Source organism: Oceanisphaera sp. W20_SRM_FM3, assembly GCF_052119705.1.
In the GTDB taxonomy this organism is placed as follows: Bacteria; Pseudomonadota; Gammaproteobacteria; order Enterobacterales; family Aeromonadaceae; genus Oceanimonas.
In genome coordinates, this window is record NZ_JBGQOP010000023.1 from 1 (window position 1) to 52,810 (window position 52,810).

A 52,810-nucleotide genomic window follows, 5' to 3' on the forward strand; every position below is an offset into this window, starting at 1 on the left:
GAGGATTAACCCCCAACGCATATGCGCAGCAACTTAATGCTGCTTAAACGGGTGTCTACTTTAGTCGGGCCATTCCATACTTTAGTCGGGCCATTCCATTTTTATAACTTACAACTTACAACTTACAACTTACAACTTAGTCTCTGGGATCATCTTTAATACATTGACCAATAGCTGCCAAAAGCGGCCGACCGCATCTATGTGTACGCGCTCGTCCGGTGAGTGGGCACCTTGAATAGTTGGGCCAAACGACACCATGTCCCAGTGCGGATAAATGGCCTTAAATAAGCCGCACTCTAAACCAGCGTGGATCACCTTGATGTTTGGTGTCACACCAAATAACTGCTGATGAGATTGCAGTAACAGCTGCATGATGGCGGAGTCTGGATCTGGCTGCCAACCCGGATAGGCGCCACTAAACTGGCAATGGGCACCGGCTAAGCGAAACACAGCGGCCGTGGCGGCGGCGACTTTATCGCGCCCCCCATCGTTTAAAGAGCGAATTAAGCATTGCACATGAATGTGCTCGGCTTGCGTGTCGATCACCCCTAAGTTGGTGGAGCTTTGTACTACGCCCGCCATGTCGCGACTCATGGCCATGACCCCGTGGGGGCAGGCTAATAGCGCAGCGCTTAAGCGATGCTGTAAATCAGTACTCATGATGCGATTGGGTAAGTCAGCCGGCGAAAGCGCCAAGCAAATAAAATCATCCACGCCTTTAAACTCAGCCTGATACAGCACATGCTGACGCTCAACTAATTGCCTTAAGGCGCCCAATGCCGTACTCGGTAAGGTAAACAGGGCGCTGGCTTCGCGTGCTATGGCGTTACGTAAGGTGCCGCCACTCACTTCACTGAGGCGCACCTCGGCTAATGACGCTATCTCGGCCAATAATTCCGCCAGTAATTTATTAGCACTGGCACGATTTTGATGAATATTAATGCCCGAATGGCCACCCCGTAAGCCGGTGATGGTTAAGCGTACCGCTTGATGATCTGAGGGTACCGACTCGGCATAATAGGGCAGAATAGCAGTGGCATCCACGCCACCGGCACAGCCCATATACACATCACCGTCTTGCTCGGAGTCGGTATTAAGTAGGATCTCCCCTTGCAATAAACCGGGTGCCAAGCCAAAGGCGCCTGTCATGCCCGTTTCTTCATCCACGGTGAGCAGTACTTCTAATGGCCCGTGTTGCACCTTGCTATCGGCCAATATCGCCAAACAGGCCGATAAACCAATGCCGTTATCGGCGCCAAGTGTGGTGCCACGGGCGCGCACCCAATCGCCATCGATATAAGGCTGGATGGGATCTTGAGTGAAGTCGTGAGCCGTTTCAGCATTGGCTTGAGGCACCATGTCTAGGTGCGCCTGCAAGATCACACCTTTACGACTTTCCATGCCCGGCGTTGCGGCTTTGCGAATAATCAGGTTGCCAATGGTATCTTGAAGAACGGTTAAGCCTTGGGCTTGTGCCCAGTCGGTTATCCATTGGCGTAGTGCCGCTTCATGACCCGACGGATGGGGGATGCTACAAATAGTGTCGAAAAACTGCCATAACAAGCTCGGCGAAAGAGTGCGAATAGAAGTGGACATTATTACCTACCTAATAGAAGGAGCCGTAACCGAGCCGCTAGCTTAACGCTTGGGCTTACAATTAGCCAAAGACACCTTTAATAAAGAGCGGGAAGCTAAAGCGAGCAGCCTGGAGTTAAAACACAAGCTGCAAATTTAATGTCTTTTTTCATGCTGACTGCCGCCCGCTTTTGGCTCCCCGCTTTTAGTTACACGGTAAAGGTGCTCATCTCGGTAGCAAGGCGCTGACCCAGTCCCGACAAGGCCACACCGGCTTGCTCTGTTTCTTGGGTCTTAACCCGAGTCTGGTCTGCCAGCTCGCTTAAGCGATTTAAGTTACGGCTAATATCCGCTGTGGTGTGGCGTTGTTGCTCAGCGGCGGTGGCAATATGACTATTCATATCATTGATTAACGTCATGCCGTCGGTAATGGCCAGCAAGGCGTCACCGGCTTGATCCGCCGTGAGTTGGGTGTTTTTAGCACTCTGCATCAGCTCGTTCATTTGTGTCACTGTGTTATTGGCTTCGTGCTGCAAACCTTGAATAATACCGGCTATTTCGTCGGTGGAGCTTTGGGTGCGGGTGGCTAAGTTGCGCACTTCATCGGCCACCACGGCAAAACCGCGGCCTTGTTCACCGGCGCGCGCCGCTTCAATGGCGGCGTTGAGCGCCAATAAGTTGGTTTGCTCGGCAATGGCGCGGATCACCTCTAAAATATTACCAATCTCTTGGCTGCGCTCCGCCAATGAGCCAATGCCCTGTTGGCTGTGAGCCAGTTGTAACACTAAATTGGCAGACTCACTGCGAGTTTGCGCTACCTTGTCACTGCCATCTCTTGCCGCCAACGCCGATACTTGGCTGGCGGTGGCGGCTTGGCTTGCGGCGGTGGCCACTTCTTGGCTAGACGCCGTCATTTGATTCATGGCGGTGGCCACTTGCTCGGTTTCATGCACTTGTTGCTCTGAGGCATCACGATTGTGCCGAGCTATGTCGGTGAGGCGTGCGGCAGCCCCGTTCATTTCTTGGCTAATGGGGGTTAGTTTGCTGACGGTTTGTGCCAATCGAGTACAAAAGGCGTTGAAATTTTGGCTAAGCAAGGTGACTTCATCTTCACCCCGTTCGTCTAGGCGCTGGGTTAAATTTGCCTCGCCATGGGCAATCTCCTTCAGTGCTAGCACGGTATCGGACAGTGGCCGCAAAATACTGCGGATTAGCAAAAACGCCAAGCTTAAAGCCACAGCGGCAAGGCCTAAGCCGATTAAAAATACGGTGCGCGCTATGTCCCACAGCTGAGTATGCACATCATCCACGTATATACCGGTACCGACAATCCAGCCCCAAGGCGCAAAGCCCTGCACATAAGAGACCTTAGGCACAGGGTTCTTTAAACTCGGTTTAGGCCACAAATAGTTGACGAAGCCTTGGCCATTGCTTGCCACCACGCTTGCCATCTCCACGAACAAGGCCTTGCCATTAGGATCGGTAAAGGGGCGCAAGTCTTGGCCATTTAGTTGGCTATTCATAGGATGTAAAATCATGCGCGGCAGGGCGTCATTCACCCAAAAATAATCCTCATTGCCGTAACGTAACTGGGCAATAGTGGCCAAGGCTTGCCGCTGGGCCTCTGCTTCTGTAAGTAGGCCTTGTTGTTGCTGCTGATAATAGGTGTTGACTAGGCTGGCCACCGACTCTACCTGTCGTTGGGCTTGGGTGTGCTTTTCTGCCATTAAGCTGTGATAGAACAGCCAGAGCATAAAACAGACCACCATCAGCATACCCGCAGAGAGCAAGATCAAGTTTAAATAGAGTCGTTTGGCAATAGATAGCGAGCGTAATAAAGACACATCCGTGTTCCTTCTGAGAATATAAGCCTTGATAGTTGTAAGGTTATGGCAAGCCTACCTTATCTCAAGATGCCGGTTAAGGAAGTGGATATGCGCGACAATGTGCGCTGAACGGCTTGAACTTTAGTCTTAGGCTGGAATTGAGTGACCGAGAGCATAAAAGTTCGGCTAATAAAAACTGTAACTCTGGTCAAGAATGGGTGGGATCTCTATAATGCGCGCATTGTTTGCTCATTGTCTGGCAACAGCGGGTCGTTATGGCTTGTTTGAAGCGTCAATCTAGCAGCGGTGACCATTTTATCTTGAAGTTCACAGCCAAAGGTTCTTTTTATGTCCAACAAATTCGTCGTTACTTGGGACTCTTTTCAGCGCGAAACGCGTAAACTGGCGGCCCGCCAGCTCCCTGCCAGCCAGTGGAAAGGCATTATCGCGGTAACCCGTGGTGGCTTAGTTCCTGCCGCTATTTTGGCGCGCGAACTCGGTATTCGTCACGTAGATACGCTGTGTATTGCCAGCTACGACCACAATCAGCAACGTTCTGATTTGCAAGTACTTAAGCAAGTACAAGGCGACGGCGAAGGATTCTTAATCGTTGATGACTTGGTGGATACTGGTAATACGGCGCGCGTCATTCGTGAAATGTACCCAAAAGCTAAATTTATTACCGTGTTTGCCAAGCCAAAGGGTGAGCCTTTGGTTGACGATTTTGAAGTGCGCGTAACGCAAGATACTTGGATTGAACAGCCTTGGGACATGGGTGTAGTGTTTGCTACGCCGCTGTGTGATCAAGAGTAAGCAACCAATAATAAGCGTGATCAAGAGTAACCAAGCATAAGGTTGCTTACCTTTACGCATAAAAAAGGGCTCCTTTACAGGGGCCTTTTTTATGGTTTGCAGATAAGCCAATTCAGGCTTACTGGCCGAGTGCTGTCACGGCGTGGTAATATTTCTAGGCTTTTTCGCGTTGGCGGCGTTAGCGGTCTTTACCCCTAACAGAAAAAGCGTTACATATAGAACAGTTAACAGGGAGGTTACATGTCTATAGATAAGGTTTCTCATCGTAAGTTAGTGCGGGTATTTACTGCAATCGGTCCTTATTTGCGCGAGCTGAAGACGTGCGAAACGCAATATTTTTTCGACTGTTTATCCGTGTGTGCCAGCGCCAAGGCCTCGCCCGAAGTGCGTGAGTTTTGGGGCTGGTGGTTAACTCTGGATACTCAAGACGGAGAGCAATTTGAGTTCCACTATCAGCTGGGATTTTTTGATGCCAGCGGCGAGTGGCAGTTAAAAGCCATTCCTAAGAAGCATCAAGCTGAAGTGACACGCACCTTGCGTGATTTTTACGATAAACTCGGCGTCTGCATGGATGGTTTGGCACTGAGTGTACGCCCGTCAATCGCATTGGGTACCGATCACTTGTTAAGCCCCGCCTAAGCGAATGCAGGTGTAAGCGCTAAACCTGCTTGATTTGCCTGGATGCGTCTTAGTTTATTATGTTGCCGGCACTGTTGCCGGCATTGCTGTTAGTAAGGAGCCGTTGGGCTTTCCATGAAAGGCAAAACCATAGTTGTAAAATTAGGCACCAGCGTGCTAACAGGTGGCACCCGTTGTTTAGACCGGGCGCACATGGTTGAGCTGGTGCGCCAATGCGCCAGCTTACACAGAGCCGGCCACCATATTATTGTGGTCACCTCGGCGGCCATTGCTGCTGGGCGCGAGCATTTGGGCTTTCCGGAGCTGGCCAATACCATGGCCAATAAACAAATGCTGGCCGCCGTCGGCCAAACCCAGCTTATTCAAACGTGGCAGTCGTTGTTTAATCTCTACGGTCTGCACGTGGGGCAAATTTTGCTCACCCGTGCCGATTTAGAAGACCGCGAGCGTTATCTGAATGCGCGCGATACCCTGCGTGCATTGTTGGATCACCGCATTATTCCGGTGATCAACGAAAATGACGCCGTGGCCACCAATGAGATTAAAGTGGGCGATAACGATAATTTATCGGCCCGCGCCGCTATTTTAGCGGACGCCGATCTACTGGTGTTGCTCACGGATCAAAAAGGCCTGTTTACCGCAGATCCGCGCTTTGATCCCAAGGCGCAGTTGATCGAAGAAGTGCAAACCATAGATGATACCTTGCGTAAATTAGCCGGTGGCAGTATCGGTGGTTTGGGCACGGGTGGCATGGCAACCAAGTTACAAGCTGCCGACGTAGCGCGCCGTGCCGGCATAGATGTGGTGATCGCCACCGGCCAAGTGCCAGAAGTGATTGGTCGCTTAGCCAACGGCGAGCGCATTGGCACCCTGTTCCCTGCACTGGCTACGCCATTAGAGAGTCGTAAACGTTGGATCTTAGCGGGACCGCCGCCGCACGGTGAAATTCACATCGATGCGGGTGCGGTGAAAGCGGTGCAAGAAAATGGCTCCAGCTTACTGCCCAAAGGCATAGTGCGCATTGAGGGGCGGTTTCGCCGTGGCGAGGCGGTGCGCATCGTTAATCCAGAAGGGCGCGAGCTGGCGCGCGGTATTTGCCGTTACGATGCCCTCGAGCTCAATCAAATTAAAGGTCAGCACTCAGAGCAAATTGAGGCGCTGCTAGGTTATGGTCACGGTACTGTGGCTATCCACAGAGATGACTTAGTGTTGTTGTAAGCACAGCGGTAAATCTGCGCACAGTGTTGACTGGTTAGGAGTAAGTATGAATTTGGAACAGATGGGCCAAGCCGCCCGCGACGCCGCCTATGTGCTGGCAGACAGCACCACGCGCACCAAAAATCAGGCCTTGTTAGTGATGGCCGATGCGCTAGAAATGGCGGCGCCACAAATACTCGCGGCCAATGCGCAAGACTTAAGCGCGGCCCGTGAAAGCGGCATAGGCGAGGCCATGCTGGACCGCTTAATGCTTAATCCAGCGCGCATTAGCGCCATTGCGCAAGACGTGCGCAATGTAGTGTCCTTGCCGGATCCGGTAGGCGCCGAGCTTGATAGCCGCGTGCTAGAAAACGGCATGCGTTTATCGCGCCGCCGGGTGCCATTAGGCGTGGTGGGTGTTATTTATGAGGCGCGCCCTAACGTGACCATAGATATAGCGGCGCTGTGCTTAAAAACCGGCAACGCTAGCATTTTGCGTGGCGGGCGAGAAACCTTTCACACCAATCAAGAGTTGGTAAAGGTGATCCAGCAGGCGTTAACCGCCAGCCAGTTACCCGAAGCGGCAGTGCAATACATCAGCGAGCCAGGACGTGAGTGGGTAAATGGACTGCTGAAACTCGATCAATATGTGGACATGATAATCCCCCGTGGCGGCGCTAATTTACATAAGTTATGTAAAGAGCAGGCTACAGTGCCGGTGATCATCGGCGGCTTTGGCATAGGCCATATGTTTGTGGATGCCAGCGCCGACTTAGTGCGCGCCATAGACGTGATTGATAACGCCAAAACTCAGCGCCCCAGCGTGTGCAACACCATAGATACTTTGTTAGTACATGAGGCGGCTGCGGCTGACTTATTGCCAAGTTTGAGTGCGCGCATGGCACAAAAGGGCGTAGAATTCGTGGCCGATGCAGCGGCACTTGCGTTATTAAAAGACGGCTCTGCCAAGGTGCGTGCCGCGGTAGCAGGCGACTTTGACACCGAATGGTTAGGTTTAACGCTGGGCGTTAAATTAGTGCCTAACGTAGATGCGGCCTTAGCCCATTTGCGCCGCCACAATGCCAGCCATTCCGATGCCATCTTGACCAATGACATAGTCAATGCCGAGCGCTTTATCAATGGCGCACCGTCTGCCGCCGTGTATGTGAACGCTTCTACGCGTTTCACCGACGGCGCTCAGTTTGGCTTAGGAGCCGAAGTGGCTGTGTCTACCCAAAAGCTGCACGCGCGGGGCCCCATGGGACTGGAAGAGCTGACCAGCTATAAATGGATTGGCCAAGCGGATTACCTTATTCGCTCCTAGGGCTCTTAATATGTGAGGGGAGAAGCGTAAGGCGTGAGGCGATAGCGCCTTAGGCTGCTTTAGCTTCTGCAGGGTTTTCACTTACAGCCTGCAGCGTAAGACGTAAGCTAAACGATTGAAAATTAAACGGGCGGCGTTAATAAGCCGCCTCACTTCGTTGAAGAGAGGATTGTATGCCATCCCGATTGTTGGACGCTCTGTTACTGGCAATGCCCTTGCCAGAAAATTTGGAGTCTTGGCGCCAGCATCTTAAGAGCCACCTGCCTTATCCGGTGCAAGGTGCGCAAACTCTGTTTATTGGCGATCCTACCTTGGTGATAGTGGCTTTTCAGCACGATAAGGTGGAAGTGTTTTTGCCAGCTATTCAGTGGCGCCATCACGATATTCATACGGCCAAACCGACTTCGCGAGGCGTTATTGAGCCACATGATGGCACGCTCGAACAGTTGCTGGCGCTGGTGGAGGGGACTATTGCCATTCGCTTAAAGTCTTTTCATGAATGCAGCTGCTGTGGTAAACGCTCTGCCCCCGAAGTGCTGGGCTCACTGCAAGGCGAGCCGGTATGTCGAGATTGCATTAAAGGCCGCCGCGTACTGTTTTAAGCGGTACGCCACCTAATCCAGAAAGCAGGCCGCACTCTTAACGAGTGCGGCTTTTTTTGTGGCTAATAAGCGGCGCGCCTTGTCTATGGCTAATAAGTGGTACGCCTTGATGAGTAATAGTGGCGAGTCAGCTAGACTACTCGTTTGCTGAAGCAGTATGAGCGCAGGCTTTAAAGTCTAGCGAGCGTTTTACCTATTGATAAGAGGGCAAGAGCTTGGAAGGACTATGGGTTATTTTGGCGATTTCCGCCGTGCTGTTTTTTCCGGTAGGCTCGATATTTGGCTTTTTGGCTTACAAAAATCTTAATAAGCAGGCGGCGCGCCTTCACTCGCTAAGCCTTGAAGTACAGGCCTTGCGTGGGCAGGTTAAGCGCAATGAGGCCTTAGCGCTGGCTGCAGCTGAACAATCCACGGCGTTACCTGATTCCCTCGCCAATCCTATCGAGCAGAGCTCGGCCATGAGCTCGGTAATAAGTTCGGCCATGAGCTCGCCACTAAGCGAGCCCGCAGATTTACAGCCTGATCGCCCTGATCTCTCAAGGGCCGCCGCCACGCCTCCCCCAGCCTCGGCGGCGCCTGTTGCTGAGGCATCTGTTTCTCGCCCCGCTAGGCCCAAAGCTCAGTATCAGGAATCAGCTTACCCTTATGCGGCACTCTCAGCGGCGCCGTCCCGTGTTATGCAATCGCTTAAACAAAACTGGATGGTATGGCTGGGGGGCTTGAGTGTGGCGCTGGCCGGTATCTTTATGGTGCACTACTCGGTGAGCGAAGGTTTAATGGGCCCTGTGTTGCAGCTGTTGCTGGCGCTCAGTGTGGGTGGAGTCTTACATGGCGCTGCCGAATATTTGCGCCGCAGATACGGGTATCGCGATCAAATCTTTGCCGCGCTGGCCGGTGGCGGCAGCGTCACCTTGTATGCCGCCTTATTGGCGGGCATTCATCATTACCAGCTAATAGGGCCTTGGCTGGGCTTAGCACTATTGGCCGCCGTCTCGCTGGGCACCATGGGGTTAGCGCGCTTGCACGGGCCTTTATTGGCGCTCATGGGCTTGAGCAGTGCTTATATAGTGCCGCTGCTGATCGACAGTGATGCTGGCAGCGTGGCCTTTGTCTTAAGTTACAGCTTATTGATTACCGTCAGCTCGCTATTATTAATGCGTTATGTATTTCGTGACTGGCTTTGGTATACCACCTTGGCTGGTGCGCTCTTGTGGTGGCTGGCGGCCTTGCTTGTGGGTGGACCATTTTCTGGTGCAGAGCTTGGCGGCGGTATAATGCCCACCTTGCCTCTTTATCTGACGGCCTTGTGGCTGAGTTTTGCGCTCTTGCCCAACGGGAGCCAGATTGCCAGGGCGCGCCTGCGCGATGCTTTTATTGCCTTGTTAATCGCGTGGGCTTTGTCGATAGCAGGTCAGCCTGTTAGCGAATCGTTAAGCGAAAGCCCCTTGTTTTTGAGTTGGTTATTGCTCTTGCCGGTGGCGTTATTAATGCCGCAAAGCCGCCAGGCTTTGTGGTATCTGCCGTGGGGCGCGGTATTCGCTAGCGCCGCCGGTTGGCTGTTGTACTTAATCGGCATGGATCTAGACACGGTTTATTTACGCCAATTCCCCCTTGAGCAACAGGCTGGCTTTAGCCGTTATTTAATCTTGGCGGCGGCCATCTGTGCAGGCCTTGGCTTTTGGCAATGGCGGTTGGACGATAAACGTCGTTGGGCCTCGCTCAGCTTAGTGGCGCCTTTGGTGTGGTTAACGCTGGGCTGGCTGTTAATACAGGGCTTTGAGCCCAGCATGGCGTGGGCACTGGGTGCGCTGCTGGCCGGTACCCTTTATGGCGCGCTGGCAGGCTTATTGCGGCGTTATGCTCATTACCAAAGCGGCCAAGTGTGGGCTATCTTGGCGGCACATTTAAGCTATTCGCTGGCGGTAACCATGGCGCTGCGCGAGGCCTCACTCACGCAGGCGCTCTCGGTGCAATTTGTCAGCCTAGTATGCTTGGCTCGCCGCTATCGTATGCCGCAGCTTTATTTGTTACTGAAAGTGGTGTTGGCCATAGTGGTGGCGCGCCTGACGTTTAATCCTTGGCTGAATGAATACCAGGCTTATACACATTGGAGCCTCTGGACCTACGGCGGCACCGCCGCACTAGCAGGCATAGCAACCTATTTATCGGAGCGCACTCACGCCATTCGCCCTTGGTTAGAAGCGGCCAGCCTGCACTTATTAGTGTTATTTTTGGGCGCAGAATTACGTTACTGGCTTTATGACGGTGATATTTTCAGCCAGCAATACAGCTTTACTGAGGCCACCGTTAATACCCTGCTGTGGGGCGGGCTCAGTATTACTTATCTGCTGCGAGCCAAAACCGCTCAGCAATTGGCGTGGCTGTATCGCAGTTGCGCGTTAGCGTTGCTGGGCTTGGCCAGCCTTAGCTATTTGCTGTTGATCAGCTGGTATAACCCTTGGTGGGGCGAAACGGAAATTAGCGCCAGGCCACTCTTTAATATATTGCTGCCCGCTTACGGCGGCCCCGTGTTGTTGGCATTTGCGCTGAGCCGCTTCCCTCAGTGGGTTCCTAGAATGTGGGCCTTGGCGGTGGCCGGTGGCGGCTTTATGCTGTTTAGCGCGCTCGAAATTCGCCAACTGTGGCGCGGTAGTGATATGGCGTTTTGGTCTGGCATGAATAGCGGTGAGCTCTATACCTATTCAGTGGTGGGCATGTTGTACGCCATTATCGCCATTATTTATGCCACCCAAAAAGGCCATGCGCAGTTTTATAAGATTGGCATGACCTTATTGGGATTGGTGATCGCTAAAATTTTCTTAATCGACATGGACGGCTTGCAAGGCCTGTGGCGAGTAGCGGCTTTTATGGGCTTAGGCTTGGCATTATTAGGCTTAGCCTGGATGCACCAAAAGGTGCAGCGCGCCGTGGGTTTGGTGAAGGGAGCGAGATAACACCAGAACTAAGACTTATTTTTGCCACGGAATCCACGGAATCCAAGAAAAATAGAGATTAGATCTGAAAGGGAGCTTTATGGTTAAGGGCAGGACTTTTGTAGGCGAACGCTTGCTCTCGCATTTTGCCGCAGGCGGAACTGTGATGGGGTAAGGGAAAAAGATAGCGAAAAGTATCAAGCTAAAAGAGTTGTGGAGGCGTAGGTCTCGCAGGCAACAAAAAGCCGCGCTCTATAAGGGCGCGGCTTTTTTATACCTTGCAGCGGTTAAGAATAAGCGCTACTTAAAAGGAATACTTAGTCGTTATACCAAACATGCGCGGTGCGCCCAGCTGTACATAGTCTTCGACAATGTAACCCTTGTTTGGATTATTTCCGAAGTTAAAGCCGCGTACCGCGTAGTCTTCGTCGGTGAGGTTTTTGCCCCACAGGGTAACCAGCCAGTTATTCCACTCATAGCCAAAGCGTGCATTGAGCAACGTATAGGCGTCAGAGCGCGCATTGTGGCTATCGGAGAAGTAAAACGCCTCTTTGCCTTCCACATCTAGGCCCGAAAACCAGCCATTGCCGTGATCAAAGTCTACGCCAAACGCAAACTGATACTCAGGCGCATGTGCGGCGTCGCGACCATCAAATTTAGCGCCGGGCTCTTTTAATTCGGTTTGCAGCAAGCCAAGGCTGGCGTGTAAACGCACGGCTTGGGTGGCTTGCCACTGAGCTTGCGCTTCTAGGCCATAGCTGTAAGCACTGTCGGCGTTGGCGGTGTAATCTACAAAATCCCCCGGGCCTATAATACGTGAGGCCTTAATTTGTGCGTCGTCACGCTGCTGAAAAAACATGGCCACTTGGGTGTGTAAGGTGTCGTCCAGCAAGTTGTGTTTGGCACCCAGCTCGTAGTTCCACAGGGTTTCGGATTCAAAACTGCGCAGAGCATCAGGAAATTTTGCTTTATCCTTATTACCGCCGCTAGAGTTATAGCCGCCCACCTTGTAGCCGCGAGCAATCGAGCCATAGAGCATTTGGCTAGCGCTGGTCTGATATTCCAGCGCCATGCGCCCACCCCATAAGAGTTCGCTGGGCTTGGCTCGGTTACCGTCGTTATCGCTATACAGGGTATGGTCTTCTTCTAAGCGCAAACCGTTTATCCAAGTAAGTTTATCGGTTAAGCCGGTGGAGAGCTCGCCATAACCCGCATAACGATTCGCTTCATATTCACTGGTAAAGGTGTCTTTTCCTGTGCGTTCGCGCGTTAAGTCTGAGCTGCGATTAAAGTAATACAGGCCGCCGGTCCAGTCGGTGCTGTCGTTAAACAAGCGAGACTCTTCGGTGGAAATAAAGCGCACATCAACGGTGGCGCCTTTTTCATCCCTTTGATAGTTATCGAAGGAGTCGTAACCGCTAATTGCGGGATTGAGCCAGTCTTCGTCGAAGCCGTACTCTAGATTGCTCTGATTAACGCTGATGGCGGTTTCTTGAATAAATTTACTGTTGCCATACCAGCTGGTCTTGCCCGACAAAGCCACTGTTTCTTGGCGATCATGGCCCGGCTGGTCAGACAGCGTGTGGCGAGTATTATCGAGAGAGAAGGCGTCATAACCGTTATCTAGGTTGGCGTAAAAGGCGGAGAGATCAATGTCCAAGTCTTCGCTGGCGGCGATATGGAATTTAGTGCGCAGCAGGGTTTCATCTATGTTGTTGGTGTCATCGCGCTTTAAGTAATCGTTTTTAGTAAAGCCATCGCTGGTATTGCGCTGGGCGGCAAAGCGGTATGACACTTTATCGCTCATGGGCCCGCCCACGGCGGCACTCAAGTTTTGGGTATTGTACTGGGCGGCCGTTAGCTCAACGTTACCTTCTAGGGTGTCGGTGGGCTCATTGGCGCTGATGTTGATCAGGCCCGCCAAGGCATTTGCGCCATATAAACTACTTTGTGGGCCACGCAACACTTCTACTTGCTTGGCATCTAGCAGGGTGGCGCCTAAGGTGGCAGAGCTCATGTCGATACCATCGACCAACACGCCCACCGACGGGTTAACCGCGCCAATAAACTGGCTGCGCTCGCCCACACCACGAATTTGGTAATACTTACCGCGCGAGGCACCGGCGCTTAAGTTCACGTTAGGCGCTTGGGCCAATACGTCTGAGAGGTGCGTGTTACCGGGCTTGTTGATTTCAGCCTCATCAATCACGCTTACGCTGGCGGCGGTTTCTTGCAGGCTGTCATCGCGAAAGCTGGAGGTGACTGTGGTGGTTTCTAGGGTATAAACGCCAGCTGCGCTGTTATCTGCTTGGGCAGGTAAAGCCGTTATTAGGCCTAAGGCTAGGGCTGAAGATAAAGCTGAGGGTGCAAAAGGTAATTGGGGCACTTCAAGTCTCCGCATTAAAAGATACGAAAACCGGGTAACTACAAGGGCAGGCAGGAGAGCAGACAGGGGAGAGCAGAGCGTTGCAGCTTCCTATTCCTACGCCGGTATTAGCCGGATCAGGTTCAAAGGGTTTGCGTCAAGCGCATCTCAGGCAGTAACTTCCTGCCACCCCTTAGGATATGACTTATGGTTATAAGTCGCGCACAATTATACCTATTTAGGCATAAATGTCGACACTTATACACAAAGCGGCCGCTCGTCTGCCTCGTGACCTTAACAAAAAACCGCGATTTTTAGAGCACGGCCTTTATGACTGTTGATTCGGCGTTCGTTAATCAAAATACAGTGATAAATACTGCTTGAGATATTGCTCGGAACTGAGGTTAATGTTGCCCATCTGCAATTGGCTATCAGGCTTAGGAATAGAGAAAAACGCAAATGAAAAGCGCTCTTGCTGGCGATTTTCAGGTAAGTCCACCTGATGTTGCAGCGCCTTAATCTTGCCTTCGGTGAGCACCTCCAATAAATATCCGGGGAAAGAAATAATCTTAGTCTGCTTGCCCAGCGCCACCAGTTCTCCTTGCTGATTAAGGTAGGAAAATCCGCTATCAAGGCCGAACACGAAGGTGGAAAACAAAGATACATCAATGTGGCGCATTAGGCGGGTGTTATCGATCGCCGTAATCGGTGCATTCATTACCGGTGGATAGTAATTACAAGACACCATATGGCCTAACGAGCTGTGATAAAGCTCAGCAAGCCCGGGTATATTAAGCTGCTCAATCAATGCCAGTTCGCTATTGCGTACCGCTGTTTGCAGTTCATCCCATTGCTCAGAAAAAAAGCCGTGAAATTCTTTTGGGAAGTCCGCCGGAGGGTGAAACTCTGAGATAACAAACGAGTGCAGCATATCTCGGTAGTCTTGATTAGTGCTGTCCGTTTGGCCCCAGTAAGAATAGCCCTCTTGGATCTTGGCAAAGTTAGCCTGTAAATACGGTTTTTTATATTCGGTATCCTGCAACACAAAATTACGCAAGGCGTGGCGCAGCTGGGTGTCATCTTTACCCAGTATTTGAGTTTCAAATATCATAAAATCTGGTCCTTAATAGTGGTAAAAATGGCTTATGCAGTTTGAGCCGCGAGCGTTGAATTGCTCGAAGAGCTAAGCCGAGAGTCGAACTCGGCTTGCCGACGATGCTTATGCCATTGCCACCATCCATACAGACCTAACAGTAAAAACAAACCGTATTGCAAGGCATAAATAGGCGAGCCTTTAGCGAGATAAATATGAATACCCAGCACATTGACCAACACCCAGATTACCCAGTTTTCCATGCGTTTTCTTGCCATTAAAAACTGAGCAAAAAAGTTCAGCACTGTGCTTGCTGAATCTCGCACTAACATGGATGGTTCGGGGATCCAGCTAAATTGGCTCGCTAAGGTAGAAACTATCACCGCCCATACCGCTATGCACAAGATGACGCTTGCGCCGAGTAGATATTGGCGCGGACGCGATAGCCAACTGGGTACTAATACCAGATTGGTGTTGGGATCTTTACTGCATATCCAAGCTCGCCAGCAGTAGATTTGAATGGGGATATATACCAAGTACATGATGGCGTCTGATAGCAAACTCCAGCTAAAAAAAGCCAAATAAGCAGAAATACTCGACCACACCATGCCCAGTAACCAACCGCTGCGTTTTTCTTTGGCTAGTAATATTAAGCCAAACACACCGGCCAGAGTCGCAATAACTTCTAAAGGTTGTTGGCCCAGCACATATCTCCACTCAACGGCAGTTAACCAGCTTATGAAAGCCTGCATTATTTCCATAGTGACCACTCCTTCGCAGGAACGAGCGAGCCTAGAACAAAAGACATATAAGTAGCAGTAATAGCTGTTTGCAGTAAATCAGTAATCGCAGTATTTAAAAGGGATAGTCGAAACACGTTTAGTCTCCGTATAAGTTTATAGATATAAATACGAAAACCGGGTAATTACGAGAGCAGGCAGGTGAGGGCAGAGCAGTGCATTGCGGCTTCCTATTCCTACGCCGGTATTAGCCGGATCAGGTTCAAAGGGTTCGCGTCTGCGCATCTCAGGCAATCGTAACTGCCACCCCTTAGGATATGACTTAATGTTATAAGTATAGCCGCATTATACTCATTTTGGTATAAAGGTCTAGGTTAACGCAAAGCTGCTTCAAGCAGCGCCAAGCTCAACGAAAAGATATATTTGCCACGGAAGAACACGGAACCCACGAAAAAATAGAGATTAGATCGGAAAGGGATTTTTATGGTAAGGGCTAAAACACCACGCCGTGAGTAGGCGGGCTCTGGTTCTTACCATTAAAATTTCTTTGGCTCTTTTTGACCTTATCTCATGTTAATTTTTTCGCATGTTTGGTGGGTTTCGTTGCAAAAGTAACATTTGTCTCTGGTTGACAGTTTTTTACTTTAAACAGCGGCCCCTGGGTTCATCGCTTTGGTGCAGCACCACATCGGAATGCAAAAATTCAGCCGCGTCTGCTGAGTCTTGTACCTTAGTGGCACTGCGCGCTAGCATCTCGGCTTCAAACTCGGTAAGCACACGCTGGCGTATGCCATCTTGTCGCCAGTTCGATTGCACTCGGCAGCTTCTAACAATAATGCGCGCCAGCGACAGTGCATCCAGCAGCGCTTGGTTGGCACCTTGCCCTTTGAACGGGCTCATGGGGTGCGCCGCATCGCCAATCAGCGTGGCGGCTCCGATTTGTGCTAATAACTCAGGCGTGAGCAAGGCTCTGTCGTATACCGGATAGCCAGATATCAGTGCAGCTGGCGTGGCCGCTAAAATCTGCGGAATAGGCGAGTGCCACTGGGTACGTCTACAGGCTTCGGCCTTTAGCGCCTTGGCTCCTTGGGCGCTCAAGGTTTTAGCGTCATCTTCAAGCATGGGGAAGCTTAATTGCCACATCACAGAGTTGGCATCATAGGGCATAACATAAATGCGCTCATGGCCATTGGCAGTTTGAAATACAGTGGCCGAATCCATCAAATCACTGTCTACACCTTGCAGCGCACTTAACGGGCATATGCCTAAGATGGCGATGCAATCCAGATAACGCAGCGAGCTGATGTCGTGCCCCAACACTAAGTTGCGCACCGCGCTTCGAATACCATCGGCTCCTACCACTAGATCTGCCTTGGTCTGCTTTATTGTTCTGTCCACCGCAAAGCTCAGCTCAACACCTACTGCCGTTTCTTTAAAGTCGACTAACTGATGACCCCATTTTATTGCATCTTGCTGATGCGGGGGGGCATCTAACTGTTCCAGCAATGCCAAGCGCAAAGACTGACGGGCAATATGCACGTTAGTGCGCTTAGGTGCTTGAGTTTCATCTGAGTGCAGCCACTTTCTCATGCCCCATTCGCCGAGCACTTTACCGTCTGTGGTGTGCACCACATGGCGAGTAGACACTAAGCCTTTTTCCAGTTCAAAAATGCCTAAGCCTTCAATGGCTTTGCTGGCTTGTTGCAAGGTAAGGCCATAGCCCTGAGAGCGGGCTTCAAAGTTGTTATCACGCTCATACAAAGTGAACGGAATACCACGGTGTAAACAAGCCACGGCCAATGCCACGCCGCCAATGCCGCCACCAATAATAGCCACAGTTGGATAATTTTCTGTGTCTGGCGCAGGTGGACGATCGGCCTTGATCAGTCCCGATCCGCCACAGCTAGGGCAAGAAGATAAGTGCGCCTTAGGGCGAGCGGGCGCCGAGCCGCCGTGCTTTTCAAACTGCGCCAACGCGGCCTGATAGCTAAGCTTCACTTTCTTACGGATCTTCTGACTGATCCGCCCTCGCCCCTGACACTTAGGACAGGGCGCCCAGCTAAGCTGTGCTTCATTAGTTAACTTGATGTTGGCGGCCCTCATAAGAAAAAAGTAAGCAAACTCTTAAATGCAGGGCGCAATTGTAAAGCAGTAGCCAGCACTTTCATTGCTTTTAGATAAGGTAAGGCGAGAAATAGATCACTGCGGAGTCGATTGGTCGTTTAGTCTGCTGAAGGTCGGACAAAGGGTCTGCTCCTCCGACTTGCCTGAGTAATGCCACTTATCACTTCAGCCCACTGCGAACATTCACTGGATGTTCGGTTAGGCTGAAGTTATTCGTATTAGCGAGGCAAGCTCGCCCATGCACGCTCAAACACATAACATCCATGTTATGTGATGGTCGGCTGAGCAGATCCCTTTATCCGCTTTGATAGTACTTAGTGGCTTTAAATATACCACCAAAAATCTGATGAAAAGTAGGATCTAACGTCTGCTTAAACTGTAAAATATCTGATATTGAAATTATTGGCTCTTAAAGATACCCAGCTGATTTCTTTGCTAGCTTAAATTCCAATGTTGCTTTGGCTGCACCATCAAACCCTGGGAATAATGTTGCAGCTGAGAGACCAAATTTATGGCATCTAATTAATAGTTCTCCTGCTAATTTTGCTGGTAAGGTGATCTTGTATGTGTTGGTAGCGGTTTCTTTATCAAATAATTTATCTAATGAGTCAATCTTATTTTTAGGATCAAACAATGTATGAGCACCTTCGCCATGTTGATCACGTAACAATAAAAAGACGCCTTTTTGAGCTGCGAGGTTATTACTTGTACTACCCGGAACAGAGATAAAATCAAGAGTCTTTTTATGCTCAGTTGACCTATCTGATTCTATAACCCATAAAGCTAACCTTTCAGGTGAAGAAGATGAGTTTAGAGCTTGTGAAGCGGAAAAATAGGCTGCCACCAAAGGATTTCTGGTCCAATCTAATAAACGAGTTGGCACACCGTGATGCTGAGCCATTGCTATAAAAGATATATACACTTTATCGGGCCATTCACTAGTAATAGTACTATATCGACTGGAAAATTCATCGAAACGCATAGCGTTTCTGAAACTTTCTGAATCTTGGGGAATGATAAGTCCCATTTCGTCACAGAAGTAGAGAAAGTTAATAAGGAGGGTGTATTCGAAAAGAATTACGTGTTCTGAATTACCGTAGTTACTTTGCATGTGCCTATATTTTTTTATTATATCCTCACGAAAAGTTGCTGGTGTTAAATGCCAGCCTGAATCACCTTGCCCTCGGTAGATCGGAGAGTTCATTCCACTTGCTATGTTTCCAATTGGTGAAATTAGATTCCAAAAGTCATCTAAGTTTTCGCTATGTATATCTATAATTGCCATTGTTTCCCCGATTTGATATTTAATTAATAATTTTTTTATGTATTTTAAACTCTATCAATACGAAAAATCACATCAACATTTCTGCTGCTGATGGTTATATCTACCGAAGACTGTATATAGTCGCAAGAGACAGTAGGAATTGTCGGAGCCAACCGTCAAATGCCAGGGACGGCATTTGCCGAGCGTCGCATGGATGCGGCTTAGCGCGTTGGCGTAGGCAATCCTACTGGCTCTGACGCCAAGCCAATACTGAAAGCCCACGCTTGCCATAAAAAAGGCCGCATTCTTTATGAATGCGGCCTTGGTGTTTTTACTTATTCGAGAAACCAACTTAACCCATCAGCCGCGCAAACCATAATCTGCCCAGCATGCCCGGTAGGGTGGTGATGCCGGCGGTAGCGTAACGCAGTTCGCCTTTGTAGGCGACCATCAAGGTTGGTGTGACTTTAATGCCTAACACTTGGCCTAAGCGATTATCCGTATCATTAACCACAGAAAAGTCATAACCCTTTTCCCGTACATAATGAGCCAGCTTGGCATTTGAGCCCGAAGCCAATGCAATACTGACTACCGGAGCATTCACCATATCGGCTTTTATCATATCAACCATGGGTGAAACGATGCGGCATACGCCGCACCAGCTGGCCCATACGTAGACTAATACTGGCTGCTCCGCACTCATGGCGTTTAAGTCGATTTCATTGCCGGCCAAGGTGGTCATGGTGCCAAGGGCCGTCACTTCTGTGGGTAAGTCTTGGCTGCGCCACATATCCACAGCGGTGACCATTACCATTAGCACCAGCAAATAGCCGACCGCTTTACCGAGCTTTTTTAGGACCATTATTTCGCCTCATCTAAGGCTGCCATTACCTTGTTGGTGGTGAGCAAGACTTCTAGCGCCTTACCTTGCGGCAGGCTGGGGCCAAATACTTGGTTAAAGGGAATGCCCGCTCTTTGGTTGGCATGCAAATAATCGGTAATGGCACTGTTTGGGCGCGTCCAATCGCCGCGCATCAAAACTATGTCATCATCTTGCAGTGCCGAATACACAGGGTCGCGCAGCGTCACGCCCACCTTGTTGGCTTGGCAAGTAATACACCAATCGGCCGTTACATCCACAAACACCCGCTTGCCAGCGGCCACCTCAACTGCGATTTGCTCCGCGTCTAGCGGCTGCCAGTTAAGCTCGTCTTTAATGGGGCTCACCCACTTGGATTGGGTAACAAAGGCACCGATACCAGCCACGGCACCGAGCAATAACAGGCCGGCTAAGCCGAACAGTAAACCGCGCGCGCCGTATTGGCGGATCAAAGACCAGAGCGGCAGCACAATTAATAAGGCGGCCAAGGCCCACGTAATGCCAGAGCCTAAGGTGTAGCTGAGTAACGACAGCAGCCATAAGCTGGTAGCGAGCAGCATAAGGCCAAACAGCCATTTGACCTTTTCCATCCAAAGCCCAGGTTTAGGCAGCGCACGAATAACACTCGGGAATAACGCCAGTAACAACCAAGGCAGTGCCATGCCTAAGCCTAAGCCGGTAAAGATGGCGACCAGCACCAACGGTGACGAGGCCAAAGCCACGGCCACCGCCGTGCCCAAGAAAGGCGCACTGCACGGCGTGGCGAGTAAGGTGGCAAACATGCCTTGCAGCACGTGGCCGCCATTACCATGGCCGGGGCGCGTGGCCAGCCAAGTATTCAAACGGCTGGGTAAGCGCACTTCAAACAAGCCAAACAAGTTGAGTGAGAACAGGGCGGTGACCAGCAGCATAAAGCCGATAAAGGCCGGTTGTTGAAACTGTATACCCCAGCCTAATTGCGCGCCCGACCAAGTGAGCACCAACATAAAGGCGGCCAGTAGCCAAAACGACAACATAATGCCAAATGCCGACCACAGCAGTGGCGCGCGTACCTGCTTTCGTTCGCCCAACACTAAGCTGTTGAGCTTAAGGCCGAGCACCGGCAATACGCAGGGCATGATGTTTAACACTAAACCGCCAAGCACCGCATACAGCAGTATCCAAGCAAGCGAAGGCACGGCCGCCTGCATGGGCGCTAAGGTGCCGGCGCTAACCGTGGCATGCAGCTCTTCGGCCAGCCCTTCATCTATGGCGGTGATGACGATAGATTGCTTGTCCAGATTAAGCGCATCGTTCCAGCTGCTGACCTGAAAGCGGACTTGCAGCTGCTGATCGTCAATAGTGAACTTAGGCTGACTAAAAATAGCCTCGTCCAGCTCATCCACATAAATGGCGGGCTGCTGCCAACCGCGTTCGTTATTGAGCATGATTTCTAACTGCTGGCTGGCTTTATCCCATGTTAAAGACTTAGCACTCACTAGGCTGGCCACGCGTGGCACTTTAGATACCGCTTGCTGGTATTCATGGCTTAGCTGGTCGTTAGCCACCATGTTAGCGTCTAGCGGTAACTGCAATTGATAGTCGGTTAGCACGCACACGGTGGTGCAGCTGGGCAGGGTTAACTTGGCGTTAAAGATGCTGGCTTGGTCACCCTCGGTTGGGGTGAGCTGCAGCGGAAAGTCCACTTCATGCTTATAACCTTGGGTCTCAATACCGAGCAGGCTAAAGCGCTCAGGCACCGGCCATTGCCAGTTTACGTCTTTAAGATTGCTTGAGTCTTCCCAATTTAAGCGTGGCGCTATGCCGCCTTCACCTGGGGATCGCCAATAGGTTTTCCAGTCATCCGTTAAGCGCACTTGCAGCAGGGCAGGGTAAACATTTTGTTCACTATCATAAGGGCCCGTTTGCACCAAGCGCACTTGCACTGGCGGGTGCTCGGGTGCCTGTTTCCAGCCTGTATCGTTAGCGTAGGTACTTAATGAAGTTAACAGCAGCCAGGAGCTTAGAAGCCCGATAAAAAGAGTCTTGAATCTGTTCAAAATAAAATCTCCGATAAAAAAGTTAAGCGAAAACGAGGCGTGCGTTTTGCTCACTCTCGGAACACGCACAGCACTAAGTGCCGCCGTCGACCAGGAAATAATAATGGTGCCAGCCTACGCCGACGGTATCTGCTTGCTTGAACGGGGGCTAACCAAAGCGCAAACAGTAAAATAATGGCAATAAACAAAGGGTCTAAGTGCTGAAACACCTTGCTTAATAGTTGCTCACTTAAGCTACATGAGTCCTTTTCTGGCTCAGCCTTTGTGTTGTGAGGCGATACGTTGCTAGCGTTTAGCTGCTCCGAATGCAGAGCGGCATGATCAAGCGTACAGGCTATTTTTAAGCCCATGCGCTGGCTCATGCAAAGGCTGACCACCAGCACGGCGAGCAACAAGGCCAAGCCGCCTTGTCGGCTTAAGGTTCGCTTTTTCAAGCTAAGCATTCTCAACTTAAGCTCGCTCAACTTAAGTGCTCTCAACCTAAGGCCAACCAAAGTGCCACTCCTAACATTAAAGTACCGGCTAAACGGTTCATTAATTGCACTTTATTTTTTTGCTGTAGCACGCGGCTTAAAGTACGACCGCCGCTGGCATAGAGCAGCAAACAGCTAAATTCGAGCACTAAAATCATAGAGACCAAGATGGCGAGCTGGCCAAGTAGCGGTGCGCCTTGGTCGATAAAAGGCGGCAATAAGGCCACAAAAAAAGCCCACCCTTTAGGGTTGGCGATGGCGGTAATAAAGCCTTGGCTGATCAAGGTCTTAATGGGAATATGGCGTGGGCCCGCATCCACAGGGCTTAACGCCAGCTTGCCTTTAGAGCGCCATAGTTGAATGCCCAGCCAAGCTAAATACAGGCCGCCGGCGTATTTGAGGCCCTGAAATAACAGCGGATATTGCAGCATAATCGCCGCTACGCCGAGCACGGCCAAGCAGGCCACCACGCCCACACCCACAAGCTCACCCAGCATCATCCACAAGGTGCGGCGCACGCCGACCGTCATGCCCAAAGACAAAGCCAGTGTCATGCACATGCCGGGGGTAATCGAGACAAAGAAGAAAGTGGGAATAAACACCATTAAGACTGCAGAGCTAATAGCACACCTACCTATAAGGTTGTGGAAGTGAAACCATATTGTGCGCCATTATACGTTAATTGCCCGACATTAGGCCAACAACGGCAACGGTTAGTCTTTTGTAGATGGCAGTGTCTTTTTCGGGAGCTCTTGTTGTAGGTAAAGAGGATGAGCTGCGGTGTTTGGTTCTATTCATAAACCTCAGAAATAGCCAGCAAAGTTGGCCCGCCGAAGTCCTCTTTACCAAAGAGACGGGCGGCTACGGGGATCGTGTTTTTGTAGGCGGCAATTTATTCGCCGCGGTTTTGTCTGTCATGCTTAATTTGGCGCTAGATACAGCTTTATCCACGCACAAAAAAAGCACCGAGCTTTTGGGCTTGGTGCTGGGCGCTTGTTTTTGCAGATTAATCGCTAAATTTTGGGCTTAGCACGAAACGGCCGGGGGCTATGGTCAGGCCCACGGGCGCGGCTTTCAACCAGCCATATTTAGCGTCGTCTAGGCGATACACAGGCTGGTTTTCTAAAATAGAGCGCACCACTTGCATCATGCCGTTTGAGGCAATGGCCATGTCGCCTTTGTAACCGTAAGCATCAACCTTGCTCTGGATGAGATTTAAGTCACGCAAGAAGATGGCGTTTTGTTTGCGGTCATACACGGGGCGACCTTCAACCACTAAGTCTAACTTAGCCGGAAAGCGCGCGATTAAGGCGTTGATGGCCGTTTCGCCCTGCAAGTTTAAACGCACCACATCCCGGTTATCTGGGCCAATTTGCAGCTTCAGCTTGTCGATCTGGGTTTCTACCAAGCCTTGTGTCAGGCGTGGCATCTCTTGCTCTAATAGTGTGTAGAGTGACTTTTCCATCTCACCTTCAGAAATACTGTACTGACTGACGCTGGCGCAAGCGGTTAACAACAAGAAGCTCACGCTTAACAAGAACGACTTCAACATTTAAATACCTCGGTTTAAAAACAGGTGAGGAGTGAGGTGTAAGGCGTGAGGGGGATGACCGTCACTTTCGAGTTCGGTGTTTTTCACTGCACTTTCGCCTTACTCTTCACGCCTAACACTTCACGAATTTACCTCAGCAACTGATCCAGCTGATTGGCAAAGGCTTGGCGATCGGCGGCACTCAAAGTGTCCGGCCCACCTGTGTGTATGCCACTGGAGCGCAAGGTGTCCATAAAGTCACGCATGGTCAGCTTGGCGCGAATGGTACCGGTATCAAACTTTTCACCACGCGGGCTTATTACAATGGCGCCTTTTGCCAGCGCTTCGGCGGCCAGTGGAATATCGGCGGTGATTAAAATTTCGCCAGCAGCTATGCGCGATACAATTTCATCGTCTGCCACATCAAAACCTTGAGGCACTTGCAGCTGCTTGATGAGCGTAGAGCCCGGTAGCGGCAAGGGATGATTCGCCACCATGGTTAAGGGCGTTTGGGTGCGCTCGGCTGCGCGAAATAAAATATCGCGGATCACTTTTGGGCAAGCATCTGCGTCAACCCAAATGTGCATCAGTTCTGGCGTCCGGTTTTCTTCTTGCGATCGAAGGCTTCTTGCAACTCACCGGGCTCAACTAACACACCGGCGGCGTCACTGATTGGGAACACAGCCACTAACAGCTCGTCTTCTTCCATGCCGGGCACCCAACGTGACTGCCACACTTTTAAGGTAATGGCTTCTGGCTTGCACTGCGCCCAGTCGTCCACGGCCCAAGCTTTGGCGTAGTCGGCGTGCGGCCATACAGGGATGCAATCTTCGTCGTCGTCCGAGGTGAGCATCATGCAGCCGTGCTCATCGGTTAAGATCCACAGCTGTTCGTGCTCGGCTACTTTGTTCACAAAGTGGTTGTAGCGCTCGTCATCATTGAGTTTTTCTGTGGCCGCTTTATCGGCGTCGGTTAGGGCATAGCTCATGTTTTTTCTCTCTATTAATTGATCACGGGAATCTGTCCGCATATTCCCATTGCAAGGCCGCTCTTGTCCAGTTTTGCTATGCGTAGCGGGTGAAGGAAAAAGGAAACACATAACTCAATAAGCCCGCTAAGGCTTCAAGATCAAAGCCTTCTGCAACGAAATCCGCAGCCCTCTGTTTATGACAAGCACGAAAATATAGGGATCAGATCTAAAAGAACACCTTAGTAGTAAGGGCCGACACCAGATCAGCAGGAGAGCTCTTACCCATTAAATTTACGATCACTTTTCGAGCTTATTTCAGCTTAATTTTTTCGTTGATTTCGCGGATTTCGTTGCAAAAATATTCTAGCTCTTTATCTATCTTTCTTCAGAGTGATTATCATTCACAAGCGGACTGCGCCAGAAACTGGGTGTTTCTATCTTTAAAGACAAACAATTAGTCGATAGCGCCAATTGAGCGTTTACAGTGACTGCCGCTCGGGCTAGATTAAAAACCAGTAAATTTCGACATTTCGGAGCCAAAGGCTCTCAAAATTGTAAGCAGGGTTGCTCATGCATTTTCAAACAGACGATATTCGTATTAATCAAATCAAAGAACTGTTGCCGCCGATTGCGGTGCTGGAAAAATATCCGGCCACTGCCAAGGCATCTGCCACCGTCTTTGAGGCGCGCCAGGCTATTCATCGTATCTTAGTTGGCGAAGACGATCGTCTACTGGTGGTGATAGGCCCTTGTTCGATTCATAACGTAGAAGCCGCCATCGAATATGGCAATAAGCTGCAGGTATTACGCGAGAAGTACGCAGACACGCTAGAAGTAGTGATGCGCGTGTACTTTGAAAAGCCGCGTACTACCGTGGGCTGGAAAGGCTTGATCAACGATCCGCATCTCGATAATAGCTGCCAGATAAATGACGGTTTGCGTATTGGTCGTAAATTATTATTAGATCTCAATGACATGGGCATGCCCACCGCCAGCGAATTTCTAGACATGATAACGCCACAATATATGGCGGATCTCATGAGCTGGGGCGCTATTGGCGCACGTACCACTGAATCTCAAGTGCACCGCGAGCTGGCTTCTGGCCTGTCTTGCCCGGTGGGTTTTAAGAATGGCACAGACGGCACCATTAAAGTGGCGGCAGATGCAATAGGTGCTGCCAGTGCGGCGCACCACTTCTTATCGGTGACTAAGCTTGGCCACTCGGCCATCGTAGAAACTACCGGTAACCCAGATTGCCACATTATTTTGCGCGGTGGCAAAGAGCCCAACTACAGCAGCGATCATGTCAGTGCCGTATGCGCGGAATTAGACAAAGCCGGTTTGCCACAAAAGATCATGATCGACTTTAGCCACGCCAACAGCAGCAAGCAGTATCAGCGCCAAATGGTGGTGTCGGACGACGTGAGCGCGCAAATCGCCGGCGGCCAGCAGGCCATTATGGGCGTGATGGTAGAAAGCCACCTAGTGGCCGGCCGTCAAGATTTAGCAGAAGGTGTTGAGCTCACCTACGGCCAGAGCATTACCGATGCTTGCATCGGCTGGAGCGACACCGAAACCCTGCTGGCGCAATTAGCCGAAGCGGTGAAATCCCGTCGGCATGGTTGATTAAAGCGGTAAGCCAGAAGCGTTAAGCTGGAAGAAAAAACTAAAAAAGGAGCTGAAAAGCTCCTTTTTTTGTGGGAAGCATAAGCTCATCAAAACATCAGTCTAACGAACAGAAAAACCACCTTTAAGCCTATCTCCGACACGCACGAATTTAGTCACACTGTGAGGCACGGGGCCTTGGTACAGCACTAGACCAATGCCGATCAGAAAGGCACCACAGGATATCCACTGGGCGATAGAGAGTTGTTCGCCGTAGATAAGGTAACCGCTGACTAGCGCGAACACCGACACTAGTAGAGTAAGCGGTGCCATCTGGCTCATTGGATAGCGCAGCAGCATCTTGTTCCATACCCAGTAACCGAACAAGGTGGTGGGGTAAGCCTGAAACAGTACCGAAATCCAAGCATTGGTATTCCATTGCTGATAGGTAATTTCGAGGATTTCGACGCCATTAAGCAGCACACTCAAACCGATCAATGGCAAGGGGGCGAATAACATACCCCATATATTGAAAGCGAAGGCCGAACGGGTACCCGACTGACGCACTATCACTCCGGCAAGCGGCCAACAGAGCGCGGAAATAAGGATTAGGATAGTGCCCGCTAGGGTTACGTTACCGTTGGTGTACATAATAGAGACCAGCAGCCCCGCCAACGCGATAGTGATGCCAAGCCACATGCGACCAGAAATAATCTCTTTGTAAAACAGTACGCCGACCAACACAGTGGTCAAGACATCGAGTTGTAGTAACACCGACGCCATGCCTGATGACAGGCCAAAGCTGATCGAACTCGACGCCATGCCCCAGATTCCGGTACCAAATACCAAGCCATAAGCGAGTAAATAGCGCCAAGGCACATTGGGCCTGCGAATAAAAAAAATAATAGGGAAAGTTGCGCAGAAAAAGCGCGCCGCCGCAATCAACAGGGGATCCATCTCGGTCACGCCGAGCTTGATCATCGAAAAGTTGAAGCCCCAAATGGCCATCACCAAAATGATGAGTAATAAATCCCGACCTTTCATTCGCTCCGCTCCTTGTATCTGTATGAGATAGCTCAGTATCGCTTGCGAGTAGAAGACGGTACAGATACAGTTTATTGGAAATTAATGGGTACAGATGGAGTGGCATGGCCAAATATAAACAGTTGGCAGAGAAATTTATCAAGGATATTCACACGGGTAAACTTAGCCCTGGCGATCGTCTGCTGTCGCTCAGGCTATTTGCCCAGCAGCACGGGGTGAGTATGTCCACCGCCGTCAGTTGTTACGCCGAGTTGGCATCTCTCGGCTGGCTAATATCGCGCCCGAAGGCCGGGTTTTTCGTCGCGCCTAAACGGCTGGTTGCCAAGCCTCCCGAGTGGACAGCATTTGAAAGTCGGCTTTCCAGCCCTTCAGGTCAACATCGCCATACCTCGACATTGGAAGGCCCCTTAGGCACCGCGCGCCTGTCTCTGGAAAAGACCAGCCAAAGCGCTCTGGAGAGTAGCTTTCGGCGAGCGATGAAACGCGCCTCTGCGCGCTTGAGCAGTTATCCAGTACCACAAGGCGAAGCCTCACTGCGCACCGCTCTGGCTAAGCACTTCAGCCAGTGTGGCTTTGCGCTCAATGCTGATGAGCTGGTTATCACCCATGGTTGCATGGATGCGGTGAAAACCGCGCTCGAAGTCTGTACCCAACCCGGTGACGCTGTGGCCATCAGCTCGCCTTGTTACAATGGTTTACTGGATTTACTGTCTCAGTTGTCATTGCGTATCGTGGAAATTCCTTCATTAGAGGAAGGGATCGATCTGGATCAGCTGGAGCACCACTTGCAGCTCGGTAACGTGCAGGCAGGCCTGTTTTGTACCACCCACATGAACCCTCACGGGCTCACTATGTCTGTGCCACAAAAACAAAGACTGGCGCAGCTGGCCAACCATTATCGAGTGCCGGTTATTGAAGATGATGTCTATCTCGAACTGGCTCACCATCAGCATCACCACCAGCAGCATGTGCCGCTGCCGGCCGCTTATCATGACGAGGGAGGCTTCGTTATCTGGTGCGGATCTGTGTCCAAGACGCTGTCGCCCAGCTATCGCCTAGGCTGGTGTCGCCCTGGACGATACTTCCAGTCTGTTGTGCAACGGGCGTTGGGAGTGCCTACCCTGATGCAGCTCGCGCTGGCCGATTTTATTGAGGCCGGCGCCTATGCTAAGCATCTCAAACGCACTCGTTATCGGCTGGCCGAACATAAACAGCATTATCTCGACTATCTTGTTCAACATTTGCCTGCGGGTAGCCGTATTTCCCAGCCGGATGGCGGTCTGGTGCTGTGGCTCCAAATACCGGGGCTGGATGCGGGGGCAATAGGCGCAGTGGCAGAGCGGAGAGGGCTAGATATCCGCGTCGGCGGGCTGTTTACCGCCTCGGACCGTTATCAAGACTGCCTGCGCATCAACATCGGTTTTCCGTTTAGTGCTCCGGTACAGCGGGAGCTGCAGACGCTGATTGAGCTGGTCAGTATGGTGCCACCGCCTCAGGAATGAGACTGCAGAAACATGAATGAGGCTCTACAAAAAAATAATTTAATAATAATTTCTCTGTCACTGATTAATATACAAAAAGGTAATTTTCTATTAGCAACTTTAATACTGATAAATAAATCCATTAGTATTTAAATTTTATATATTTTATTAAAATTACAGAGGAATCATCTGTATTATTTAACTAAGGCTTTTATGCTTAATCTATAAGCTTCTTCATGCTCAGTTATTTGTCCAAATTCTGCTCTAACAATCATGCCTTCTAAGAAGGTAAGAATCGCCTCGGTTTTAACTGCTCGGCGGGTATCTGCAGGCTCGAACAAAGAAAGCAGCAGCAACTTTAACCAGGCTTTATGTTGCAGCGCTTGTTTCGCCAAGGCGTCATCTTGGCTTTTGAATTCGGCCAGCGCATGCATAAACATGCAGCCTTTAAAATTTTTGCTGCGAAACCAAGCAAAGTGCCAATCCAGCAGTGCATCTAAGCGCTCGTCGACACTGGCAGCGCTGGCGAAAATCGGAGTGAGCTGTGTTTCGAAGTATTGATGTCTGCGGGCGAGCACGGCCTCGATTAAGTTATTTTTTGAACCAAAATGCCGGTACATAGAGGTCTTAGATACCTGCGCCTGATCTCGGATCAAATCGACACCCACAGCGGTATAGCCAAGCTCATTAAACAGCGACTCTGCTACATCCAAAATATGCTCTTTTATGCTCATTGCTGCTCCGCGAGTAAATTTAGGTATTGCTTCTTTAGGTACAGATCTGTACCTTTTGCTTTGTGTACAGGTCTGTACCATTGACATCTTGAGTACAGATCTGTACGGGCAGTGTAACACAGGCAAACCAGCGGGTTTGATGGCTAATTAAGGGATTAAAAATGAAAAGACTACAAGGTGGCGGCACGTTACCGCCCAAACCAACCCTGACTCAATTGCTCAAGGGATTAGTCGGTAGCGCGCTTGGCATATTGACGATTTGCATCTTGAGTCAGTCAACCGGCGTGCCTTGGCTGATGGCGCCTTTTGGTGCGACTTGTGTACTGTTATTTGCGGTGCCGACTTCACCATTAGCTCAGCCACGTAACGTGATCGGGGGGCATTTGATCAGCGCGACGGTAGGGCTGATTGCGCTATATGGCTTCGGTGATTCCATTATTGTTATAGCGCTAGCGGTCGGTATTGCCACTCTGTTGATGCAGTATTTTAGAGCCGTACATCCGCCAGCAGGCGCTAATCCTCTGGTGATTATTCTAGCGGGGCAGGGCTTGGTAGGATTTGATTATCTGTTCACACCTGTGCTCGTCGGCAGTATCACCTTGGTGGCGATTGCAGCTGTGGTGAATAATTACGGTGCAGAGGGAAAGTGGCCTGTTTACTGGCACGGCGTTGGCCGGCAGAAAGATTAAGGAAGACGGCTGAAAAGATCGCTGTCAGCGGTAAGCTATCAGCCGTCAGAAAAACACTAAAAACACAAAAGGAGCCTCGCGGCTCCTTTTTATTTTTGGCAGTTATCAAGCTTATCGGCGTAAAGCGTTAGACGTAAGGCTTGTTTCACACCTCACCCCTCACACTTTACCCCTCACAAACTATTTAACTTCCATGCCTTGTGCTTGCAGGTCGGCGTGGTAAGACGAGCGTACCAGCGGGCCGCTTGCTGCGTGTTCAAAGCCTAGGTTGTCGGCAATGTCTTTTAGCTCGGCAAACTCTGCAGGCGTTACGTAGCGCTTTACTGGCAGGTGATGGCGGCTTGGCTGTAGGTATTGGCCTAAGGTCAGCATCTGCACGTTGTGGGTGCGCAAGTCTTTCAGCACTTCAACGATTTCTTCGTTGGTTTCGCCTAAGCCCATCATCAGACCAGACTTAGTGGTCACCTGCGGGTGCATTTCTTTAAAGCGACGCAGTAATTCTAATGACCACTTATAGTCGGCACCCGGGCGGGCCATACGATACAGGCGCGGCGCGGTTTCGAGATTGTGGTTGAATACGTCGGGCGGCGTGTCTTTAAAGATTTCTAATGCCGTGTCCATGCGACCCCGAAAATCGGGGGTTAAGATCTCGATCTTGGTATTCGGGCTTTGCTCACGAATGGCTTTAATGCAATCCACAAAATGCTGAGCACCGCCGTCACGCAAGTCGTCGCGGTCAACGGAAGTGATCACCACGTATTTAAGAGCCAGCTCTTTGATGGTCTTGGCCAGCTTGGCCGGCTCGTCTGGGTTTATCGCCAGTGGGCGCCCATGGGCCACGTCACAGAATGGACAACGACGAGTACAAATGGCACCTAAAATCATGAAGGTGGCAGTACCGTGGTTAAAGCATTCGGACAAGTTAGGGCAAGACGCTTCTTCACACACTGAGTGCAAGTCGTTCTTGCGCATGATGCTTTTTAATTCCTGAATACGCTGACTGCTAGGAGGAAGTTTGATCTTCATCCAGTCCGGCTTACGTAACACTTCTTCGTCAGGCGAAGGCATGTATTTAACTGGGATCAGCGCCATTTTGTCGGCATCACGTAATTTTACGCCGGCTTCGACGCGCACAGGTTTGTTCATAATTTGAGCTTCTCTGTTGTGTAATACAGATGTGGATAGCCGAGCTGTTCTGCCAGCTTGGGTATGAGTTGAGACTGAGCTTCGCCAATCGTTTGCGGGCCGCCTAAAGGTGCCGTCATGGTCATGGGTAAGCCTGCGTAACCACAGGGATTAATACGCAAGAAAGGCGTTAGGTCCATGTTGACGTTGAGCGCTAAGCCATGAAAAGAACAACCACGGCGCACGCGCAAGCCCAACGAGGCAATTTTGTGCTCTATGGCCACGGCGTCTTTTACATAAACGCCCGGTGCATCAGGCTTGGCATAGGCTTGAATATCATAGCGGGCCAGCAACTCAACGATAGAGACTTCCATGCTGGTGACCAGATGGCGCACGCCGAGCTTCTTACGGCGCACATCTAACAGCAAATAGACGATCAACTGACCCGGACCATGATAAGTCACTTGGCCGCCGCGATCGCTTTTCACCAAGGGAATATCCCCTAGATTAAGAATATGCTCGGGCTTGCCGGCTTGACCCTGAGTGAACACAGGCGGATGTTCGACCAGCCAAAGTTCGTCTTGGGTCTCTGGGCCGCGCTGGTTGGTAAAGTCTTGCATGGCATGCCATACATCCTCATAAGAGGCTTCACCCCAGTGCCGTATTGTGAGTTGATCTTGTGCCACTGTGCTTGTCCTAACTCTCTGTTGTGCGTGCCCTAGGTCACTCAGGGGCAAAGGCTTAGAGTACGTATTTAACCAGCTCTAGTTCACCCAGTTTGAGATAGAGAGTTTCTATGTGCTCTTTACTGGTGACGGTGACCGATACCGATACCGCATGGTAGTTACCCTTGCTGCTAGGCTTTACCGTTGGGCTGTAATCGCCAGGTGCGTGCAGCTGTAACACTTCGACTACCATATCGGGCAGTTGCGGGTCGGCCAAGCCTAAAATCTTGAAGGGAAATTGGCAGGGAAAGTCTAAGTATTCATCAAATTTGGTGTTTAATTGGCTCGTCATAACAACCTTTACAGCGTGCGTTGATAAGGGGGGTGATAAAGACCTTAGTCACATTTATAACCCAAGTCACATTTTTACCATAAAACGCTGGCTTCTTAAACCGACAACTTATGTGGTCTCTGGCTGGCTCCATTACATCGAGCCCATAAAAAAGCCGAAAGGTGGAGCTTTCGGCTGTCATTTATTATTTAAAGGCGGCGCTTAGTTGAATAAACCTTTAACGAACAGCTTAATGTAGTCAATCATGCGGCTAAAGATACCGCCTTGTTGAACGTCTTCTAAAGCCACTAACGGCAGCGTCGCTACGTCTTTATCGTTCAGTTTCAGATGCAAGGTGCCCACGCGCTCGCCTTTAGCTAACGGTGCACGCAATGAGGCGCTATCGAGCGTAAAGTCAGCTTGCAAGTCTTTGGCTTGGCCGCGCGGTATGGTCACAGACACGGCTTGGTCTACGCCCAGTTGCACGCTGCTTTTATCACCCAGTAAAATAGGCTGATCCATTAACTTAGTGCCCGCCGCATAGGGAGTCACAGTTTGGAAGAAGCGAAAGCCGTAAGTTAACAGTTTCTTACTTTCTGCGGCACGAGTTCGCTCACTGCTGGCACCAATGACCACGGCAATCAGACGCATGTCTTCTTGGGTGGCAGATGAGACCAAGTTGTAGCCAACTGCATCCACGTGGCCGGTTTTAATGCCATCTACCTGTAACGACTTATCCCACAACAAAGAGTTGCGGTTGTGTTGAGTGATGCCGTTAAACACGAAAGATTTTTCAGAATAAATTTTATATTCTTCTGGCACATCGCGGATCAAGGCTTGGCCTAACAACGCCATATCGTGGGCTGTGGTATACATAGCATCAGAGTGCAGACCATGGGGCGTCACAAAGTGGCTGTTGGTCATGCCTAAGCGTGCCGCCCACGCGTTCATCAAGTCGGCAAAGGAGTTAACGCTGCCAGCCAAATGCTCGGCCACGGCAACTGTGGCGTCATTACCAGATTGAATAATGATGCCGCGGTTAAGTGCTTCTATGCTGACTTCTTTGCCCACCTCTAAAAACATCACCGAAGAGCCGGGGAAGTTTTGTGCCCAGGCCGCTTCGCTAACGGTGACCATGTCTTCGTTTTTGACCTTACCTTCTTTAATCGCTTGCGCCAAAATGTAGGAGGTCATCATCTTAGTTAAACTAGCCGGAGGCAGTTTCTCATCGGCATTTTCAGATACCAATATTTGGCCACTGGCATAATCCATTAATACATAAGACTTAGCCGCAATGGCCGGTGCCTCAGGGATCATGGGCGCCACACTGGGTGGAGAAAGAACTTGTGCTTGGACAGAAACAGAAATCGTGGTGGCCAGCAATAAAGTAGCAAGGGGAGTGATCATGCGCATAACGTGTGTGAGAACCCTATCTGTGTGGGCCCTAAACGGGCCCATTCTGTGTAAAAAGTGATATAAAAGCGTATGTAAAAAAGTGCAAGTAAACAGCTAACGCTAAAGAAGGCCGCTTAGTTTATAAAGTAAGCCTGAGCGTACCCTTGAGCGACCAAACGATTTAAGATCGCTTGTGTCTTGTTACCTGGAATGGGGCCCATTTGTAAGCGGTACCATTCCGACTGGCGTTCTACCCGCGCCGGAAAACCGTATTCTTTACTCAATCTTGCCGCCAGCTCTTGGGCTTTGTCCGGTGAGCGAGTCGCCATTAGCTGTATGTGCTTGGCATTCGCCCCCCCCGTTTGCGGATTTGGCGTCGCTGCCACCGTTTTGCTCACCACGGCATTGCTGGCGACAGTGCTACTTGCGACATTATTGCCGACGCCCGCAGCGTTCTCGGCCTTAGTGCCATACAGCTGATTGCCACTGACGGGGCGGCCATTGAGCACGTTGCCATTCTGGGCCAAACGGATTTCTTTGCCGTTAGGCGCCATCTTTATCAGCTCTACCTTTACCGAGGCGGTGCCGGTGGCCAACATGCCGAGCTTATAAGCCGCCGCATAGGACAAGTCAATTACGCGGCCTTCATGAAACGGCCCACGGTCGTTGACCCTTACCACCACTTGCTTGCCGTTGTCTTTGTTGGTGACGCGCACAAACGAGGGCAGCGGCAAGTTTTTATGGGCCGCCGTCATGGTGTACATATCGTACACTTCGCCGTTTGAGGTATTAAAACCGTGAAACTTGGCGCCATACCAAGAGGCTAAGCCTTCATCGCGATAATTTTGTACGTCTTGCCAGACCTCGTAGTCTTGACCCCAGACATTGTAATTCTTATTGCCGCCACGCGTATAGGGCTCATAGCGGGGCACGGCGTCTTTTACATGATCAAGCTTTGGGGCATCTTCCGGTGGCACATCTTGGCGCAGGCTATAGCGGCCGCCGGCGGTTTCTTTATGCCAGCGCGCGTCTCTGATCTCACCTTTAGCAGATCCTTTGCTGTGCGTGCCATGCTTTTTTTGCTCCGCTTGCTCAATCTGAGATTGGGAGCTGCTACAGGCCGTTAATACCAATACGGTAACCGGTAACAGTGCTTTATAAAGATTTTTCATAGGCATGTTTCAGCTGCTCACTCAGTCGATAGACCGCCATGGCGTAAAGAGGACTGCGATTATAGCGAGTTATCACATAAAAGTTATGTCTGACCACCCAGTATTCGGGGCCATCGACGCCATCTAACTTAAGTAGCTTAACAGGCGTCTCGGCATCCAGCGCTTGATCGATAACAATACCGGCCGCTACAAATTCGGCCCAAGTGTGATTTATCTCCAGTGCCGGCTCAATAAAGGCGTCTGCCGCCTCAACTTGAGCGGCGCTGACTTTGGCTGGATAAGCTACGCCATCGCCCAACTGCCAGTCGTGCTCATAAAAATAGTTGCCTACGCTACCGATGGCGTCGTCGGCCACAAATAAGTTACGCACGCCGTCTGAGTCCGCATCTATGGCGTAGTGGCGATAGCTAGATGAAATAAACTGGCCCATGCCCATGGCGCCGGCATAAGAACCGTTTTGGTTATCCAGCTCCCAGCCTTGTTCTTTAGATAGCGCTAAGTAATGACCAAACTCCGAGCGGAAAAACTCGCCACGGGGCGGATAATGAAAGCCCAGCGTATAGAGCGCATCCAGCACCTTGTAGTTGCCCATGTTAGCGCCATAGGAGGTTTCTACACCTATGATGGCGGTGATAATTTCGGCCGGCACTTTTGATGTTTCCACGGCTTGATCTAATAGCGCTTTATGATCGTGCCAAAACTTAACGCCGTCGTTGATGCGCTTCTCGGTTAAGAAGATAGGGCGATAGACGCTCCACGGCTTGGCTTCTGCAGGGCGGGTCATGGCATCGATTATCGACTGCTGATAGGTAGCCTGAGACAAGGCGGCGTTTAGCTCGCTGGCGGGTATTTCAAACTTGGTGGCCAATTGATCAATCCAAGCCGCTTGTTCGGGGTTAGTGTCTTGTGCCATGGCTGCGGGAGAGAGCAAGAGAGCAGCAGAAAGAAGAGCAAAACGCATTCGATAATCCTTTTATTTAGCCAATAGGCGCTTATGAGAGTGCACAGACATTAAAATACCAAAACCTGCCATTAGGGTAACCATAGAGGTACCGCCGTAGCTGATCAAAGGCAAGGGCACGCCCACCACGGGCAACAGGCCACTGACCATGCCGATGTTAACGAACACATAAACAAAAAAGGTCAGGGTGAGTGCGCCGCCTAATAACCGTGGAAAGGCACCTTGTGCTTGCATAGAGATATGCAGGCCGCGCCAAATGATGAAAAGGTATAACAGTACCAGCAAGCAAACGCCAACCAAGCCGAACTCTTCAGCCAGCACCGCAAAAATAAAATCCGTGTGTCGCTCGGGCAAAAACTCCAGCTGCGATTGCGTGCCTTGCAGCCAGCCCTTGCCCCACAAGCCGCCGGAGCCAATCGCAATCTTAGATTGTATGATGTGATAACCCGCACCTAGCGGATCTGACTCTGGATTAAGCAGTGTCAGAACCCGTCGCTTTTGGTAGTCGTGCATCAAGAAAAACCACAGCGGTGGCAAAAAAGCGGCCACAGCCACCAAGGCGGCGGCGATCAGACGCCACGACAAACCCGCTAAAAAAATCACAAAAAAGCCTGAGGCCGCCACCAATAAGGAGGTGCCTAAATCTGGCTGCTTGGCAATTAATAGCGTGGGCACCATTACCATGATCAAGGCTAAAAACACCTGCAGTAGGCTCGGTGGTAGCGGGTAACGACTAATATAGGTGGCGATCATCATCGGCATCACCAGCTTCATTATCTCTGAGGGTTGAAAGCGAATACTGCCAAATTCCAGCCAGCGCTGGGCGCCTTTGCCCACATCTCCCACCAGTATCACCAACACCAGTAATATAATGCCGAACACAAATACCGGCGGAGACCAACGGGCATAAAAGCTGGGGGGTAATTGTGCCAGCCCCAGCATTACCACGAACGCTAAGCCGCAGCGCATAGCTTGGCGGAACAGGGAATCTAAATCCTCCCCGCTTGCAGAATATAAGATGACCAAGCTGGCACTTAACAGGCAGCACAAAGCTAAAAATAATGGCCAGTCGAGGTGTAAAATTTCGCTTAACGAGCGGCGGTTTTTATGTTTAGCCATTAATCTTGCTCCTCAGCCGTGTCGGCCGCACTCTCGTCGATTACTATTGGCTCAATATCAGGGATCATATATAAGTCGAGTAATGAGCGGGCCACGGGAGCGGCATGGGAGCTGCCGCCGCCAATGTTTTCTAGCACCACAGACACCACTACCTTAGGATCTTCGTAAGGGGCGTAAGCGATAAAGAGCGCGTTATCACGTAAATGCTCTTTGGTGGAAGCATGATCATATTGTTGGTTTTCGGCCAAGCTAAATACTTGAGCTGTGCCTGACTTACCCGCCGCGGTATAAGGGGTGTTGGCAAAGGCGCGGCGCGCCGTGCCTTCTTTACCATTGATAACCCTGTGCATGCCGGACAGCGCCACGTTCCAATAGTTGTCTTGTTTAAGCACAATCGGCTTACCTTTGCTGACCGGCATGGCTATTTTGCCATCGGGTGTACCTATGGCATCGAGTAGTCTTGGGTGTATGGTTTCACCGTGATCCACTAATATGGTGGCGGCACGTGCCAGTTGCAGCGGTGTGGCTGCCCAGTAGCCTTGGCCTATGCCCACCGAAATAGTGTCGCCTTGAAACCAAGCTTGCTTGTGCCGAGTGCGCTTCCAATCTCGGGAGGGCATAGTGCCATTGGCTTCTTCATGCAAGTCTATGCCGGAGAATTGGCCGAAACCAAAGCGGGTCATGTAATCATGCATGGTATCTATGCCGGCTTTGTAGGCCAGATCATAGAAGAAAGTATCGGCGGAAATTTCGATGGCGCGATACACGTCCATCCAGCCATGTCCCCAGCGGCGCCAGTCGCGAAACTTATGTTTGGTGTTGGGAATTTGAAAGAAAGGCGCACCAAAGTAGCGGGTACTGGGCGTGAATACGCCTTCGTTTAAGCCCATCACGGCTAACATGGGTTTGACCGTGGAAGCGGGGGCATAAATACCTTGGCTGGCACGGTTGATCAGCGGTCGGTCGGGATTGTTGAGTAATTCACGATACTCGGGGCCACTGATACCATGCACAAACAGGTTAGGATCGTAGCTGGGGCTTGAGATTAACGCCAAAATTTTGCCATCTTGTGGCGTCATGATCACAGCTGCACCGCGCCGATTGCCCATCAACTTTTGTGCTTTTTGTTGTAAGGCAACGTCCACATTCAGATAAATATCATTGCCGGGTATGGGGGGCTGATATTTAAGGGTACGGATCACCCGCCCACGGTTGTTCACTTCCACTTCTTGATAGCCGGTTTGGCCATGCAACATGTCTTCGTAATAACGTTCTACCCCTAACTTACCTATGTCATGAGTTGAAGCGTAATTGGCCAGTTTGTTGTCTTCTTTAAGGCGAGCTACGTCTTTGTCGTTAATGCGCGCCACATAGCCAATCACGTGGGTAAAGGTATCGCGATAAGGATAAAAACGTTTGAGGTAGGCTTCAATAGAGGCGCCAGGAAATTTGTGCTGATTAATGCTAAAGCGCGCCACTTGCTCTTCGTTAAGGCGGTTTACTAACACCACGGGCGTAAAACGTCGCTGGCGCTTAACTTCATTGAAGAAGCGCGTTTTCACTTCTGGATCCAGATCCAGCAAGGTGATCAGTTGATCGACATACTGATCCAGATTGGTGGCTTGTTCGGGGGTAATTTCTAGGCTGTAAATGGGTCGGTTTTCTGCCAATAACACGCCGTTGCGATCGTAGATAAGACCACGGGTGGGCGGCACGGGCACCACCTTGATACGGTTATCGTTGGACCGAGTTTGATAACTTTGGTGTTCGGTAATTTGCACATGGTAGAGATTAGCGAGCAATACGCCGAGCAAAACCAAGATGCCAATAAAGGCAATAACGGCGCGGCGCCAGTATAACGAGGATTCGGCGCTGTGGTTGCGCATCTTTACCCGAGCGTTAGCCATGCTTATTCTCGGTGGTAAGGGTGGTTGTTATTCACGCTCCAAGCGCGATACAGACTTTCTGCCGCCACTACGCGTACCAAGGGATGAGGCAGGGTCAAGGTGGATAACGACCAAGATTGCTCGGCGGCAGCTTTACACGCCGGCGACAACCCTTCGGGCCCACCAATTAAAATCGCCACATCACGCCCGTCCATTTGCCAGCGATTAAGCTCGCCGGCTAATTGAGGCGTTGTCCAGGGTCTGCCAGGAATATCCAAGGTCACGATGCAAGCAGACTTAGACACGGCCGCCAGCATTTGCTCGCCTTCGCGCTGTAAAATACGCTCGATGTCGGCGTTTTTTCCGCGTTTACCGGCGCTGATTTCAATCAGCTCCAAGGGTAAATCCCGCGGGAAACGCCGTTGGTATTCCTGAAAACCGGTGGTGACCCAAGCAGGCATTTTGGTACCTACCGCCACCAGTTGTAGTTTCATTAGGCGCTTGCTCCTACTGTTGGGCCGCCCCACAGTTTTTCGAGCTCATATAAATTACGTGTTTCGTCTTGCATCACGTGAATGATCACATCACCTAAGTCGACCAATACCCACTCGCCTGTGTCTTTGCCTTGCATGCTCAGTACAGTGAGGTTGGCTTGCTTGGCATCCATAACGACACGTTCAGCAATGGCGTTCACATGGCGGCTAGAAGTACCTGTGCACACTATCATGCAGTCGGTAATGGTGGACTTGCCAACGACGTCCAGCACTTGGATGTCTTGGGCTTTGCTATCGTCGAGCTTATCAACAATAAAATCGTACAGTTCTTTACCTTGCAAGGGGTGCGCTCCTCAATAAAATTATGACGGCGGATTATAACACGGGCAATTGATAGAGTCCCTTGTCACGAATGTAGTTGAGCACGGGTTCTGGCAACAAATATTGCGGATTGTTCCCCGCTTTTACACAATCGCGAATGTGTGTCGAAGAAATGTCCAGTTGCGGGCTATCAAACAGGTAGATGTAACCGTTTAACTGGCGACTCAATTGCTTGGTGTCTGGGGTGGCGTGGGTGCTGACCAGCGTAGTTATATTATCATTAAAGTCTGGCCGCCAACCGGGTCTGTGGCTGACGACTAAATGGGCATAATCTAGCAGTTGTTGCCAGCCATGCCATTGATCTAATTGGCATAAGGAGTCCATGCCCATAAGGAAACACAGCGGCGTGTCGGGTAGCTCAGCCCTAAGCTCTTTTAAAGTATCCAAGGTATAAGAAGGACGGTCGCGGTTAAGCTCGCGCTCATCCACCACCAGCCCTGTGGTTTGGCTGGCGGCCAATTTCACCATGGCCAGTCTGTGCTCAGGCGAGCTATCGGGAGTCGCCTTATGGGGCGGAATATAATTAGGAATTAAGCGCACTTCGCTTAAATTTAAGCACTCAAGCAGGGCAATCGCCGGTCGCAAGTGCCCCACATGAATCGGATCAAAGGTACCACCCAATAAACCAATGGCTTTGTTCATGACGTTGCTCCGTGAAATGAAAGCGGCTTAAAAACAGAGACCAAAGACTTTCTGCAACGAAACCCACTAAATCCGCTAAAAAATTAAGCTAGGATAACAACGAAAAAAGCCAGAGCATCAGATTGGTAAGAGTGACAACAAAGTAAATACCGTTTTGTGTAATGGCGGCCGTTTTATCCCTTAAATCCCATTCAGATTTTGTCCCTATTTTTTCGTTGGTTTCGTGGATTTCGTTGCAAATCTGGTTTAGGTGTTTTGTCTTTAACTTGGCGCTAGGGGGTGATCCCCATCTTGTTGTCATCTAAAAAGCCGACGCAGATGCTGTATAGCCAGCGCCAGGCTTCGTCATCATCGAAACTAGCTACGGCCAGATCGGCGGCGGCGAGCATGGCTTGTAGCTGCTGTAGCTTAGGCAAAGGCAAGCGGTTAAGCGCGCCTTGTACCAAGTGTTGGCGGCTGGACCAAATATGCAGCTGGGCGGCGAGTTGTGAAAACGTCTGACCCGCGCTTAAACCTAATTGCATTTGGATCAGTGGGCTTAATTCTCTGGCAAAGAGATGACAGAGCATGCCGGCGTCTATGCCATCACCGCGCAGCTGTAATAAAATACGCGTGGCGCGTTTCACCTTACCCTCGAGCAGTGGGTCAAACAGCTGAAACGGATTAAATTGATGATGGGGCTGCACTTGTGCTTGTAACAGCGCCAAACTTAACGGCTGAGCTAAGTTTTGCAGCGCCAACTTTTCTATCTCGCCACTGAGTGCTAATAGGTTGCCCTCAAAGGCAAACGCCAGCCAGTTTACACCCTCCGCATCCACTTGCAGGCCGTTTTGCATGAGGCGTTGGCTGACCCAGCGTTGTAAGTGCGTACCTTCAGGTGTTGCTACCGGAATAACGGGGCCGGCATTACTGAGTGCCGTAAACCAGGCGCCTTTTTGTTGTTGCTGATTCAGTTTAGGGCCGGTAATAAGCAGCAAAAGATCCGGATGGCAATATTTGAGTAATTCGCGCAGCCGCTCGGAGGCGGTTTTATCGAGCTTTTCGGGCAGCTGCAGTTCAATAATTTGCCGTTGGCTAAACAGGCTTAAACTTTGGCTGGCGGCAAAAATTTCGTCCCAGTCTAATCCGGGATCGCCATCAAAGCGCAGTCGTTCGTCAAAACCTTGGTCGCGGGCCGCTTGGCGCAACATGTCTAGGGCTTCAAATTTGAGCAAGGGCTCATCGCCATAAATAAAATAGCAGGGCGCTAGCCCTGCTTTAAGATGTTGTGCCAGTTTTTCTGGATACAGCCGCATTAGAAACTCAAACGGTTCAGCTGGCGGACAATTTGCTCGGCCGCTTCCCGCTCCATTTGCTCACGCAACTGCTGTTGCTCACGGCTCGATGCCAGTGCTTGGGCGGACTTATCGAGGAAGCTGCGGTTAAAGGTGACATTAAACACCTGGCGCGACTCATCGGGCATGTCCAGCGTAAAGCGGGTGCCAAAACGGCTGGCGTATTCCAATGCGTCGGCGAAGTTATTCACCGAGGCCACCGCATTACTTTGGCCTAAACCGGTAATGCTCAAGATAGGCGCACCTGAACCCGGTGACACCAACTCGGCGCCAGCTCTTTGCAGGCGTGCCGACACTAACCGATAAAACTGGCTTTTGTCGTCACCGACCAAGGCTAAGCGTCGTAATTCGGGTGCTAAGTTTTCACCGCCTCTTAACTGAAAGCCGCAACCGACTAACAGTAAGGTCAGCAATATTAAGGCCGTGGCTTTAATCGATGTGAACATGAAAATTCCTTTAACTGATGTGAGGAGTAAGGCGTGAGGTGTTAGGGGTAACCACCTCACTCTTCACCCCTCACGCCTCACAACAAGATCAGTTCGCTACAATATTCAGCAGCTTACCGGGTACGTAGATAACCTTGCGTACGGTTTTGTCTGCTAAGTGGCGCGACACGTTTTCATCGGCTTGGGCAATGGCGCTTACCGCATCTTGGTCGGCATCGGCGGCCACGGTAATTTTACCCCGTACCTTGCCGTTCACCTGCACCACGACTAGCTTTTCATCTTCTACCAAGGCTTGGGCATCCACCACAGGCCAAGGCGCGTGATCGATATCTTGCTGACCCAGTGCTTGCCACAACTCAAAACAAGTGTGCGGAATAATTGGGTGCAACATGACGATAATGGCGGCCAGTGCTTCTTGTAACAGCGCGCGATTTTGTGCATCTGTGTTGTCAATCTTGGTCAGCTTGTTCATCAGCTCCATCACAGCGGCAATGGCGGTGTTAAAGGTTTGACGACGACCGATATCATCGCTGACTTTAGCGATGGTCTTATGCACGTCTCGGCGCAGCGCTTTTTGCTCACCGGTTAAACTTGCCACATCAAGTGCGGCTACTGAGCCTTGTGTTTGATGCTCAAACACCAGTTTCCATAAGCGTTTAATAAAGCGTTGCGCGCCTTCCACACCTGAGTCTGACCATTCCAGCGTCATATCGGCGGGGGCGGCAAACATCATGAACAAACGCACGGTATCGGCGCCGTATTTATCGATCATGGTTTGTGGGTCTATGCCGTTATTTTTCGACTTAGACATCTTAGTCATGCCGGTGTGTACCAGCTCATGACCGTCTTTATCCAGTGCCTTTCGGATGCGGCCTTTTTCGTCACGCTCAAGATTCACATCGAGGGGGCTTACCCAGTTACGCGCACCTTTTTCATCTGTGTAGTAAAAGGCATCGGCTAATACCATGCCTTGGCACAGTAAGCGCTTAAACGGCTCGTCAGATTCCACCAAACCGGTATCGCGCAGCAACTTATGGAAGAAACGGGCGTACAACAGGTGCATACAGGCGTGTTCGATACCGCCGATATATTGATCCACCGGCAACCAGTAGTTGGCCTTTTCTGGGTTCAGCATGCCGTCTTTATTGTGCGGGCTGCAGTAGCGCGCGTAATACCAAGATGACTCCATGAAGGTGTCGAAGGTATCGGTTTCGCGCAGTGCCGGTTGGCCGTTATAAGTGGTTTTCGCCCACTCAGGATCCGCTTTGATCGGGCTTTGAATACCGTCCATTACCACGTCTTCAGGCAGTATCACCGGCAAGTCTGCCTCGGGTACGCCCACTACTGAGCCGTCTTCCAGCGTCAACATCGGGATAGGGGCACCCCAGTAGCGCTGGCGGCTTACGCCCCAATCGCGCAGGCGATAATTCACGGTACGCTGCCCAAGTTTTTTCTCGATTAAGGTATCGGCGATGGCATCAAATGCCGCTTGAAAGTCTAACCCATCAAATTGCTCGGAGTTAAACAGCAGGCCGTGCTCGGTAAAGGCCGCTTCGCTGATATCAAGCTCAGTGCCGTCGGTGGGCTTAATAACCGGGATAATATCCAAGCCGTAAAGTTTTGCAAATTCAAAGTCGCGATCATCGTGAGCCGGTACCGACATCACGGCACCTGAGCCGTAATCCATCAATACGAAGTTGGCCACCCAAATCGGCACTTGCTTAGCCGTTAACGGATGCTCGGCATACAAACCCGTGGCCATGCCTTTTTTGTCCATGGTGGCCATGTCGGCTTCGGCGACTTTGCTGTTGTGCTTGCACTCGTCAATAAAGGCGGCCAAGGCGGGATTGGTAGCGGCAGCTTGCGCGGCCAACGGGTGACCGGCGGCAATGCCGACGTAGGTCACACCAAACAAGGTATCGGGGCGGGTGGTATAAACAGAAAAAGCCTCATCTTGGCCACTGACCTTAAAGCTCAAGGTGACGCCTTCGCTGCGGCCAATCCAGTTGCGCTGCATGGCTTTAACTTGCTCTGGCCATTCGTCCAGATTATCCAGCTCGTTCAGCAATTCGTCGGCATAGGCGGTGATTTTAATAAACCACTGGGGAATTTCTTTGCGCTCTACCGGCGTGTCACAACGCCAGCAACAGCCGTCGTTTACTTGCTCGTTGGCCAGTACGGTTTCATCGTTCGGACACCAGTTAACGGACGAGGTCTTCTTATAGACCAAGCCTTTATCGTACAACTTAGTGAAGAACCACTGCTCCCAACGGTAATATTCGGGGTCACAGGTGGCGAACTCACGGCTCCAGTCATAACCAAAGCCCAAGCGCTTGAGCTGGTTTTTCATGTAGTCGATGTTTTCGTAGGTCCAAGGCGCGGGTGCCGTCTTGTTATTGATGGCGGCGTTCTCGGCAGGCAGGCCAAATGCATCCCAACCTATAGGCTGCATAACATTTTTACCTTGCAGCCGTTGATAGCGCGAGATAACGTCACCTATGGTGTAGTTACGTACATGCCCCATGTGCAGTCGGCCGGAGGGATAAGGAAACATGGAAAGACAGTAGAACTTCTCTTTATCCGCTTGTTCGGTAGCCTTAAAGGTCTGCTGATTTGCCCACAAACCTTGTACTTTGGGCTCAATATTGTGGGGAATGTATTGCTCTTGCATGTGTGACATCCGGATCTGAGAAATGGGTGATAAACCACGGCGATATATCGACATAGAATACCCTAGGGGGGGAAAGGCAACAATAGCCGCCCCCTAGCACCGAGCATCTTAAGGGAGAAAGCACATGGATAATCAGGATCATAAGAAGAAAAAAGGCTACGAAGAGTTTGTGGCCGAGCTGAAAAAACGCTGGCAAGAAGATGATAGTATCAGCATTAAGGAGCTGGTGGATAAGACCCGCGCCTACATGGAAGCGGCCAGCGATTTAACGAAAGATGAATTGGCGCTGATTGCCGAATACGTGAAACGCGATTTGGTGGAGTTAGAAGAAAGTGGCGATGCATTTAGAGACAGCATGTATTATCAAAGCATTAAAGGCACTATTTGGGGCTGGCTGTCTGAGATCACCGATAAAAGCCAACTAGAATGGCACGAGCTGGCCATGGAATTAACCAATCACGGCGAATACCAAGCTGGCGACATCGTCGGTCCCGGCCGCTTTGATTGCACCTTGTGCGCCCATTCTCATGAAATAACTCACCCCGAAGTGCTAACCAGCTGTTTGGAGTGCAATCACGATCGCTTTATCCGTAGGCCGTTAGCGGTGTAACAGACAGCGCCGAGCACCAAGCGCCCGGCGCCCAGCTAAAAAGAGTGAGTGAGGGAAACAACACAGGATCTGCAGGCTCGGTGTTGGGTCGGGTTTCGTATTTAACTTTTGTAGATGCTCGTCTCTTCGGCGAAGAGGACTTCGGCACGGTTTGGTGTCTTGTTTCAAAGCAGCTAGCTACGCTGGCCCAGCGAAGTCCTCTTTACCAAAGAGACGTGGCTACAGATACTCTGTTTTTTGTAGTGTGCCAATTTATTCGGCACGGTTTTGTTCTAATTTTTAGGCTAAATATCCTGCTTCGCAGGACCAGCGAATAAATTGCTGGCTACAAGTTCAAAACCATTTGCAGCTAGCCTTGTTTTTGTGGTCGGCAAAATCTATTTTTACAATTAAAAAAATGCCGCATCACATGATGCGGCGTTTTTGTATCTCACTTGGGCGCTTGGTGCTTAGCGTCGGGCGCTGCGTTAGCTTCTTGCTCTCATGCGCAGGTTTTGTTGGGCGGCTAAGCGTTGTTGGCGGCCGTGAAACTGGCGGCGGCCTTGGGTGATGCCCACCAGTCCACTGATCAATAACCAAGCCAGTAATGGCGTGCTGCCATAGCGGGCATAAGGGGTGAGGCCAGTCATGCCGGTCACCTTAGCTTGCAATACGCCGGTTTCAAACTGGGGCAAGCTGGCGGTGATCTGACCCTTTTCATCGGTGACCAAGGTGACCCCATTATTGGTGGCACGTATTAATGGCCGGCCTAATTCCAGCGCACGCATGCGGGCAATTTGCTGGTGCTGCCAAGGGCCCCAAGACTCGCCAAACCAAGTATCGTTGGATACGGTGAGCAAGTAGTCGGTGTCGGGCTTCATGTTAGCGCGCACTAAACGGGGAAAGGCAACTTCATAACAAATGGCCACGCTGAGCTGCTGATCTCCGACGCTTAAATCGGGCTGTTCCGCTTTACCGCGCGCAAAAGATGACATGGGCAAATCAAAAAGTGGCGCTAGAGGGCGTAACAAGTCACCAAAGGGCACAAACTCGCCTATCGGTACTAAATGCTGCTTGTAGTAGCGATTACTGTGGTTCAACCCATAAGGAATACTATTTTTGCCAAGGGTAATGACGGCGTTATAGATGTCACCCGAGGCAGACTCTGAGACTAGACCTGTGATCAAGCTTTGCTTACGATCACGCATCAAGAGATCCACTTGCTCCAACCAAGGAGCGAGTTCTTGCTCAGTGCTGGGCAGTGCCGACTCAGGCCAAATGACGACGTCCGCATCCCGCTCTGGCAAGGTGAGGCTAATGTAGCGCTGTAAACTTCTTTCTAATTGGCCTGGGCTCCACTTAATGGACTGTTCAATATTGCCTTGTACCAGTGCAAAGTTACTTTCTGTAGTAGGCGTGACCCACTGCACACTGCCGCTGCCATAGGCTAAGCCCCACAGCAGTATGGCGGTAAAGCCTGGCCATAAGCTGATTTTACGCTGCAACAATAGCCAAATGCTGGCGGCAGTAAAAATGAGTAGCCAGCTAATACCTTGCACGCCAACCACAGGGGCTAAGCTGGCTAGCGGGCCATCGACCTGACTGTAACCAAACCATAACCAAGGGAAGCCGGTCATGACCCAGCCTCGTAACCAGTCGGCAACCACCAACAGGGCGGGTAACACCAGCAGGGCACGCCAAGTGCGAGAGGGCACTAAGCGTTGCGCCAGCCAAATAGCGGCGGCGGTATACAAACTTAAATACGCGGCTAACAAGCCCACCAAAACGGCAGCCAACCACAAGGGCAGGCCGCCAAAAATGGTCATGCTGTTATGGATCCACCACAAACCCACGGCATAAAATCCCATGGCCCAGATAAAGCCTTGCCGTGCGGCTCGCCCAGCGCTGAGATTTTGGGTAGTGGCATATAGACCCAAGATGGACACCAAGACGAGTGGCCAAATATCAAAGGGGCTGAAAGCAAACACACCTAAAGCCCCGCTCAGCAGGGCTCCAAGGCTAAGTAATAAGTGGCGCACTTTTATAGGGTATCCGAGGTGGAGGAGTCTTGAGTACTGGGGAGCTTAACCTGTAATTGCAGCAAACGTCGACGATCCGCGTGGGCCACCTTAAAGACAAAGCCGTTAATTTCGAGCTGTTCACCTTTAGCGGGCAAATGACCGAAGGCGTGCATCACGAGTCCGCCTACTGTATCTGCCTCTTCATCACTAAAGTCGGTATTAAAGAATTCATTAAAATCTTCGATGTCGGTAAGGGCGGCCACTGCAAATACCCGCGACGTAATTTGGCGGATTTCAGCGGTTTCTTGCGCATCAAACTCGTCTTCTATATCGCCGACGATCAACTCCAGAATGTCTTCTATGGTCACCAAGCCCGAGACGCCACCAAATTCATCAACCACGATCGCCATGTGATAGCGCTCTTGGCGAAATTCTTTGAGCAGTTTATCGAGACGCTTACTCTCAGGCACCACCACGGCCGGGCGCAGTACCTTGTCGATGGTGAAGGTATTATCGTTAAGACCGTAGCCATATTGCAGCAGATCCTTGGCCAGCAATATGCCCTCTATGTGGTCTTTATCTTCATTTACCACCGGAAAGCGCGAATGGGTAGACTCGATAATCATGGGCAAAAATGAGGACACGGGCTGAGATTTCTCCACCGTCACCATTTGTGAACGCGGGATCATAATGTCTCGCACTCTGAGCTCGCTCACCGCGAGCACGCCTTCAATCATGTCTTTGGTATCTTGATCGATAAGCTCTCGTTGACTGGCTTCCATGATCACTTCTACTAACTCTTCACGGTTCTTCGGTTCGCCCTGAAAAAGTTGGCCCAGTTTCTCTAGCCAATTTTTCTTAACGGACGAACCGTATTCTGAGTTCGAATTGTCGTCGCTCATTGACCTAATTTAACCTTCATCATCTAAGTAGGGATTGGCAAAGCCAAGGGTAGCCAGAATGGCAATTTCTTTTGCTTCCATTATGTCGGCTTCATCATCTTCAATATGGTCATAGCCCAGTAAATGCAAGCAGCCGTGTATCACCATGTGCGCCCAATGGGCGGTGAGCGGTTTAGCCTGCTCAATGGCTTCCCGCTCCACCACTTGGCGACAGATGACTAAGTCTCCCAATAAGGGCAGTACTATGCCGGGCGGGGCGTCAAAGGGGAAAGATAGCACATTGGTGGACTTATCCTTACCTCTATAGTCACGGTTAAGCTCTTGGCTCTCTGCTTCGTCCACCAAACGCACCGTCACTTCGGCCTCTTCGCGCTCGTCTGCCAGTGCCGCTTGCAGCGCGGCTTGCAACCAAGTCTCGAATTCAGCTTCGCTCGGCAAATCCGGTGTCTCATCACAGGCGACTTGTAAATCTAACCACAACTTCATGATGTTCCTTGTTCTCTAGTTTTGCTTGTCGTTTAGAGCGGCTTGGTCGTTTAGCTCTGCTTGCTGATTGTCGAAGGCTTCGTATGCGCGCACTATGCGCGCCACCACGGGGTGGCGCACAACATCTTCTGCATAAAAGAAGTTAAAAGAGAGGCCTTCAACGCCATCCAGTATTTCTATGGCGTGGCGCAAGCCGGACTTAGCATTACGCGGCAAGTCGATCTGGGTAATGTCGCCGGTGACCACGGCTCGCGAGTTAAAGCCGATGCGGGTTAAGAACATCTTCATTTGCTCAAGCGTGGTGTTTTGGCTTTCGTCGAGAATAATAAAGGCATCATTTAAGGTGCGACCGCGCATATAGGCCAAGGGCGCCACTTCAATCACATTGCGCTCAATCAGCCGCTCGACTTGCTCAAAGCCGAGCATTTCAAAGAGGGCGTCATACAGCGGGCGCAAATAAGGGTCGACTTTCTTGCTTAAGTCGCCGGGCAAGAAGCCCAGTTTTTCACCGGCTTCTACGGCGGGGCGGGTCAATAAGATGCGCCGCACTTCTTGGCGTTCCAAGGCATCTACCGCCGCTGCCACGGCTAAATAGGTTTTACCTGTGCCGGCAGGACCAATGCCAAAGGTAATATCATGGCTTAACATATGCGCCATATAATGCGCTTGATTCGGCGTGCGTGGTTTAATGAGACCGCGCTTGGTCTTAATATTCACTGACTTGCCGTACACATGCTCGATATCCGCTGTGTCATCTTGATCCAATATCTTGCCTTCTTGAATGGCTAAATGCACCACTTCTGGCGTGATATCAGGCACGGCTTGGCCGCGCAGCGGTTGGGTTTCCACATACAAATGCTTTAATAAATCGGCGGCTATGTTCACCTGAGCCAGAGTGCCCACTAGGGTGAAATGCTGATTAATATGATTAATTTCTATGCCTAAACGACGTTCAAGTTGCTTGATGTTGTCATCAAGCGGGCCACAGAGGCTGGCCAAGCGCGCGCCATCGGCGGGCGCTAATTCAAGTTCTAAAGTAGTCACGGCAGAGGTCAAATTAACTCCTGTTATTCAATAAACGTGAGGAGTAAATGGTGAGGCGAGAGGGGAAACGTCTTTGCCTCACTCCTTACGGATAAGCTAAGGCGTAAACGTGGCCACACCGGTGGCATCGGGTACGCCATCGGGGCGCCGTTCTAAGATGCTCTGCGGTGAGGTCTGTACGCGTAAGCCCATTTCATCTTCACCGCGAATAAACTGACCGCGCAAGCTATTGGGTCTGGCTTCGATAATTTCTACGTCGGCAAAACCACCAATCAGGGTATGGGCACCTTCGAAATTCACCACGCGGTTATTCTCGGTACGGCCACGCAGCTCCATCGGATTCATCTTAGAAGGGCCTTCGACCAAGATGCGCTGGGTGGTGCCGAGCATTTGACGGCTGATCTGCTGCGCTTGATTGTTGATCTGGGTTTGTAGGCGTGCCAAACGGGCTTTTTTCTCGTCCAAGGGGACATCATCGGGCAAATCGGCGGCCGGCGTGCCGGGGCGGGCACTAAAGATAAAGCTGTAGCTCAAGTCAAAGCCCACGTCTTTAATCAGCTGCATGGTGCGCTCAAAGTCGTCTTCATCTTCACCGGGAAAGCCGATGATAAAGTCGGAGCTCACTGTGATGTCTGGGCGTACCGCACGCAGTCGACGGATTTTAGACTTATATTCCAACGCCGTGTGCGCGCGCTTCATCAGCGTTAAAATGCGATCCGAGCCACTTTGTACCGGCAGGTGTAAAAAGCTCACCAATTCAGGCGTGTCTCTGTAGACCTCAATAATGTCGTCGGTAAACTCAATCGGATGACTGGTGGTGTAGCGCACGCGGTCAATACCATCGACAGAGGCGACTAAGCGCAACAATTCAGCAAAGCTGCAAATGCTGCCGTCATGAGTCTCGCCACGATAGCCGTTCACGTTTTGGCCTAATAAATTCACCTCGCGCACGCCTTGATCGGCAAGCTGGGCGATTTCGTAGAGCACGTCATCCATAGGGCGGCTGACTTCTTCGCCGCGGGTATAAGGCACCACGCAAAACGAACAGTACTTAGAACAGCCTTCCATGATGGACACGTAGGCGCTGGCGCCTTCGGCTCTGGGCTCGGGCAAGTTGTCGAATTTCTCAATCTCGGGGAAGCTCACATCTACCTGAGCGCCGTTCCCTTCGAGCACAGCTTTGATCATGGCCGGTAGGCGATGCAGAGTCTGCGGACCAAATACTAAATCCACGTAATGGGCACGGGCGCGAATGGCTTCCCCTTCTTGGGAGGCCACGCAACCGCCTACGCCTATGACTAGCTTAGGGTTGATCATCTTTAGCGGGCGCCAACGGCCTAACTGATGGAACACCTTTTCTTGCGCTTTCTCACGAATAGAGCAGGTGTTTAGTAGCAGTACATCGGCTTCTGTTGGGTCGTCGGTGAGCTCATAGCCGTGGGCGGCATCCAGCAGATCGGCCATCTTAGATGAATCGTATTCGTTCATCTGACAGCCCCAGGTTTTAATGTGAAGTTTTTTGCTCATGGCTCTCTTGAGATAACGGCCGCCGTTGACATGACAGCAATGGACATGACGGCAAGGGACATGGGATCAGGGCGCAAATTCTACTCCTTTATGGCGCGAGTGACCAGATAATATCCAGCCCAACACCCTGCCACACAGAGTAAGAGACGGGCAGATAAGCGCCGAGTTTGTGTTACTTTTACGATAGAATGAGAAAAAAGCGTGAGGTAGCCATGGACATGCAACAAATGGATATGCAACAGCAAGAGTGTGACATTGCCATTATTGGCGGCGGTATGGTGGGCGCCTTAGCCGCAGCGTTATTGGCGCCTACTGGGTTGTCGATTCGACTGATAGAAGCCAAACGGCCCACGGAGTTTAACCCAGAGCAGCCACAGGATTTGCGGGTATCCGCCATTAGCGCCACCTCGGTGGCCTTATTAGAGAAGGCGGGGGCGTGGCAACGTATTCTCGACATGCGCGCTTGGCCTTATCAACGACTTGAAGCCTACGAGTGGCAAGGTTTTCATACTGAGTTTTCTGCCGCCAGCGTGAACTGTGATTACCTCGGCTACATGGTGGAAAACCGCCTGATCCAACTCGGCCTGTGGCAAGCCTTGGCGCAATACCCAAACGTGACCCTAGATTGCCCCAATGGGCTGGAAGCGCTGCACCAAACCGAAAGTGGCGCGTTCCTCACGCTCGCACATGGCCAACAGCTTAACGCCAGCTTAGTGCTTGCTTGTGACGGTGCCGAGTCCTTTACTCGGCAACTCGCCGGCATTGGCATCAGTGCTTGGGATTACGGCCAACGATGCATGCTGATCAGCATAGAAGCGGATCAATTAGAGTCAGATATGACGTGGCAGCAATTTACGCCTAGCGGCCCGCGTGCCTTCTTGCCCTTGGGTAAGGAGCAGGGGTGTTTGGTCTGGTACGACCAAAAACAGCGGATTCAGGCATTGGCCAAATTAGACAACGAGACGCTGGCCGAGCAAGTGATGGCGAATTTTCCACCGCGCCTAGGCAACTTTAAGGTATTAAGCAAAGGTAGCTTTGCGCTGCGCCGCCGCCACGCCAATCAATATGTGAAAGGACGCGTGGTGTTACTGGGTGATGCGGCACACACTATAAATCCATTGGCAGGGCAGGGCGTTAACTTGGGCTTTAAAGACGTGGCCGCCATTGTTGATTTGGTGAGCCAAGGTGCTGAGGCGCAATTAGACATTGGCTCTGTTGAGCGTTTAGCGCGCTATCAGCGCCGTCGTCGGCCCGATAATCTGTTAATGCAAACCACCATGGATGTCTGCTATCACGCTTTTAGCAATGATATTTTGCCACTGAAAATACTGCGTAACTTAAGTCTTAGGGCGGCTCAGCACAGCGGGCCGTTAAAAACTCGCGTCATGAAGTATGCGATGGGGCTTTAAAGGCAGCAAGAAGCTTGAAGCTGAGAGCTGGAAGATAAACATAACCCCCGAGTCGCAAGACTCGGGGTTTTTCTTTGTATTTAATGTTAGTCAAACGCCGAATAGCAAAAAGTCAGCACTAGGCTGGCTTTTTACTTAATGGCTGGGGTACCGAGAATCGAGCCTGGGCACTGAGGCCGAGATCAAAACCCACTGCCTTGCCGTAGTTTAGATAGGTGCCAAACGCTAGATAGCAAAAAGCCAGCACTAGGCTGGCTTTTTACTTAATG

Annotated in this window: 46 protein-coding genes and 2 riboswitches; of the genes, 11 read left to right on the top strand and 35 right to left on the bottom strand. The window is 50.9% G+C overall.

Features of this window, described 5'->3' with window-relative positions; translation table 11 throughout:
* Positions 1-129: 129 nt before the first annotated feature.
* The gene (locus ACEN2G_RS11610; protein WP_442021674.1) at positions 130-1,596 is read right to left on the bottom strand and encodes an aminoacyl-histidine dipeptidase; all 1,467 of its coding nucleotides are present in this window, start codon (positions 1,594-1,596) and stop codon (positions 130-132) included.
* Positions 1,597-1,784: 188 nt separating this feature from the next.
* The gene (locus ACEN2G_RS11615; RefSeq protein WP_442021676.1) at positions 1,785-3,419 is read right to left on the bottom strand and encodes a methyl-accepting chemotaxis protein; all 1,635 of its coding nucleotides are present in this window, start codon (positions 3,417-3,419) and stop codon (positions 1,785-1,787) included.
* A gap of 330 nt (positions 3,420-3,749) precedes the next feature.
* On the opposite strand from ACEN2G_RS11615, the gene gpt reads away from it, so the two are divergent.
* The 6 genes from gpt (at position 3,750) to ACEN2G_RS11645 (ending at position 10,930) form a co-directional block, all read left to right on the top strand.
* Positions 3,750-4,214: a xanthine phosphoribosyltransferase gene (gene gpt, locus ACEN2G_RS11620; protein ID WP_442021678.1), complete on the top strand. Its 465-nt coding sequence runs from the start codon at positions 3,750-3,752 to the stop codon at positions 4,212-4,214.
* Between the two features lie 240 nt (positions 4,215-4,454).
* Positions 4,455-4,853: a sigma factor-binding protein Crl gene (gene crl, locus ACEN2G_RS11625; protein WP_442021680.1), complete on the top strand. Its 399-nt coding sequence runs from the start codon at positions 4,455-4,457 to the stop codon at positions 4,851-4,853.
* Positions 4,854-4,967: 114 nt separating this feature from the next.
* Positions 4,968-6,071, top strand: coding sequence for a glutamate 5-kinase (gene proB / locus ACEN2G_RS11630; protein ID WP_442021682.1), 1,104 nt, complete (start codon positions 4,968-4,970; stop codon positions 6,069-6,071).
* Between the two features lie 46 nt (positions 6,072-6,117).
* Entirely contained in the window at positions 6,118-7,374 is a 1,257-nt protein-coding gene (locus ACEN2G_RS11635) for a glutamate-5-semialdehyde dehydrogenase (protein WP_442021684.1), read from the top strand.
* A gap of 173 nt (positions 7,375-7,547) precedes the next feature.
* On the top strand, positions 7,548-7,976 hold the full coding sequence (locus ACEN2G_RS11640) for a hypothetical protein (protein WP_442021686.1): 429 nt from the start codon (positions 7,548-7,550) through the stop codon (positions 7,974-7,976).
* 215 nt (positions 7,977-8,191) lie between these two features.
* On the top strand, positions 8,192-10,930 hold the full coding sequence (locus ACEN2G_RS11645; RefSeq protein WP_442021688.1) for a DUF2339 domain-containing protein: 2,739 nt from the start codon (positions 8,192-8,194) through the stop codon (positions 10,928-10,930).
* A 283-nt stretch (positions 10,931-11,213) separates the two neighbouring features.
* Here the strand turns inward: ACEN2G_RS11645 and ACEN2G_RS11650 are convergent, their stop codons facing one another.
* The 12 genes from ACEN2G_RS11650 to ACEN2G_RS11705 all read right to left on the bottom strand — a co-directional run bounded on the left by ACEN2G_RS11650 (position 11,214) and on the right by ACEN2G_RS11705 (position 24,406).
* Entirely contained in the window at positions 11,214-13,295 is a 2,082-nt protein-coding gene (locus tag ACEN2G_RS11650) for a TonB-dependent receptor (RefSeq protein WP_442021690.1), read from the bottom strand.
* A gap of 76 nt (positions 13,296-13,371) precedes the next feature.
* Positions 13,372-13,478, bottom strand: a riboswitch (TPP riboswitch).
* Between the two features lie 148 nt (positions 13,479-13,626).
* Positions 13,627-14,385 (bottom strand): 2OG-Fe(II) oxygenase family protein, encoded by a 759-nt coding sequence (locus ACEN2G_RS11655; protein ID WP_442021692.1) that lies wholly within the window; start codon positions 14,383-14,385, stop codon positions 13,627-13,629.
* 32 nt (positions 14,386-14,417) lie between these two features.
* The gene (gene pnuC / locus ACEN2G_RS11660) at positions 14,418-15,128 is read right to left on the bottom strand and encodes a nicotinamide riboside transporter PnuC (RefSeq protein WP_442021694.1); all 711 of its coding nucleotides are present in this window, start codon (positions 15,126-15,128) and stop codon (positions 14,418-14,420) included.
* A gap of 195 nt (positions 15,129-15,323) precedes the next feature.
* Positions 15,324-15,428: riboswitch (TPP riboswitch) on the bottom strand.
* 318 nt (positions 15,429-15,746) lie between these two features.
* The gene (locus tag ACEN2G_RS11665; RefSeq protein ID WP_442021696.1) at positions 15,747-17,105 is read right to left on the bottom strand and encodes an FAD-dependent oxidoreductase; all 1,359 of its coding nucleotides are present in this window, start codon (positions 17,103-17,105) and stop codon (positions 15,747-15,749) included.
* A gap of 535 nt (positions 17,106-17,640) precedes the next feature.
* Complete coding sequence (locus tag ACEN2G_RS11670; RefSeq protein WP_442021698.1) at positions 17,641-18,516, bottom strand: FRG domain-containing protein; 876 nt, start codon at positions 18,514-18,516, stop codon at positions 17,641-17,643.
* Between the two features lie 331 nt (positions 18,517-18,847).
* Positions 18,848-19,357, bottom strand: coding sequence for a protein disulfide oxidoreductase (locus ACEN2G_RS11675; protein ID WP_442021700.1), 510 nt, complete (start codon positions 19,355-19,357; stop codon positions 18,848-18,850).
* The gene (locus ACEN2G_RS11680; RefSeq protein ID WP_442021702.1) at positions 19,357-21,414 is read right to left on the bottom strand and encodes a protein-disulfide reductase DsbD family protein; all 2,058 of its coding nucleotides are present in this window, start codon (positions 21,412-21,414) and stop codon (positions 19,357-19,359) included. Before ACEN2G_RS11680 ends, ACEN2G_RS11675 begins: the two co-directional genes overlap by 1 nt.
* Positions 21,415-21,464: 50 nt before the next feature.
* Complete coding sequence (locus tag ACEN2G_RS11685; protein WP_442021704.1) at positions 21,465-21,848, bottom strand: hypothetical protein; 384 nt, start codon at positions 21,846-21,848, stop codon at positions 21,465-21,467.
* Between the two features lie 41 nt (positions 21,849-21,889).
* Complete coding sequence (locus ACEN2G_RS11690; protein WP_442021705.1) at positions 21,890-22,492, bottom strand: LysE family translocator; 603 nt, start codon at positions 22,490-22,492, stop codon at positions 21,890-21,892.
* A gap of 401 nt (positions 22,493-22,893) precedes the next feature.
* Complete coding sequence (locus tag ACEN2G_RS11695) at positions 22,894-23,439, bottom strand: DUF1439 domain-containing protein (RefSeq protein WP_442021707.1); 546 nt, start codon at positions 23,437-23,439, stop codon at positions 22,894-22,896.
* A gap of 128 nt (positions 23,440-23,567) precedes the next feature.
* Complete coding sequence (locus ACEN2G_RS11700; RefSeq protein ID WP_442021709.1) at positions 23,568-24,005, bottom strand: YaiI/YqxD family protein; 438 nt, start codon at positions 24,003-24,005, stop codon at positions 23,568-23,570.
* Positions 24,005-24,406 carry a DUF2750 domain-containing protein gene (locus tag ACEN2G_RS11705; protein WP_442021711.1) on the bottom strand — a complete coding sequence of 134 codons (402 nt, stop codon included), beginning with the start codon at positions 24,404-24,406 and terminating at the stop codon, positions 24,005-24,007. The genes ACEN2G_RS11700 and ACEN2G_RS11705 overlap by 1 nt, the downstream gene beginning before the upstream one ends.
* Before the next feature lie 552 nt (positions 24,407-24,958).
* On the opposite strand from ACEN2G_RS11705, the gene aroG reads away from it, so the two are divergent.
* On the top strand, positions 24,959-26,014 hold the full coding sequence (gene aroG / locus ACEN2G_RS11710; protein ID WP_442021713.1) for a 3-deoxy-7-phosphoheptulonate synthase AroG: 1,056 nt from the start codon (positions 24,959-24,961) through the stop codon (positions 26,012-26,014).
* A 102-nt stretch (positions 26,015-26,116) separates the two neighbouring features.
* On the opposite strand, the gene ACEN2G_RS11715 is transcribed toward aroG, so the two are convergent.
* Positions 26,117-27,037: an EamA family transporter gene (locus ACEN2G_RS11715; RefSeq protein ID WP_442021715.1), complete on the bottom strand. Its 921-nt coding sequence runs from the start codon at positions 27,035-27,037 to the stop codon at positions 26,117-26,119.
* 104 nt (positions 27,038-27,141) lie between these two features.
* Between ACEN2G_RS11715 and ACEN2G_RS11720 the strand changes: the two genes are divergently transcribed.
* A complete protein-coding gene (locus ACEN2G_RS11720) occupies positions 27,142-28,539 on the top strand; it encodes an aminotransferase-like domain-containing protein (protein ID WP_442021717.1) in 1,398 nt (465 codons plus the stop codon).
* 173 nt (positions 28,540-28,712) lie between these two features.
* On the opposite strand, the gene ACEN2G_RS11725 is transcribed toward ACEN2G_RS11720, so the two are convergent.
* On the bottom strand, positions 28,713-29,252 hold the full coding sequence (locus ACEN2G_RS11725) for a TetR/AcrR family transcriptional regulator (protein WP_442021719.1): 540 nt from the start codon (positions 29,250-29,252) through the stop codon (positions 28,713-28,715).
* 161 nt (positions 29,253-29,413) lie between these two features.
* Between ACEN2G_RS11725 and ACEN2G_RS11730 the strand changes: the two genes are divergently transcribed.
* The gene (locus tag ACEN2G_RS11730) at positions 29,414-29,941 is read left to right on the top strand and encodes an HPP family protein (RefSeq protein WP_442021721.1); all 528 of its coding nucleotides are present in this window, start codon (positions 29,414-29,416) and stop codon (positions 29,939-29,941) included.
* Positions 29,942-30,121: 180 nt separating this feature from the next.
* On the opposite strand, the gene lipA is transcribed toward ACEN2G_RS11730, so the two are convergent.
* The 14 genes from lipA to leuS all read right to left on the bottom strand — a co-directional run bounded on the left by lipA (position 30,122) and on the right by leuS (position 44,563).
* Positions 30,122-31,087 carry a lipoyl synthase gene (gene lipA, locus ACEN2G_RS11735; RefSeq protein WP_442021723.1) on the bottom strand — a complete coding sequence of 322 codons (966 nt, stop codon included), beginning with the start codon at positions 31,085-31,087 and terminating at the stop codon, positions 30,122-30,124.
* Positions 31,084-31,752: a lipoyl(octanoyl) transferase LipB gene (lipB, locus tag ACEN2G_RS11740; RefSeq protein WP_442021725.1), complete on the bottom strand. Its 669-nt coding sequence runs from the start codon at positions 31,750-31,752 to the stop codon at positions 31,084-31,086. Before lipB ends, lipA begins: the two co-directional genes overlap by 4 nt.
* Positions 31,753-31,807: 55 nt before the next feature.
* Positions 31,808-32,083 (bottom strand): DUF493 family protein YbeD, encoded by a 276-nt coding sequence (ybeD, locus tag ACEN2G_RS11745; RefSeq protein ID WP_442021727.1) that lies wholly within the window; start codon positions 32,081-32,083, stop codon positions 31,808-31,810.
* A 201-nt stretch (positions 32,084-32,284) separates the two neighbouring features.
* Positions 32,285-33,475 carry a serine hydrolase gene (locus ACEN2G_RS11750; RefSeq protein WP_442021729.1) on the bottom strand — a complete coding sequence of 397 codons (1,191 nt, stop codon included), beginning with the start codon at positions 33,473-33,475 and terminating at the stop codon, positions 32,285-32,287.
* 116 nt (positions 33,476-33,591) lie between these two features.
* The gene (locus ACEN2G_RS11755) at positions 33,592-34,635 is read right to left on the bottom strand and encodes a septal ring lytic transglycosylase RlpA family protein (protein WP_442021731.1); all 1,044 of its coding nucleotides are present in this window, start codon (positions 34,633-34,635) and stop codon (positions 33,592-33,594) included.
* Positions 34,613-35,590, bottom strand: coding sequence for a lytic murein transglycosylase B (mltB, locus tag ACEN2G_RS11760; protein ID WP_442021733.1), 978 nt, complete (start codon positions 35,588-35,590; stop codon positions 34,613-34,615). The genes ACEN2G_RS11755 and mltB overlap by 23 nt, the downstream gene beginning before the upstream one ends.
* A gap of 12 nt (positions 35,591-35,602) precedes the next feature.
* The gene (gene rodA / locus ACEN2G_RS11765) at positions 35,603-36,709 is read right to left on the bottom strand and encodes a rod shape-determining protein RodA (protein WP_442021735.1); all 1,107 of its coding nucleotides are present in this window, start codon (positions 36,707-36,709) and stop codon (positions 35,603-35,605) included.
* Positions 36,709-38,616: a penicillin-binding protein 2 gene (mrdA, locus tag ACEN2G_RS11770; protein WP_442021737.1), complete on the bottom strand. Its 1,908-nt coding sequence runs from the start codon at positions 38,614-38,616 to the stop codon at positions 36,709-36,711. The genes rodA and mrdA overlap by 1 nt, the downstream gene beginning before the upstream one ends.
* 2 nt (positions 38,617-38,618) lie before the next feature.
* Positions 38,619-39,089 carry a 23S rRNA (pseudouridine(1915)-N(3))-methyltransferase RlmH gene (gene rlmH / locus ACEN2G_RS11775; RefSeq protein ID WP_442021739.1) on the bottom strand — a complete coding sequence of 157 codons (471 nt, stop codon included), beginning with the start codon at positions 39,087-39,089 and terminating at the stop codon, positions 38,619-38,621.
* Positions 39,089-39,430, bottom strand: a complete 342-nt coding sequence (gene rsfS, locus ACEN2G_RS11780) for a ribosome silencing factor (protein ID WP_442021741.1) — start codon at positions 39,428-39,430, stop codon at positions 39,089-39,091. Before rsfS ends, rlmH begins: the two co-directional genes overlap by 1 nt.
* A gap of 34 nt (positions 39,431-39,464) precedes the next feature.
* Complete coding sequence (gene nadD / locus ACEN2G_RS11785; protein ID WP_442021743.1) at positions 39,465-40,112, bottom strand: nicotinate-nucleotide adenylyltransferase; 648 nt, start codon at positions 40,110-40,112, stop codon at positions 39,465-39,467.
* Positions 40,113-40,384: 272 nt separating this feature from the next.
* Entirely contained in the window at positions 40,385-41,407 is a 1,023-nt protein-coding gene (gene holA / locus ACEN2G_RS11790) for a DNA polymerase III subunit delta (protein WP_442021745.1), read from the bottom strand.
* Positions 41,407-41,892: an LPS-assembly lipoprotein LptE gene (locus ACEN2G_RS11795; protein ID WP_442021747.1), complete on the bottom strand. Its 486-nt coding sequence runs from the start codon at positions 41,890-41,892 to the stop codon at positions 41,407-41,409. Before ACEN2G_RS11795 ends, holA begins: the two co-directional genes overlap by 1 nt.
* A gap of 88 nt (positions 41,893-41,980) precedes the next feature.
* Positions 41,981-44,563, bottom strand: coding sequence for a leucine--tRNA ligase (gene leuS, locus ACEN2G_RS11800; protein WP_442021763.1), 2,583 nt, complete (start codon positions 44,561-44,563; stop codon positions 41,981-41,983).
* Between the two features lie 124 nt (positions 44,564-44,687).
* Between leuS and ACEN2G_RS11805 the strand changes: the two genes are divergently transcribed.
* Positions 44,688-45,173, top strand: a complete 486-nt coding sequence (locus tag ACEN2G_RS11805; RefSeq protein ID WP_442021749.1) for a zinc ribbon-containing protein — start codon at positions 44,688-44,690, stop codon at positions 45,171-45,173.
* Between the two features lie 467 nt (positions 45,174-45,640).
* Here ACEN2G_RS11805 and lnt read toward each other — a convergent pair whose 3' ends face one another.
* From lnt to miaB, 5 genes are all read right to left on the bottom strand, one after another.
* On the bottom strand, positions 45,641-47,140 hold the full coding sequence (gene lnt / locus ACEN2G_RS11810) for an apolipoprotein N-acyltransferase (protein WP_442021751.1): 1,500 nt from the start codon (positions 47,138-47,140) through the stop codon (positions 45,641-45,643).
* A 53-nt stretch (positions 47,141-47,193) separates the two neighbouring features.
* Positions 47,194-48,075, bottom strand: a complete 882-nt coding sequence (corC, locus tag ACEN2G_RS11815) for a CNNM family magnesium/cobalt transport protein CorC (protein WP_442021753.1) — start codon at positions 48,073-48,075, stop codon at positions 47,194-47,196.
* A gap of 9 nt (positions 48,076-48,084) precedes the next feature.
* Positions 48,085-48,561, bottom strand: a complete 477-nt coding sequence (ybeY, locus tag ACEN2G_RS11820) for an rRNA maturation RNase YbeY (protein ID WP_442021755.1) — start codon at positions 48,559-48,561, stop codon at positions 48,085-48,087.
* Positions 48,562-48,576: 15 nt separating this feature from the next.
* Positions 48,577-49,617, bottom strand: coding sequence for a PhoH family protein (locus tag ACEN2G_RS11825; RefSeq protein WP_442021757.1), 1,041 nt, complete (start codon positions 49,615-49,617; stop codon positions 48,577-48,579).
* A gap of 84 nt (positions 49,618-49,701) precedes the next feature.
* The gene (gene miaB / locus ACEN2G_RS11830; RefSeq protein ID WP_442021759.1) at positions 49,702-51,132 is read right to left on the bottom strand and encodes a tRNA (N6-isopentenyl adenosine(37)-C2)-methylthiotransferase MiaB; all 1,431 of its coding nucleotides are present in this window, start codon (positions 51,130-51,132) and stop codon (positions 49,702-49,704) included.
* Positions 51,133-51,344: 212 nt separating this feature from the next.
* Here miaB and ACEN2G_RS11835 point away from each other — a divergent pair, with 212 nt between their 5' ends.
* The gene (locus ACEN2G_RS11835) at positions 51,345-52,541 is read left to right on the top strand and encodes an FAD-dependent monooxygenase (protein ID WP_442021761.1); all 1,197 of its coding nucleotides are present in this window, start codon (positions 51,345-51,347) and stop codon (positions 52,539-52,541) included.
* Positions 52,542-52,810: the final 269 nt, after the last annotated feature.

Bases quoted from the DNA above. Each gene is read 5' to 3' on its own strand.
- ACEN2G_RS11610 (WP_442021674.1), bottom strand. From the start codon at position 1,596: ATGTCCACTTCTATTCGCACTCTTTCGCCGAGCTTGTTATGGCAGTTT.
- gpt (WP_442021678.1), top strand. From the start codon at position 3,750: ATGTCCAACAAATTCGTCGTTACTTGGGACTCTTTTCAGCGCGAAACG.
- crl (WP_442021680.1), top strand. From the start codon at position 4,455: ATGTCTATAGATAAGGTTTCTCATCGTAAGTTAGTGCGGGTATTTACT.
- proB (WP_442021682.1), top strand. From the start codon at position 4,968: ATGAAAGGCAAAACCATAGTTGTAAAATTAGGCACCAGCGTGCTAACA.
- ACEN2G_RS11635 (WP_442021684.1), top strand. From the start codon at position 6,118: ATGAATTTGGAACAGATGGGCCAAGCCGCCCGCGACGCCGCCTATGTG.
- ACEN2G_RS11640 (WP_442021686.1), top strand. From the start codon at position 7,548: ATGCCATCCCGATTGTTGGACGCTCTGTTACTGGCAATGCCCTTGCCA.
- ACEN2G_RS11655 (WP_442021692.1), bottom strand. From the start codon at position 14,385: ATGATATTTGAAACTCAAATACTGGGTAAAGATGACACCCAGCTGCGC.
- pnuC (WP_442021694.1), bottom strand. From the start codon at position 15,128: ATGGAAATAATGCAGGCTTTCATAAGCTGGTTAACTGCCGTTGAGTGG.
- ACEN2G_RS11670 (WP_442021698.1), bottom strand. From the start codon at position 18,516: ATGGCAATTATAGATATACATAGCGAAAACTTAGATGACTTTTGGAAT.
- ACEN2G_RS11675 (WP_442021700.1), bottom strand. From the start codon at position 19,357: ATGGTCCTAAAAAAGCTCGGTAAAGCGGTCGGCTATTTGCTGGTGCTA.
- ACEN2G_RS11690 (WP_442021705.1), bottom strand. From the start codon at position 22,492: ATGGTGTTTATTCCCACTTTCTTCTTTGTCTCGATTACCCCCGGCATG.
- ACEN2G_RS11695 (WP_442021707.1), bottom strand. From the start codon at position 23,439: ATGTTGAAGTCGTTCTTGTTAAGCGTGAGCTTCTTGTTGTTAACCGCT.
- ACEN2G_RS11700 (WP_442021709.1), bottom strand. From the start codon at position 24,005: ATGCACATTTGGGTTGACGCAGATGCTTGCCCAAAAGTGATCCGCGAT.
- ACEN2G_RS11705 (WP_442021711.1), bottom strand. From the start codon at position 24,406: ATGAGCTATGCCCTAACCGACGCCGATAAAGCGGCCACAGAAAAACTC.
- aroG (WP_442021713.1), top strand. From the start codon at position 24,959: ATGCATTTTCAAACAGACGATATTCGTATTAATCAAATCAAAGAACTG.
- ACEN2G_RS11715 (WP_442021715.1), bottom strand. From the start codon at position 27,037: ATGAAAGGTCGGGATTTATTACTCATCATTTTGGTGATGGCCATTTGG.
- ACEN2G_RS11720 (WP_442021717.1), top strand. From the start codon at position 27,142: ATGGCCAAATATAAACAGTTGGCAGAGAAATTTATCAAGGATATTCAC.
- ACEN2G_RS11725 (WP_442021719.1), bottom strand. From the start codon at position 29,252: ATGAGCATAAAAGAGCATATTTTGGATGTAGCAGAGTCGCTGTTTAAT.
- ACEN2G_RS11730 (WP_442021721.1), top strand. From the start codon at position 29,414: ATGAAAAGACTACAAGGTGGCGGCACGTTACCGCCCAAACCAACCCTG.
- lipA (WP_442021723.1), bottom strand. From the start codon at position 31,087: ATGAACAAACCTGTGCGCGTCGAAGCCGGCGTAAAATTACGTGATGCC.
- ybeD (WP_442021727.1), bottom strand. From the start codon at position 32,083: ATGACGAGCCAATTAAACACCAAATTTGATGAATACTTAGACTTTCCC.
- ACEN2G_RS11750 (WP_442021729.1), bottom strand. From the start codon at position 33,475: ATGCGCATGATCACTCCCCTTGCTACTTTATTGCTGGCCACCACGATT.
- ACEN2G_RS11755 (WP_442021731.1), bottom strand. From the start codon at position 34,635: ATGCCTATGAAAAATCTTTATAAAGCACTGTTACCGGTTACCGTATTG.
- mltB (WP_442021733.1), bottom strand. From the start codon at position 35,590: ATGCGTTTTGCTCTTCTTTCTGCTGCTCTCTTGCTCTCTCCCGCAGCC.
- rodA (WP_442021735.1), bottom strand. From the start codon at position 36,709: ATGGCTAAACATAAAAACCGCCGCTCGTTAAGCGAAATTTTACACCTC.
- mrdA (WP_442021737.1), bottom strand. From the start codon at position 38,616: ATGGCTAACGCTCGGGTAAAGATGCGCAACCACAGCGCCGAATCCTCG.
- rlmH (WP_442021739.1), bottom strand. From the start codon at position 39,089: ATGAAACTACAACTGGTGGCGGTAGGTACCAAAATGCCTGCTTGGGTC.
- nadD (WP_442021743.1), bottom strand. From the start codon at position 40,112: ATGAACAAAGCCATTGGTTTATTGGGTGGTACCTTTGATCCGATTCAT.
- holA (WP_442021745.1), bottom strand. From the start codon at position 41,407: ATGCGGCTGTATCCAGAAAAACTGGCACAACATCTTAAAGCAGGGCTA.
- ACEN2G_RS11795 (WP_442021747.1), bottom strand. From the start codon at position 41,892: ATGTTCACATCGATTAAAGCCACGGCCTTAATATTGCTGACCTTACTG.
- leuS (WP_442021763.1), bottom strand. From the start codon at position 44,563: ATGCAAGAGCAATACATTCCCCACAATATTGAGCCCAAAGTACAAGGT.
- ACEN2G_RS11805 (WP_442021749.1), top strand. From the start codon at position 44,688: ATGGATAATCAGGATCATAAGAAGAAAAAAGGCTACGAAGAGTTTGTG.
- corC (WP_442021753.1), bottom strand. From the start codon at position 48,075: ATGAGCGACGACAATTCGAACTCAGAATACGGTTCGTCCGTTAAGAAA.
- ybeY (WP_442021755.1), bottom strand. From the start codon at position 48,561: ATGAAGTTGTGGTTAGATTTACAAGTCGCCTGTGATGAGACACCGGAT.
- miaB (WP_442021759.1), bottom strand. From the start codon at position 51,132: ATGAGCAAAAAACTTCACATTAAAACCTGGGGCTGTCAGATGAACGAA.
- ACEN2G_RS11835 (WP_442021761.1), top strand. From the start codon at position 51,345: ATGGACATGCAACAAATGGATATGCAACAGCAAGAGTGTGACATTGCC.